The sequence below is a fragment of the Streptomyces catenulae genome (assembly GCF_000718015.1).
In the GTDB taxonomy this organism is placed as follows: Bacteria; Actinomycetota; Actinomycetes; order Streptomycetales; family Streptomycetaceae; genus Streptomyces; species Streptomyces catenulae.
In genome coordinates, this window is record NZ_JODY01000039.1 from 1 (window position 1) to 57,671 (window position 57,671).

Here is a 57,671-nt window from a genome sequence, read left to right on the forward strand (position 1 = left end):
GAGTCTCGTGGGCTCGGAGATGTGTATAAGAGACAGGGCGAGGGTGTGCCCGTCAGGGTTCGGGGGTGGGGCCCGGTTGGCAGGTGGGGCACCAGTAGGTGATCCGTGCGTCGGGTGTGGGGCCGGGCGGGGTGTGGCGTACGGGGGTGCCGCAGCGGAGGCAGGGGCGGTCGGCCCGGTCGTAGACCCAGAGGCGGCGGTCGGGGCGGGCGCCGGGGACGGTGCGGCGGGCGGGGCGGTCCTTGTTGGCGTCCAGGAGCTTACGGGCGAGGGCCGGGGCGCGGGCGGGGTCGGAGAGCCGCCCGATCGGCAGCCAGGGGGAGGCGCCGAGGAGGAAGCACAGCTCGCACCGGTAGACGTTGCCGAGCCCGGCGAGAAGGCGCTGGTCGAGCAGGGCTTCGCCGAGCGGGCGGTCCGGGGCGGTGAGCAGACGGCGCAGCGCCTCCGCCGGGTCCCAGTCCGGGCCCAGCGGGTCGGGGCCCAGGTGTCCCACGACGCGGTTCTCGTCGGCGGTCCGCACCAGCTCCAGCACGGGCAGCCGGAAGCCGACGGCGGTGCGGTGCGCCGTGCCGAGCACCGCCCGGATCTGGTGCGCGGGGCCGCCGCGCCACCGCTCCCCGGGCGCGTGGATCCGCCAGGCACCGTCCATCCGCAGATGCGAGTGGAGCGTCAGCCCGCCCTCGACGCGGAGGAGCAGATGCTTGCCGCGCGCCACCACCTCCCGGACCGTACGGCCCGACAGATCGGTCGTCGCCAGCCGCGGCACACGTAGCTCGCACCGGACCAGCACCTTCCCGGCCAGCGCCTCGTGCAACTGCCGGGCCAGCCGCCAGACCGTGTCACCTTCGGGCATGGGTCCATGATGCCCACGGTGGGGGCGTACGGGGCTGCCACCCTTTGCCGGGGTGTGCGGTGAGGCGTGGCGGCCCGGGTGAGGCCGGGCGCCGGGCCCGGTGCGTCCCGGCGGGACTCCCGAGCCGGGCGCCCGTTGTCCGGCCCGGCGTGGGGCGGCTGGGGCTCGCCCCGCCGGGCCGTTCCTCCCTCAGGCCCGCAGCCGTAGCCCCCGCGGTGTGGGATGGAACCCCGCCTCCTCCAGAAGGGCCGCGAACGGGGAGGTCAGGGCGGATATGCCGTTGATCCGCTCGGTGGTGACCGTGCCCAGGGCGCCCGCACGGGCGAGCCCGGCCAGCGCCTCGACCGCCTGCCGCGGCCGGTCGTCCGGCCGGGGGCCGTCCGCGTCCGTGCCGAGCGGCCACAGCAGCAGGGTCTTGCCGCCGCGCTCCATGTAGAGGGTCAGCTCGCCGTCGACCAGCACGACCAGGGAACCGGCCTTGCGGCCCGGTTTGTGGGTGGAGCCCGCGGGTGGCTCGGGCCACGGCAGGGCCGCGCCGTAGGCGTTGGCCGGGTCGGCCGCCGCGAGAACCACCGCCCGCTGCGGGCCGTCGCCCCGCTGGTCCGCAGCGGGGGCGAAGCCGTCGGCGGCGTCGCGCTCGCGGCGGTTGTGCACCGCGCGGAGCCGGTCGACCGCGCCGTCCATCGCGAACTGGGCCGCGCCCAGCCCCTCGACGACATAGCCACGGCGCGCCTGCCCGCTCTCCTCGAACGCCGCCAGCACGCGGTACGCCGCCGAGAAACCGCCCTCGACGCCCTCCGCCGCGACCGCGCCCCGGGTGACGATGCCGTGCCGGTCCAGGAGCGTACGGGCCAGGGCGTGTGCGCGGTGCGTCGGATCGGGCTCCGGGGCGGGCAGCAGCGACCACCGGCCGCCCGTGGTCGGCGGGCCGGAGCGTGACGCGGTCGGTCGGCCGGTGCGCATTGCCGAGGCGGCGCCGTACCGGCCGCGGGGCACCGAACGGCGGGCCCGGTGCGCGGTGGAACCGGCCGTGCGGCCGGAGCCGAGGAGGGCGCGCAGCGGCGCCAGGGTGTCGTTGGTGAGCCGGCCCGACCACGTCAGCTCCCAGAGGGCGTCGGCGAGTTGCGGGTCGGTGACCTCGGGGTGGGTGGTGGCGCGGACCCGGTCGGCGAGCTGACGAAAGAACAGGCCGTACCCGGGCGCGAGGGCGTCCAGGAGCGAGGCGTGCAGCGCCGACACCTCCAGGGGCAGCGGCGGCGCCAGCGACAGCGGGGCGGTGTCGGCGAGATGGAGGGTGAGCCAGCCGTCCTTGCCGGGCAGGGCGCCCGCGCCCGCCCACACCACCTCGCCGGTGGCGGTGAGTTCGTCCAGCAGCGCGGGGGAGTAGTCCGCGACACGGGACGGCAGGACGAGCTTCTCCAGCGCGGAGGCGGGTACCGGCGCGCCCTGCAACTGCTCGACGGCGCGCACCAGTCCGTCGAGACCGCGCAGCCCGGGGGCGGCGCTCCGCGGCGGGCGGGCGGCGCCCGGGGTGAGGGGGGTGCCGACCTGCTGCCACCGGGGCAGGAACGCGGCCAGCGCGGCGGGCGGCACCGGCTCCAGCTCCTCGCGCAGCGCCGCCAGCGAACGGCGCCGCAGCCGCCGCAGCACCTGCGCGTCGCACCACTCCTGGCCCATGCCGTGGGAGGGGGCGGCGCTCCGCGCTTCCGGGGAAGGGGAGTGGGTGACGGGCGGGCGGAACTCGCCCTGCACCAGGCGGCCGGAGGCCGACAGCCGCTGCAGGGTGCCGTCGGTGACGGCCGGTCCCAGGCCGAAGCGGGCCGCGGCCTGCTCGGAGGTGAACGGGCCGTGGGTGCGGGCGTACCGGGACAGCAGATCGCCCAGCGGATCGGCCACCGGCTCGGTGAACGCCTCCGGGACGCCCACCGGCAGCGCCGTGCCCAGGGCGTCGCGGAGCCGCCCGGCGTCCTCGATCGCGGCCCAGTGCGCGACGCCCGCCAGTCGCACCGGGATCGCCCGGCGGGCCGCGGCCAACTCCTCGGCCCACGCCGCTTCGGCGCCCCGCTCGGCCAGCTCCGCGTCGGTCAGCGGCCCCAGCACCCGCAGCAGATCGGCGACGCCCTCGGCGTCCTTGACCCGGCGGTCGTCGGTGCGCCACTGCAGCTCCCGCTCCAGCTCCGCCAGCACCTCCGGATCCAGCAGCTCCCGCAGCTCCGCCCGGCCCAGCAGCTCCGTCAGGAGCCGGGAGTCCAGCGACAGGGCGGCGGCCCGGCGCTCGGCGAGCGGGGAGTCGCCCTCGTAGAGGAACTGTGCGACGTAGCCGAAGAGGAGGGAGCGGGCGAACGGGGACGGCTCCGGGGTGGTGACCTCCACCAGGCGGACCCGGCGGGCCTCGATGTCGCCCATCAGCTCCGTCAGCCCGGGGACGTCGAACACGTCCTGGAGGCATTCGCGGACCGCCTCCAGGACGATCGGGAACGAGCCGAACTCGCTCGCCACCTGGAGGAGCTGCGCCGCGCGCTGGCGTTGCTGCCACAGCGGGGTGCGTCTGCCGGGGCTGCGCCGCGGCAGCAGCAGGGCGCGCGCCGCGCACTCCCGGAAGCGGGAGGCGAACAGCGCCGAGCCGCCCACCTGGTCGGTGACCAGCTGATCGACGTCACCGGCGTCGAAGACGACATCGGCGGCGCCGACCGGCGACTGCTCCGGGTCGAACTCCGCGCCCGCCGCGGGCCCGGCGCCGCCGCCCGGTCCGTCGAGGAGGTCGAGGTCCAGCAGATCCGCGTCGGGCAGCCGCAGCACGATGCCGTCGTCGGCGTGCATCACCTGGGCGTCGATGCCGTGGCGCTCGGCGAGGCGCGCGCCGAGGGCGAGCGCCCACGGGGCGTGCACCTGGGCGCCGAAGGGGGAGTGCACCACGACGCGCCAGTCGCCCAGCTCGTCGCGGAACCGCTCCACGACGACGGTGCGGTCGTCCGGCACATGGCCGCACGCCTGCCGCTGCTCGGTGAGGTAGCCGAGGACGTTGTCGCAGGCCCAGTCGTCGAGACCGGCGGCGGCGAGCCGGGCCCGCGCCTCCTCCGGCGCCAGCGCCCCGATCTCGCGGAGGAACGCGCCGAGGGCCCGGCCCAGCTCCAGGGGGCGGCCCAGCTGATCGCCCTTCCAGAACGGCAGACGGCCCGGCACCCCGGGGGCGGGCGTCACCAGGACGCGGTCGCGGGTGATGTCCTCGATGCGCCAGGAGGTCGTGCCGAGGGTGAAGACGTCGCCGACGCGGGACTCGTAGACCATCTCCTCGTCCAGCTCGCCGACCCGGCGACCGCCGCCCTTGCCGTCGCCACCGGCGAGGAAGACGCCGAACAGCCCGCGGTCGGGGATCGTGCCGCCGGAGGTGACGGCGAGCCGCTGGGCGCCGGGGCGGCCGGTCACCGTCTGCGCGACGCGGTCCCACACCAGGCGGGGCCGCAGCTCGGCGAAGGCGTCGGAGGGGTAGCGACCGGCCAGCATGTCCAGGACGGAGGTGAACGCCGACTCCGGGAGGGAGGCGAACGGCGCCGCGCGGCGCACCAGGGCCAGCAACTCCTCGACGTCCCAGGTGTCCAGCGCCGTCATCGCCACGAGCTGCTGCGCCAGGACGTCGAGCGGATTGGCGGGCACCCGCAGCGCCTCGATGGCGCCCGTCCGCATCCGCTCGGTGACCACCGCCGCCTGCACCAGATCGCCGCGGTACTTCGGGAAGACGATGCCCTTCGACACCGCGCCCACCTGGTGCCCGGCCCGGCCCACCCGCTGGAGCCCGGATGCCACCGACGGCGGCGACTCGACCTGGATCACCAGATCGACCGCGCCCATGTCGATGCCCAGCTCCAGGCTGGAGGTGGCGACGACGGCCGGCAGCCGCCCCGCCTTGAGGTCCTCCTCCACCAGGGCCCGCTGCTCCTTGGAGACCGAACCGTGGTGGGCGCGGGCCAGCACCGGCGGCGCGCCCCTGGCGGCGCCGGACTCGGCCATCAGCTCGGCCGGGGAGTGGTGTTCCGGCAGCGGCTCGCCCGTCGCCCGCTCGTGGGCGATCTCGTTGAGGCGGTTGCAGAGCCGCTCCGCCAGGCGGCGGGAGTTGGCGAAGACGATCGTCGAGCGGTGGGCCTGCACCAGATCGGCGATCCGCTCCTCGACCTGCGGCCAGATCGACGGCTTCTCCCCGGTCTCGCCCTCCCGTACGGGTGAGCCGCCCAGCTCGCCCATGTCCTCGACCGGGACGACCACCGTCAGGTCGAACCGCTTCCCGGACGGCGGCTGCACGATCTCCACCCGGCGCCGCGGCGAGAGATAGCGGGCCACCTCCTCCACCGGGCGGACCGTCGCCGACAGCCCGATGCGGCGGGCCGGGCGCGGCAGCAGCTCGTCGAGCCGCTCCAGGGAGAGCGCCAGGTGCGCGCCGCGTTTCGTCCCGGCGACGGCGTGCACCTCGTCGAGGATCACCGTCTCAACGCCCTCCAGCGCCTCCCGCGCCGACGACGTGAGCATGAGGAAGAGCGACTCGGGGGTGGTGATCAGGATGTCGGGCGGGCGGGTGGCGAGCGCGCGGCGCTCGGCGGCCGGGGTGTCGCCGGAGCGGATGCCGACGGTGACGTCCGGCTCCGGCAGCCCGAGCCGGACCGCCTCCTGCCGGATGCCGGTCAGCGGGCTGCGCAGATTGCGTTCGACGTCGACGGCGAGGGCCTTCAGCGGCGAGACGTACAGCACCCGGCAGCGCTTCTTCGGCTGCGCCGGGGGCGGGGCGCTCGCCAGCGCGTCCAGCGAGGCGAGGAAGGCGGCCAGCGTCTTGCCGGAGCCCGTCGGCGCCACGACCAGGACGTCCGAGCCCTCGCGCAGCGCGCTCCAGGCGCCCTCCTGCGCCGCCGTCGGCGCGTGGAAGGCGCCGGTGAACCAGCCGCGGGTCGCGGCGGAGAAGGAATCGAGCGCTGTCCCGTCCATGCCCCCCATCGTGCACCGGCCCACTGACAACGCCGCCGGGACACGGCATCCGCGCAGCTCACGGCGGGTGCGGCGGACCGACAGCGGCCGGGCGGAACGGCCGCGCGCCGCGCCGGGCACCCCGCCGCGGCCGCCGTCCGGCCCGCGCTCAGCCCAGCGGTCGCCCGTGCGCGTGCAGCGTCAGCAGGGCCCGCAGGGTGACGACCGGGCGGCTCTCCGCCGCGGTGCCCGGCGCCCGTACGTACGCGTCGGCGGGCCAGCCGCCGTCGTCGCGCTGGAGCGCCGCGAGATGGTCCAGCGACCGCGCCAGCTCCGCGTCCGTGAACCAGCCGCGGGCCAGTGAACCCGGCGCCGCCGCGTAGTCGTACGCGAAGTGGTGCTCCCCGGGGGCGTACCCCCGCGCGAGCGGGGCGTCCGCGGTCCGCGCCGGATCGAGGACGACCATGCCCCGGTCCCGCACCAGGGCGCCCAGGCGGTGTGCGGCGGCCGCGGCGCGGGGGCGGTCCGGGACGCCGTCCAGGAAGGCGAGGGCCGCCCGCACCTCGTAGGGGTGGGTGTCGGTCAGGGCGTCCACGGCGGCCCAGCAGTACTCCGTGGCCCGGAACAGCCAGGCGTGCCAGGCGTCGTTGCGGTGCAGCACGCCCACCACGGGCCCGGTGGCCAGCAGGGAGCTGGGCGGATCACCGGCGGTCGGCAACCACGGCGCCACCGGGTACCCGTGCGCCGGTGGCCGCAGCGCGGGCAGCGCCCCGTCCCGGGTCGAGATCCGCGTCAGATAGCGGCAGACGTGCTCGATGTGGCGGCTGTCGCAGCGCCCGATACGGTCCAGCACGCCCAGGGCGTGCGCGGTGTGCAGGGGTTGGCTGGCCGGACCGCGCAGCTCCGGCTCCAGCGCGTGGCCGTACCCGCCGTCGTCGTTGCGGTACGCGGCGAGCGCCCGCTCCACCGGGGTGTCACCGCCGCCCAGGAAGTGGTACGCGAAGAGCCGCTGTTCGAGCACCCGGGCGGTGAGCCACACGAAGCGCTCGGCACGGGCCAGCGGGGACGGCGGACTTGCGGTTTCGGCCATGCCCCGCACCGTAGGGCCGGACCGTACCCCGGCGCACCGCACCGGGGCCCACGCCCTCCCAGGGCGGGACACCGGGGGCGCCGGATTGACGGCGGGGCCCCGCCCGGGAGGGCATACGCTCGGGGAGCACGGTGCCGCTCCGGCCGCGGACCGGCGGACGGACGGGGCCGGGCCCTGAGGAGACGGGATTCATGAGGCTGACGGATTTCTGGCAGCGGATGGCGGACCACTTCGGACCGGCGTACGCCGACTCGTTCGCCCGCGACCATGTGATGTCCGGCCTCGGGGGCCGCACCGTCCACGAGGCGCTGGCGGCGGGCTGGAGCGCCAAGGAGGTGTGGCGGGTGGTCTGCGTCACCATGGATGTACCGGACGAGCGGCGCTGACCTGCGCCCCGGCGCGGGTGGACGGTCGCCGTACCCCGGGTGACGACGGGGGACTCCGTACGGGTGCGCGACACTGGGCCGGTGCCCGCGATTGAAGACACGCTCAGCGACGACGCCCGACGACCTCCCGAGCCGCCGGACGCGCGGCTGCCGCGCTGGCTGCCGCGCGCCATGGTGCTGGCGCTCGCGCTGGTGGCCTGTTTCCAGCTCGCCAGCTGGGGATTCCACCAGCTCATCGGCCTGCTGCTGAACATCCTGATCGCCTTCTTCCTCGCGCTGGCCGTCGAGCCCGCGGTGGACTGGATGGCCGCCCGCGGCGTCCGGCGCGGTCTCGCCACCGGCATGGTCTTCCTCGGGATCCTGGTCGCCGCGGCGGGGTTCTTCGCCCTCCTCGGATCGATGGTCGCCGGCCAGATCGCGACCATGGTCGAGGAGTTCCCGCAGTACCTGGACTCCGTGATCAGCTGGGCGAACAGCACCTTCCACACCCATCTGTCCCGGCTGGAGGTGCAGAACAACCTCCTCAACTCCGACTGGCTGCAGAAGTACGTCCAGGACAGCGCCAACAACGTCCTCGCCGTCTCCGCGACGGTGCTGGGCAGCCTGTTCAACCTGCTGACGGTGGCGCTGTTCTCGTTCTACTTCGCCGCCGACGGCCCCCGGCTGCGCCGCGCGCTCTGCTCCGTGCTGCCGCCGAGCCGCCAGGCGGAGGTGCTGCGCGCCTGGGAGATCGCGGTCGCCAAGACGGGCGGCTACCTCTACTCGCGCGGGCTGATGGCGCTGATCTCCGGGATCGCCCACTACATCCTGCTGGAGATCCTCGGGGTGCCCTACGCCCCGGCGCTGGGCGTCTGGGTCGGTCTGGTCTCGCAGTTCATCCCGACCATCGGCACCTATCTGGCAGGGGCCCTGCCGATTCTGATCGCCTTCACCGTCGACCCCTGGTACGCGCTGTGGGTCTTCGCGTTCGTCGTGATCTACCAGCAGTTCGAGAACTATCTGCTGCAACCCCGGATCACCGCGCGCACCGTCGACATCCACCCCGCCGTCGCCTTCGGCTCCGTCATCGCGGGAACGGCGCTGATGGGAGCCGTCGGCGCGCTGATCGCGATCCCCGCGACGGCGACCCTGCAGGCGTTCCTGAGCGCGTATGTGAAGCGGTACGAGGTGACCGACCCGAGGGTCCACGGCGGACGCCGCTCCCGCCGCGCCGCCGAGGCGCTGGCCCGGGTCCGGCGGGGGCTGCACCGCGACGCACCCGAGGGGGCGCGGGCGAGGACGGCTCCCGACGGGCCGGAGGCGCCCGGGGACGAGCCCTCCTAGGCGTGGGCGTCGGCGGTCACTCCTCCAGGACCGTCGCGATCCGGTCGAGGTCGGTCAGGAGCGCGGCGACGCGCCGGGCCGGGAGCGCGTCGATCATGCGCTGTTCGACGGCGTGCACGGCTGCCTGGACCGTGGCCAGCCTGGCCTGTCCCTCCTCGGTGAGCCGGGCGGGCCGGGCCCGCCCGTGATCGGCGGTGGTGGGGCGGGTGATCAGCCCGGCTTCCTGGAGTCCCCGGAGGACGACGTTGCCGGACTGCCGGGTGACGAAGGTCGCGCGGGCGAGGTCGGCGTTGGACATCCCCGGGTGCTGCGCCAGCAGTTCGAGCGTGGAGTACTGCGGCACGGTCAGCCCGTGCTCGCGCAGCACCTTGTCCATGGCGCCGCGCAGGGCCGCCTGGGCGCGTTTGAGCAGATAACCCACGTGGTGGGTGATGTCGTCCGCGGGGTGGGACGGCTCCGGTGGCACACTCTCGTTCATGTCAGCATTTTGACATGCCCGCGGGGCGGGCCCTAGCCTCCCCCATGTCAAAGTCCTGACATGAGAGTGAGTTGAGGAAAACCATGTCTGTTGCCGTCGACGGCCCCGGTTTCGTCGCCCTGCAGGTCCGTGACGTGGAGGCCGCAGCGGCCTTCTGCGAGCGTCACCTGGGATGGCGCCGCTCCCCGTCCTCGCCGCCCCACGCGGTCGTCTTCGACACCGCGCCGATCCCGTTCGCCGTCCGCGAGCTGTTCCCGGACGTCGACCTCGCCGACGCCGCACGGCCGGGCCTCGGCGTGGTGCTCTGGTTCCGGACCCCGGACGCCCAGCAGCTCCACGACCGGCTCGCCGCCGCCGGGGTCACGATCCTCACGCCGATGGCGGAGAGCCCCTTCGGGCCGATGTTCTCCTTCGAAGGGCCGGAGGGGTACCGGCTCACGGCCCATGGGGGGTGAGCCGGGGGCGTGCTGACGCGCCGGGCGGGCGACGCCTGCCGGGGGAGGGGCGAGCGGCGGTCATGGTCCGGGTGTGCCCGGCCGAGGTGGTCGCCGCGGGCGGCCTCGTGCCGGGCGGGCCCGCTCGATGCGGTTGCCGCCGGGGCGATCCGGTGGGGGCGGTGGGGCGGCGGTCTGTCCGCCCCGTCGTCAGCTCCGGCTCAACCGCCGGGCGACGGCCTCCAGCAGTGCGTCCAGCGCCGCCTCGCGTGTCCGCCCCCGGGGCCGGGCCAGCCCCACCCGGCTCGGTGAGACCCCGCGGACCGCGCGGAACACCACGTCCGGACGGGCGTGGAAACGGGCCGCCGACGCCGGGGCCAGTGCCACGCAACCGGCGGCCACCGCTCCGAGCCATTCGTCGGGCCGATGGGTGACGGCGCCGATCCGGACCGGGTGCCCGTCCCGCTCCTCCGTCGCCAGCCAGTGCTCCCGCCAGGCCCCGGTCCCGGCTCCGGCCGCGACGAACGGCTCGTCCCACAGCTCGCGGAACTCCACCGTCTCCCTGTCCGCCAGCGGATGCCCGGCCGGGAGCAGTACCCCACGCTCCTCGACGAACAGCTCCCGCACCCGCAGCCCGTCCTGCCCCGGAAACGGCAGCCGCACCACAGCCGCGTCCACCTCGCCCCGGGTCAGACCGGCGCTCGGGTCCGACCAGTCGAACTGCCGCAGCTCCACCCGCCACTCCGGCCACGCCCGGCGGAACTCGGCGATGACCTCGGGGACGGCGCCCACGGCGCCCGCGTCCAGGAAGCCCAGGCGCAGCACCCGCGCCGCCCGGCCGGTCGCCCGCACCGCCTCGTCCCAGCCGTCCAGCAGCGCGGGCGCCCGCGCGGCAAGCTCTTGACCGGCCTCGGTCAGCGCCATCCCGGACCGCGAACGCGCGAAGAGCCGCACCCCGAGATCGTCCTCCAGGCGCCGGATCTGCTTGGTCAGCGCGGGCTGCGAGACGAACAGCCGCTGTGCCGCGGCGGTCAGGCTGCCCTCCTCCGCGACTGCGGCGAAGTACCGGAGCAGGCGGGTGTCCACATCCATGCCACCAGGTTATGGAAGCAGGTATTGGACGGCGTCCGGAGCGCCCGCGGACCCTGAAGACATGACCGGAACCCAGCTCGCACTCCTCGTCGTCACCCTGTCCACCGCCGTCCTCAACATCGGTATCGCCGCCGCCGATCTCGCCGGGGCCCGCTTCGTGCTGGCCAACTCGGCGGAGGTGGGCGTGCCCCGGTCCTGGCTGCCCCGGCTGGCCGCCCTCAAGCTGGCCGGGGCGGCGGGCCTCCTCCTCGGCCTCTTCGATGCGGCACTGCGCCCCCTCGGCGCCGCCGCGGCCTGCGGTCTCGTCCTGCTCTACCTGGGCGCGCTCCTCTTCCACCTGCGCGCCCGCGTCTTCCACAACCTCGCGTTTCCCGGTTTCTACCTGGCCACCGCCGTCGCCTCGGCGGTCCTGATCGTGTCCGCCTGACGGCGGCGCCGCCCGCCGTCAGGCGGGAGCGCCCGGCCTCCGCTGCGGCGGATCGCAGGGGGTGGCACACGGCCGCCGGGTCGCGTGGAGTCCGCTTGACAGTAAAATCGAACATCCATTCTTATAAGGGTCCGACCTGTACGCCGGAGCGAAAGTTCCGGGGCTTCATCGCCGAGTTGTCCACAGGCCGGAGCCGGGTCCGGGCGCATTGTCAGTGGCAGGCGTTAGCGTCGTGGACGTGAAGCGATCGACTCAAGCAAATCGGGTGGAACCCATGGCAGGCACTGACCGCGAGAAGGCGCTCGACGCCGCGCTCGCACAGATTGAACGGCAATTCGGCAAGGGCGCCGTGATGCGCATGGGGGAGCGGCCGAACGAACCCATCGAGGTCATCCCCACCGGGTCGACCGCGCTCGACGTGGCGCTGGGTGTCGGCGGCATCCCCCGCGGCCGCGTGGTGGAGGTCTACGGACCGGAGTCCTCCGGTAAGACGACCCTGACCCTGCACGCGGTGGCCAACGCCCAGAAGGCCGGCGGCTCCGTGGCGTTCATCGACGCCGAGCACGCGCTCGACCCGGAGTACGCCAAGAAGCTCGGCGTGGACACGGACGCACTGATCCTGTCCCAGCCGGACAACGGTGAGCAGGCCCTGGAGATCACGGACATGCTGGTCCGCTCCGGCGCCCTCGACCTCATCGTCATCGACTCCGTCGCGGCCCTGGTGCCGAAGGCGGAGATCGAGGGGGAGATGGGCGACTCGCACGTCGGTCTCCAGGCCCGGCTGATGAGCCAGGCGCTGCGGAAGATCACCAGCGCGCTCAACCAGTCCAAGACCACCGCGATCTTCATCAACCAGCTCCGCGAGAAGATCGGCGTGATGTTCGGCTCGCCGGAGACCACGACCGGTGGCCGCGCCCTGAAGTTCTACGCCTCGGTGCGTATCGACATCCGCCGCATCGAGACCCTCAAGGACGGCACGGACGCGGTCGGCAACCGCACCCGCTGCAAGGTGGTCAAGAACAAGGTGGCCCCGCCCTTCAAGCAGGCCGAGTTCGACATCCTCTATGGCCAGGGCATCAGCCGCGAGGGCGGCCTGATCGACATGGGTGTGGAGCACGGCTTCATCCGCAAGTCGGGCGCCTGGTACACGTACGAGGGCGATCAGCTCGGCCAGGGCAAGGAGAACGCCCGCAACTTCCTCAAGGACAACCCGGACCTCGCCAACGAGGTCGAGAAGAAGATCAAGGAGAAGCTGGGCATCGGCGTCAAGCCGCAGGACCCGGCGGCGGAGCCCGGCCCGGACGCGGCCGGTCCGGCCGAGCCCGCGAAGTCGGTTCCGGCGCCCGCGGCCAAGGGCGCCAAGGGTGCCAAGGCCACCGCGGCCAAGAGCTAGTCCGTCATGACGCGGCGAACGGAATGGCCCGACGGCGATCATCACGCCACGGGCGGTGCCGAACACCGTAAGGGCCGTGGCGGCCGTGACGACAGCGGCGACCCCTCCCCGTCGAGGGCCGGGCAGGGGTCCCCGCGCACACCCGAGGAGCAGGCACGGGCGATATGCCTGCGCCTGCTCACCGGGTCACCGCGCACCCGCAGCCAACTCGCGGACGCCCTGCGCAAGCGGGACATCCCCGAGGAGGTGGCGGAGGAGGTGCTCTCCCGCTTCGTGGAGGTCGGGCTCATCGACGACACGGCGTTCGCCGACGCGTGGGTGGAGTCCCGGCACCACGGGCGGGGGCTGGCCCGGCGGGCGCTCGCCCGCGAGCTGCGGACCAAGGGCGTGGAGTCCGAGGTCATCGACCAGGCGATCGGCCGCCTCGACCCCGAGCAGGAGGAGGCCACCGCCCGGGAGCTGGTCGAGCGCAAGCTCCGCACCACCCGGGGCCTGGACCGCGACAAGCGGCTGCGGCGGCTCGCCGGAATGCTGGCCCGCAAGGGCTACTCCGAGGGCCTGGCTCTGCGGGTGGTCCGCCAGGCGCTGGAGGAGGAAGGGGAGGACTCCGAACCGCTGGAGCAGTGGGTGCAGGAGTAGCGGCGCCGGGCCACGGAGGGCACGGGCGCGGCCAGGGCAGGGCCCGGCCGCACCCGGAGGCGCAGCCGGGCCCCCGCCCTCAGCCGTCGGTCCGTGCCGTGCCGGGGATCACGGGGAGGCCCGCGGCGCGCCAGGACTGGAAACCGCCGATCAGGTCGGTGGCGCGGTGCAGCCCCAACCGGTGCAGCGAGACGGCGGCGAGGCTCGACGCGTACCCCTCGTTGCAGATGACGACGGTGTGGAGGTCGTGGCCGGTCGCCTCCGGGGCGCGGTGGTCGCCCGTCGGGTCGAGGCGCCACTCCAGCTCGTTGCGCTCCACGACCAGTGCGCCCGGGATGGTGCCGTCGCGGGCGCGCAGCGCCGCGTAGCGGATGTCGACGAGGAGGCCGCCCGCCCGCTGCACAGCCGCCGCCTGCGCGGGATCCAGCCGGTGCAGCCGGGCACGGGCCTCCTCCAGCAGGGTGTCGATGGCGCTCAACTGCCCACCTCCGTCTCTCCGTTGTGGCTGCGGCGGCTCCATGGCCGCCGCGAGGCCCCCGCGCCGCCGCCCGATCCGGCGCGTACCCAGGCACGGGACCCGGTACCGCACCCGGCGGACCTCCCGCGCATCACCGCACCCGTCCCCGGTACTCCGGCGGCGCTCATCCCCAGTCCTCCGGCCGTTCGACCTCTTCGAGGCGGAGGAGGGGGCCGGTGCGGCTGTAGCGCCGCATCAGGGGGAGCGGTGGGTGGTACGCGTGCACCGAGACGGCGTGGGCGGTGGGGGAGGCGTTCCGCACCTGGTGGACGTGGTGGGCGCCGAAGGCGCGGCCCCGGCCGTCGGTCAGGGTGCGGGTGCGGTCGACGCCGTCGGCCAGTTCCAGCACCGTCCAGCCCTCGGTGGGGAGCGGGACGGTGAGGGAGTCCTCCGTCAGCGCGCCGGTGGCCGCGGCGAAGGCGCCGCGGGAGCCGCCGTGGTCGTGCCAGCCGGTGCCGGTGCCGGGCGGCCAGCCGATCAGCCACGCCTCGCTGCCGCCGGGACCGTCGAGCCGCAGCCAGGTGCGGCCCTCGGGATCGAGCGGGAGGGAGGCGACGAGGGAGGCGTCCGCGGCGGTACGGCGGACGAAGTCGAGGAGTTCCGAGGCGCTCGGACCGCCCGTGGGCGGGGCGGTCCGAGGGCGGGCAGGGGAGGGGAGACCGGGCACGGGAGACCGTCCTGAGTGATCGCGAGGAGACGCGCCGACCACGGCCGGACGGCCGGGAGCGCGCGGGGAAGAACTGCGGATCAGCAGGACGGACGACAGGTGCAGCCCGCGTAGCGGACCAGGTCGAGATGGACCCTCCGCCAAAAACGCGCGCCGTGATCAGTCACGTTCGGAGTGAAACACGGACGTTCCCACAGGGTCAACCACGGATTCCGCACCCGGCGAACCGCCGTCCGCGCCGTCGCCGTCGGCCGGTTCCCCGCCCTCGGCCGACAGCTGGTGCGCCGTTCCGCCGGAGGCACCGCCGCGTACCGCGTCCGCGCAGGCGTACAGCTCGGCCGGGTGGACGCCGGACATCGCGGTGACCAGATGGCCGTCCGGACGCACCAGCAGCACGGTGTGCGCGGCCGCCCCCGGATACTCCTCGGCGACCAGCACCTCGGTGGCGACGGGCAGCCCCTCGGCGGCTGCCGTCAGCCGCGGCATCAGCCCGGCGCTCCGCCAGTGCCGCGGCTCCCACACGCCCGTACCGGGTGCGACGAGCACCAACAGTAGCCCGCGGCCCAGCCGTTCGCGCAGCGGCACCACCGCACCGTCGGCGGCCGTCACCGGCACATCGGCGACCGGCGCGCCGGGCAGCGTCCCCACCGGCGCCGCCGCGGTGTGCGCCGGTGCCGGGGCGAGCGGCGAACGGGTGTGGACCGGCGGCGCGCCCAGTGGCCCCCGCCCCAGATGACCGTCGGTCAAGAGCGCCGAACCACCGCGCGCGGCACCCGGCAGGGCCCGCCGCAGACGGCCCGCCCCGCCGTCCCGCAGCAGCGGAAGCGCCTGGTCGGCGGCGCGCAGCCGGGCGGCCACCGCACCACGGCGCTCGGCCTGGTAACTGTCCAACAGGGTCTCGGACGCCCCGTGGTGCCAGGCGAGTGCCAGCTTCCAGGCGAGGTTCTCGGCGTCCCGCAGCCCCTCGTCGAGGCCCTGCGTCCCGAGCGCGCCGAGCAGATGGGCCGCGTCCCCCGCGAGGAAGGCCCGCCCGTGCCGCCAGCGCCGCGCCAGCCGGTGGTGGACGGTGTGGACGCCGGTGTCGAGGAGTTCGTACGGCGGGACGGGGCGGGCCTGGCCGCGACCGCGGGGTGGCGGGGCGGCCTCGGCGTCGGTCGCCAGGGCCGGTTCGGCGGCCCAGCCCGCCAGCGAATCGCGGATCCGGGAGACCAGCGCGTCCGGGGTGACCAGATCGCGGCCGGGCGGCAGCAGCCAGTCCAGCCGCCACACCCCGTCCGGCAGCGGCCGGGCGCAGACCTCCGTGACGCCGTGCCGCCCGGGCGCGCGGTGCAGCAGCGCCTCGCCGGGCCAGGGCAGGTCCGCGCGGATCGCGGCGACCGCGTGCCGTTCGACGGAGGTACGGCCCGGGAAGCGGACCTCCAGCAGCTTGCGGACGGTGGAGCGCGGGCCGTCGCAGCCGATCAGATAGCTCCCGCGCCACCAGGTGCCGCCGGGGCCGCGGGTGTGGGCGCTGACGCCACCGGCGTCCTGCTCCAGCTCCACCAGACGGCTGCCGCCGACGATCCGGGCCAGCTCCTCGCCCTCCAGCGCGGTGCGGAGCGCGCCGGTCAGCGCGTGCTGGGGGAGGTGGACGGGGGAGGCGGGCGCGTCGTCGGCGCCGGGCGTCCAGGTGCCGCCGGGGCCGAACTCCACGCGCTCCATCAGGCGCCGCCTGCGCACCGTGCGCCAGCCGGTCCAGCGGGTCCCGGCCGAGGCGAGCGCCGGAGCGCAGCCCAGCCGCGCCACGTACGCCGCGGTGTCCTCGCGCAGCACCGCGGTACGGGCCGGGCGGACGGGCTCGGGGCCGGTGGTGTCGTCGAGGACGACGGAGGGGACGCCCAGGTGGGCGAGGGAGAGGGAGAGGGCGAGGCCGACCGGGCCCGCCCCCACGACGATCACCGGGTCCACGAGGTGGCTCCCCGGCCCCGGAGGGGCGAAGCGACGGTACGGGAACTGGCAGTTGAAGCCCGGTGCGTGATCACACAGCGTATGCAACCCACTGCGACCGCCCGCGTCAAGTGACCGGGGCGGCGCCGCCCCCGCCGCCGCCCCCGCGTCATCCGTCCGCCCCGCCGTCCGGCGGCCGGTCACGGTGTGGCGGCCGGGTCCTTCCCGGTGTCGGCCGCGGTGGCCGGATCACCCGCGGGAGCTGCGGTGGCCGGGGCGACCCCGGTCTTCGTACGGCGGCCGCGCCGCTCGATCCAGGTCGCCAGACCGGACAGCGCCAGGCACATCGCGACGTAGATGACGCCCGTCACGATGATGACCGGAACGTAGGTGTCGGAGCCGTTCACGATGATGTTGGTGCTCATCTGGCGGGCCGTGTAGAGGAGTTCCTCGAACGTGATGATGTAGCCGAGGGAGGTGTCCTTCAGCGTCACCACCAGCTGGCTGATGATCGTCGGCAGCATGGCCCGCACCGCCTGCGGGATCAGCACCGTCGTCATGACCTGCGTCTTGCGCATGCCCAGCGCGTACGCCGCCTCGGCCTGCCCGCGCGGCACCGCCACGATGCCCGCCCGGAGCACCTCGGCCTGCACCGAGCCGTTGTACGCGGTCAGCCCCACCACCAGCGCCCAGAACTGCGGGCCGTTGCCGGACAGGCCGAGCGCGTCGCGGTTGGCGAGGAGGATCACCCACAGTACGTAGATGGTGATCAACAGCGGGATGGCGCGGAAGAGTTCCACGAAACCGGTCGCCAGCCAGCGCACCGGCTTGTGGTCGGAGAGCCGGGCCACCGCCAGCAGCACACCCAGCGCCAGCGAGAGGACCGCGGCGACCGCGAAGACCTCCAGCGTGGTCAGCACACCGTCGCGCAGATTGTTCCGCACGTCGGCGTAGTTGAAGATGTTCCACATCTCGGGCTTGAACTGGCCCTTGGCGCCCAGCCGTTCGATGACGAAGGCGATCAGGGCCACCACCGCCACCGCGCCGACGATGCTGTACAGGCGGTTGCGCGCCTTCGTCTTCGGTCCCGGTGCGTCGTAGAGAACGCTGGCGCCGCTCATGCCGATACCTCGCTTCGATCCGCCCCGCCTGCGCGCGGCACCCACGTCGTACTGATCCGCCGTCCGGCCCCGCTCACCGGGCCACCCCCATCCGCCGCTCCAGCACCCGGAAGAGGCCGCTGATCGCGAAGGTGATGACGAGGTAGGCCAGGGCGATCCACAGGAAGATCCAGCCGATGGCGAAGCCCTGGTCGCTCAGCAGCTTCGAGACGTTGAAGAGTTCGGTGACGCTGAAGGCGCCCGCGATGGCGGAGTTCTTCGTCAGCGCGATGAAGATGGAGCTGAGCGGCGGCAGCACCGTGCGGGTGGCCTGCGGCAGCACGATCATGCGCAGCGTCTGGGAGAACGTCATGCCCAGCGAACGGGCCGCCTCCGCCTGCCCGATCGGCACCGTCGAGATGCCCGAGCGCACCGCCTCGCACACGAACGACGAGGTGTAGAAGCCCAGCGCCAGCGTCGCCAGCACGAAGGGGCTGGTGCCGGGGAAGAGGATCTGCGGCACGACGAAGAAGGCGACGAGGAAGAGCAGGGTGAGCGGGGTGTTCCGCAACACCGTGACCCAGGCCGTCCCGAACGCCCGCAGCGGCGGGATCGGGGAGACCCGGAAACCGGCTATGAGGAGGCCGAGCACCAGCGCCAGCAGCGCGCTGGCCGCGGTGATCGCCAGGGTTCCGAGGAAGCCGTCGCGGAACTCGGGAAGATGATCGAGGAGTACGTTCATGGGGTCTCCGCGGTTGCGGTCGGGTCGGCGGCGGGAAGGGGGCGGGGCCCGCGCGGCGGACGGCAGCGCGCCCCGCACACCCGGCGCGGCGGGCGTACGGGGCGCAGCCCTGGCAGTGCGGTGGAGGGCGCGTCCGCCCGCCCCGGTGGGCGGACGGACACGGTCTTCTCCGAAGCGGGGCGTGAGCGCGTCAGCCTCGCGGAAGCGGCAGCTCGGGCGCGGTGTCGCCGGTGAACGGCGAACCGGACTTGCCCAGCGTGCCCTCGTACGCCTTCTTGTAGTCGCCGTTCTTGATGTGCTTCTCCAGCGCGTCGGTGATCGCACCCTGGAGCGCCTTGTCACCCTTCTTCAGGCCGACGCCGTAGGGCTCCTTGGTGAACGGCTTGTCGACGACGCGCAGCTTGTCCTTGCGCTGGGCGGCGTAGCCCTTGAGGATCGCGTCGTCGGTGGTGACGGCGGCGACCTGACCGTCGAGCAGCGACTTGACGCAGTCCGAGTACTTCGACAGCTCGATGGTGTCGGCGCCGTACTTCGGCTTCTTGATCTCCTGCAGCGGCGTGGAGCCGACGATGGAGCAGACCTTCTTGCCGCGCAGCGACATCGGGCCGGTGATCGACTTGTCGTCCCGGGCCACCAGCAGGTCGGCGCCCGCGGTGTAGTACGGCCCGGCGAAGTCGACCTGCTTCTTGCGCTCCTCGTTGATCGAGTACGTACCGACGTAGAAGTCGACCTGGCCCTTGGAGATGGTGGTCTCACGGACGTTGGAGTCGATCGTCTTGAAGACGATCTCCTTGTCGGAGAAGCCGAGGTCGGCGGCGACCATCTTCGCGATCTCGATGTCGAAGCCGGTGTACTTGCCCGACGTGTCCTTGAAACCGAGGAACGGCTGGTCGGCCTTGACGCCGATGGTGATCTGGTGCGCCTTCTGGGCCTTCTGCAGCACGGGGGAGTCGACCTTGACGCCGGACGCGGGCCGGTAGGTGCCGCTGTAGACGTCGCCGCCGGCCGGCTTGTCGCCCGCCGTGCCCGACTCGCCGCCGCACGCGGTCGCCGTCGCCGCCAGCGCGAGCACCGCCGCGCACGCCGTGGCCGTCTTACGCATCCTCATGGTGAAAGTCCTTTGTCTGCAACAGGTGTTGACGGTCATCGTGGCCGGACCGCGGGGTCAGTGGTGGAGGATCTTCGAAAGGAAGTCCTTCGCGCGGTCGCTGCGCGGATTGTTGAAGAACTGGTTGGGCTCCGCTTCCTCGATGATCCGGCCGTCGGCCATGAACACCACGCGGTTGGCGGCGGAGCGGGCGAAGCCCATCTCGTGGGTGACGACGACCATCGTCATACCGTCCCGGGCGAGCTGCCAGGGCGCGCGCCTTCTTCTCGGCGGCCGCCTTGTCCGTGCGGCGGACCTTGGTCTGCCCCAGGACCACGTTCTCCAGCACCGTCTTGTGCGCGAAGAGGTTGAAGGACTGGAAGACCATGCCGACATCGGCACGGAGTCTGGCCAGTTCCCGCCCCTCCTGCGGCAGCGGCTTGCCGTCGATGCTGATGGCGCCGCTGTCGATCGTCTCCAGGCGGTTGATCGTGCGGCACAGCGTCGACTTGCCGGACCCGGAGGGCCCGATCACCACGACGACCTCACCACGGTGGATCGTCAGGTCGATGTCCTGGAGCACGTGCAACGCGCCGAAGTGCTTGTTGACGTTGTCCAGCACGACCAACTGGTCCCCGGCCGGTGCGGGGGCCTCGGTGCTCCCGGTCCCCGATACTTCGCTCATCGGCGTGTAGCTCCGTCCTCCTCGGTTGCCAGGACAGTAGGACGGCCTACGACCTGCGTCATTACATCTGAGGGGAACTTGAGGATCACAATCCGGCCGCGACGGCCGGAACCCGCCGCCCCGGTTCGGGGACGCCGGTGCGCGGGGCGCCCGCACGGTGCGCCGTCCGCCGCCCCGCGCCCCTCTCCCACGGCCCGGAGCCGCCCCGGTGTCCCCGGGCGTACCGGCTGCGTAACGGATGGCGTCCGGGGCATGGCCGCCCCTTGACGTGCGCACCGTTCATCGCCGTAGATGCGCCTGTGGTTCCCGCACACCGTCAGCGCACACCGTCACCGAGGAGGAGGCCGGGCCGATGAGACTGCTGCTCGTCGAGGACGACGACCACGTCGCCGCGGCCCTGTCCGCGGTGCTCGGACGGCACGGCTTCGCCGTCGTGCACGCCCGCAACGGCGAGGAGGCCCTCCAGGCGCTCCTGCCCGACCACGACGAACCGTTCGCGGTGGTCCTGCTCGACCTCGGCCTTCCCGACCAGGACGGTTTCGAGGTCTGCGGCCGCATCCGCCGGATCCGCGCCGTGCCCGTCATCATGGTCACCGCGCGCGCCGACGTCCGCTCCCGCATCCACGGCCTCAACCTCGGCGCCGACGACTACGTCGTGAAGCCCTACGACACCGGCGAACTCCTCGCCCGGATCCACGCCGTCAGCCGCCGCGGCGCGCCCGGCCCCGCCGAGCCCCGCGCCGAGGAGAGCGGGCCCGACGACGCGCTGCGGCTGGGCGCCGTCACCGTCGAACTGCCCACCCGCCAGGTCTCGGTGGACGGCACCGCCGTCCCGCTGACCCGTAAGGAGTTCGACCTCCTCGCGCTGCTCGCCCAGCGCCCCGGGGTGGTGTTCCGGCGGGAGCAGATCATCAGCGAGGTGTGGCGCACCAGCTGGGAGGGGACCGGCCGGACCCTGGAGGTGCACATCGCCTCGCTCCGCGCCAAGCTGCGGATGCCCGCGCTGATCGAGACGGTCCGCGGCGTCGGCTACCGCCTCGTCGCCCCCGCCGCCCCGGTGCGCCCGCCCGCCGCCCCGGCCGGCTGAGGCCCGCCGGTCCGTGCGTACCCGACTCCTCCCGCTCCTCATCGTCCTGCTCGCCGGGGTGCTGCTCGCCCTCGGCGTGCCGCTCGCGGTGATCACCGCCGGGGTCGAGCAGCAGAAGGTGGTCATCGACCGCATCGACGACGCGGCGCGGTTCGCCGCCCTCGCGCAGTTCGTCACCGACCGCTCCGCCGCCAAGGTCCCCGGCGAGGAGGACGAACGCCGCGCCACCCTCGCCGCCGAACTCGCCCGTTACCACGACCTCTACGGCATCCGGGCCGGGGTCTTCCACCGGGACCGCACCCCGATGGCCGTCGCCCCGGGCGGCTGGCCGGCGGCGCGGGACGGGAAGGGCGCCCAGGCGTTCAAGGAGGCGCTGGCCGGGTACCGCAGCCACGACCCCGACCAGATCTGGCCGTGGGACGACACCGGCCGCATCCCGGTCGCCTCGCCCGTCATCCGCGACGGCGACGTGGTCGCGGTCGTCGTCACCGACTCGCCCACCGGGCAGCTGCGCCACCGCATCCTGCGCGGCTGGCTGCTGATCGCCGCCGGGGAGTGCGCCGCGATGCTCGCCGCCGTCGCCGCCGCGTTCCGCCTCACCGGCTGGGTGCTGCGGCCGGTACGGGTCCTCGACGCGGCCAGCCACGACATCGCCACCGGCCGGATGAAGTCCCGGGTCGCCGCCACCGCCGGGCCGCCCGAACTGCGGCGGCTGGCCCGCTCGTTCAACGAGATGGCCGACCATGTCGAGGACGTCCTGGAACAGCAGCGCGCCTTCGTCGCGGACGCCTCCCACCAACTGCGCAACCCGCTCTCCGCCCTGTTGCTCCGCATCGAACTGCTCGCCCTGGAACTCCCCGAGGGCAACGCCGAGATCGCCTCCGTACGCACCGAGGGCAAGCGGCTCGCCCGCGTCCTGGACGACCTCCTCGGCCTCGCCCTCGCCGAGCACGCCGCGGCCGACCTCCAGCTCACCGACATCGCCGCGCTCGCCGCCGAGCGGGTCGGCTCCTGGCGCCCGCTCGCCGACGACAAGGGCGTCCACCTCACCTACGAGGGGCACGCCGCCGTCACCGGCTGGGCCGACCCCGTCGCCCTCTCCAGCGCCCTCGACGCGATCGTCGACAACGCCCTGAAGTTCACCCCGCCCGGCGGCCCCGTCACCGTCTCCGTCACCCCGCGCGGCCACGGCGTACGGATCACCGTCGCCGACAGCGGTCCCGGTCTCGCCGACGACGAGCTGGCCCGGATCGGCGACCGCTTCTGGCGCAGCGGCCGCCACCAGAACGTCTCCGGCTCGGGCCTGGGGCTCTCCATCAGTCGCGCCCTGCTCGCCGCGGGCGGCGCCACGCTCCGTTTCGCCCCGCATGTGCCGCACGGCCTCCAGGTGCGGGTGACGGTGCCGCGGGACGCCCCGCACGGCGGGTGAACGGGGCGCCACGGAGCGGTGCGGCCGCGCCGCCCGGGGTGCGTCGGGGCTGTGCTACTGTGAACGGCGTTGCAGTTGTGGTACCCATGAACGTCGTGTGCGCCCGGAGGCTGGTAGCCCCGGGCGTTCCGTGTTTTTACCGGAATCCTCCGGTGTCGGGCACTCATCTCGGCGACAGGGAGTCCGCGCAGTGCGGGCTCCGTGCCCCATGAAGGAGAAAATTATGGCTTCCGGCACCGTGAAGTGGTTCAACTCGGAAAAGGGCTTCGGCTTCATCGAGCAGGACGGCGGCGGCCCCGACGTCTTCGCCCACTACTCGAACATCCAGGCCCAGGGCTTCCGTGAGCTCCTCGAGGGTCAGAAGGTCTCCTTCGACGTGACCCAGGGCCCGAAGGGCCCGCAGGCGGAGAACATCATCCCCGCCTGACGCTCACGCGTCTCGCGGACGGGGCCCGCACCGGCCAGCCGGTGCGGGCCCCGTCCCGTCTCCGCGGGGCACCGGGCGCTCCCGGCCCCGCCCACCGCGCACCCGTACGCCTCGTGTCCCGAGTGCCGTCCCACGGGGGAGTGCGCGGTCGATACGACCACGCCTCACCAACCGAAGGGTCTTCAGTGACACGAGCGACCGCACCGCGACGCAGCGCCGCCCCCCGCACCACGTCCCCCCGGACGCCCGCCCCCGCGCCCGTGGCCTCCTTCGAGGAGCTGCCGCTGGCCCCGGAGCTCCTGACCGCGCTGGGTGCGCAGGGGGTCACCGAGCCGTTCCCCATCCAGGCGGCGACGCTGCCCGCGACGCTCGCCGGGCGTGACGTCCTCGGCCGGGGCCGCACCGGCTCGGGCAAGACCCTCGCCTTCGGCCTCGCGCTGCTCAGCCGCACCGCCGGCCGCCGCGCCGAGAGCAGGCGGCCGCTGGCGCTGGTGCTCGTTCCCACCCGCGAACTCGCCGGGCAGGTCGCCGACGCGCTCGCCCCGTACGCCAAGGCGGTCGGGCTGCGGACCACCACCGTCGTCGGCGGGACCTCGATCAACCGGCAGACCGACGCGCTGCGCCGCGGCGCCGAGGTGCTGGTCGCCACGCCCGGACGCCTCGCCGACCTCCTCGACCGCGGCTCCTGCGCCCTCGACCAGGTCGCCGTCACCGTCCTCGACGAGGCCGACCAGATGACCGACATGGGCTTCCTGCCGCAGGTCACCCGGCTCATGGAGAAGGTCGACCCGAACGGTCAGCGGATGCTGTTCTCCGCGACGCTCGACCGCAATGTCGACAAACTGGTCCGCCGCTTCCTCACCGACCCGGTCACCCACTCCGTGGATCCGTCGGCCGCCACCGTCACGACCATGGACCACCACGTCCTCTACGTCGCCGACACCGACAAGCGCGCCACCGCCACCGAGATCGCCGCCCGCGAGGGCCGCGTGATCATGTTCGTGGACACCAAGCGCGGCGCCGACCGGCTCACCAAGCATCTGCTCGCCCAGGGCGTCCGCGCCGCCGCGCTGCACGGCGGTAAGTCGCAGCCGCAGCGCAACCGCACCCTGGAGCAGTTCCGCACCGGCCACGCCACCGCGCTGATCGCCACCAACGTCGCGGCCCGCGGCATCCACATCGACGGTCTCGACCTCGTCGTCAACGTCGACCCGCCCACCGAGGCCAAGGACTACCTGCACCGCGGTGGCCGCACCGCGCGGGCCGGGGAGTCCGGCACCGTCGTCACGCTCGTCACCCCCGGCCAGCGCCGCGACATGACCCGGCTGATGCGCCAGGCCAAGATCGACCCGGGCACCGCCACGGTCCGCCCCGGCGACACCGAGCTGATACGGATCACCGGCGCCCGCACGCCCTCGGGCGAGCCGGTCCAGCTCGCCGCGCCCGCCCCGCAGCAGCCCGCCCGGCGGCGCCCCGCGGGCGGCGGCGGACGGCGCACCCCCGCGGGCGGCGGGGGCGGTGGCGCGACGGGCGCCCGCCGCCGTCCTCGCCGCAGCCGGTCGGGCCGCCGCCCCGGCAGCGCGCCCGCGGCCTGAGCCCGAGCAGGTACGGCCCGGCCCCCGGACTCCTCGGAGCCGGGGGCCGGGCCGTACCGCCGTCAGGGCTTCCGGGCCGTCAGGGCTTCTCGGACACGTAGTAGCGGCGGGCGCCCTGGTGCAGCGCCAGCGGGTCGGTGAAGACCGCGGTCCGCAGGTCCACCTTCTGCGCGGCGTGCACCTCCTCGCCGATCGCGTCCCGGCTGCGTATCACCGTCCGGGTCATCGCCTCGGTCAGCGCCGCGTCCTCCCGGTCGGTGGTGACCAGCAGATTGGCCACCGCGATCGTCTTCACACCCTGTCCGCGCTGCGCCCGCGGATAGGCGTCGGCCGGCATCACGGCCTCCCGGTAGTAGCGGGACTGCCCGCCCTGACGGTGCAACGCGGCCGCCAGATCGCCGAGTTGGACCAGCCGCACCGGGAACCGGTCCTCCAGGTGCTGCACCGCCGCGGTCGGCAGCCCGCCCGACCAGAAGAACGCGTCCAGCTTCCCGCGGCGCAGCAGCGTCGGCATGGTGTCGATACCGACCCGCACCGGGTGGATGTCGCGGCCGAAGTCCAGCCCCGCCGCCGCCATCAGCCGCCGGGTGATCAGCTGGACGCCCGAACCGTCGGCGCCCACCCCCACCCGCAGCCCGCGCAGATCCTTCGCCGAGCGCACCGGCGAGTCCTCGGCCACCACCAGCTGCATGTAGTCGTCGTAGAGGCGCGCGCAGGCCCGCAGGGAGCGCGCGCCCCGCTCGCCGCGCTCCCGGTACGCGGCGACCGCGTCCGCCGTCGCGATGGTGAACCCGGCGCGCCCGGAGGTGAGTTGCCGCAGATTGTCGATCGACCCCTCGCTGCGGGTCAGCCGGACGTCCAGCTGCGGCATGTCGTGGGCGAGGTCCTGCCGCAGCAGCTCGCCGTAGCGCGCGTACACGCCGGTGGGTACGCCCGTCGCCAGCGTCACGGTGCCCCGGGGGGACGGGGCGCCGCCCAGGGGCAGCAGCCACCACGCGAGCAGCGCGAGCGCCGCCGCGGCGCAGACCACGGCGGGCAGCGGACGGCGCAGCGCCCCGGCCAGACGGCGGGGGAGCGCGGAGAGCGACGGGATCGCCGGAGACATGACCGGAATCCTGCCAGGGCGGGCCCGGCAAAGGGAGAGGCGCGGCCCCGCCGGTCACGGGGCGCACGGCCCGCCGCGGCACGGCGCGCGGCGCCCCGCGCCCCAACGCCCGTACAGGCAAAGGGCAATCACAAGGCAATCACAGAGCAATCACGAGGCAACGGAAGTGCAACCGGCAGGGGTTCTCCCGGAGTCCCCGTAGGTGACCTTCCGCCGCTCCCGGGCGCACCACCGGCCCACGGGGCGCGGAACGGCATCCCCTCGCAGGGGGACGGGGGCGGTGTCCGGCGGGTCCGGACACCGTACGAAGCCAGGCGTAGGGACTACGCGAACCACTGATCTCCAGGAGGCCGAGTGCGCAAGCGCACCAGGGGAGCGATAGCCGCAGGCGTGGGAGTCGTCGTCGTGGGGGCGCTCGCCGTCACCGCGGGCGCCGTCACGTCCGGCGGCAGCGATCCCGGCAGCACCCCCCGGGCAGCCGCCAAGAAGACCGTGCTGAAGGAGGACTTCAACGGCGACGGCTACAACGACCTCGTCATCGGCGCCCCCGCGACGGGCGGCGAACCCGGATACCTCACCGTGGTCTACGGATCCGCGCACGGACCGGACCCGGCGACCCGCACCGTCCTCGACACCGCGTCGCTGGGCATCCCGTCCCTGGAGGGCAAGTTCCCCGACGCGCTGGTCGCGCGGGACCTCGACGGCGACGGGGTCACCGACCTCGCCGTCGTGGTGGCCGGGGGCACGGGGGACACCACCGTCGCCCTGTGGGGCACCAAGGGCAAGGGCCTGAGCGGCGACGGCGCCGTCGTGCTGGGCCACGCCGGCCAGATCGTGGGCGGCGACTTCAACGGCGACGGCCACCAGGACCTCTTCACCACCGCGTCCGGGGACGAGAAGCGGGCCAAGCTGCTCCAGGGCCCGTTCACCCGGGACGGCAAGCCCGCGCACGAGCAGACCGTGTCGGTCGCCGACGGCGACTCCGAGGTGCTGTCGCTGACCGCGGGCGACCTCAACGGCGACGGCGCCGACGACGTGTTCGTCGCCCGCTCCATGGAGGAGTCGTCCCGCCCCGGCGCCGTCCTCCTCGGCGGCCCCAAGGGGCTGACCAAGCAGACCGACAAGGGCCCCGAGGCGCTCCCCGCCACCATGGGCGATTTCAACGGCGACGGCCGCGCGGACCTCGCCTGGCGCGAGGCGCCGGGCGGCATCATCGAGGGCCCCTGGACCGACTCCGGCACCGTCAAGGTCCGCTACGGCACCGCCTCCGGCCTCGGCAGCCGCACCGACACCTTCACCCAGGCCACGCCCGGCGTGCCCGGGGCGAACGAGCAGGGTGACGTCTTCGGCGCGTCCCTCACCGCCGGTGACACCGACGGCGACGGCCGCGACGAACTGGCCGTCGGCGTGCCCGGCGAGTCCGTCGGCACCAAGAAGCAGGCCGGTTCCGTGGTGCTGCTCAAGGGCTCCGACAAGGGCCTGACCGGCACCGGCGCGGTCGCCTTCAGCCAGGACAGCCCCGGCGTGCCCGGTGTCGCCGAGGCGGGCGACATGTTCGGCGCCGGTGTGCGGCTGCTGGACACCGACGGCGACGGCCACGCCGACCTGGCGGCCTCCGGCCCCGGTGAGAACGACCGGCACGGCGCCGTCTGGTCCGTCCCGACCGGCGACCCGGCCCACGGCGGCGTGACCTCGTTCGCCCCCGCCGACGTCGGCGCCCCGGCGCACCCCGCGCTCTTCGGCGACGTCTTCGGCGGCTCGACGCCCTCGACCTTCTGGGGCCTCGACGAGAGCTGACGACCCCGTGCGCAGCGGCCCCCGCCCCCTTCGGGCGGGGGCCGCCGCGTACCGTGCGCGGGGCGCCCCGCGCGCCCGCACGGGGCCCGCCCCGTCGCCGTGGGAGAGCCGCCGCCCGCACCCCCTTACCCTTGTGGGGTGACCAGCAGCAGTGACCGGAGTAATGACGTGGGCGTTGAGCGAAGCTACGAGATCCGCACCTACGGGTGCCAGATGAACGTCCACGACTCCGAACGGCTCTCGGGCCTGCTGGAGGACGCCGGATACGTCCGCGCCCCCAAGGACGCCGACGGCGCCGACGTCGTCGTCTTCAACACCTGCGCGGTCCGCGAGAACGCCGACAACCGCCTCTACGGCAACCTCGGCCAGCTCGCCCCGAAGAAGGCGGCCCGCCCCGGCATGCAGATCGCCGTCGGCGGCTGCCTCGCCCAGAAGGACCGCGACACCATCGTCAAGAAGGCCCCCTGGGTCGACGTGGTCTTCGGCACGCACAACATCGGCAAGCTGCCGGTCCTCCTGGAGCGCGCCCGCGTCCAGGAGGCGGCGCAGGTCGAGATCGCCGAGTCGCTGGAGGCGTTCCCCTCGACGCTGCCGACCCGCCGCGAGAGCGCGTACGCAGCCTGGGTCTCCATCTCCGTCGGCTGCAACAACACCTGCACCTTCTGCATCGTCCCGGCGCTGCGCGGCAAGGAGAAGGACCGCCGCCCCGGCGACATCCTCGCCGAGATCGAGGCGCTGGTCTCCGAGGGCGTCTCCGAGATCACCCTGCTCGGCCAGAACGTCAACGCCTACGGTTCCGACATCGGCGACCGTGAGGCGTTCAGCAAGCTGCTGCGCGCCTGCGGCCGGATCGAGGGCCTGGAGCGGGTCCGCTTCACCTCCCCGCACCCGCGCGACTTCACCGACGACGTCATCGCCGCGATGGCCGAGACCCCGAACGTCATGCCGCAGCTGCACATGCCGCTCCAGTCCGGCTCCGACCGCGTCCTGAAGGCGATGCGCCGCTCGTACCGCCAGGAGCGCTTCCTCGGCATCATCGAGAAGGTCCGCGCCGCCATGCCGGACGCCGCGCTCTCCACCGACATCATCGTCGGCTTCCCCGGGGAGACCGAGGAGGACTTCGAGCAGACCCTCCACACGGTCCGCGAGTCCCGCTTCGCCCAGGCGTTCACCTTCCAGTACTCCAAGCGCCCCGGCACCCCCGCCGCCGAGATGGACGACCAGATCCCCAAGGAGGTCGTCCAGGAGCGGTACGAGCGTCTCGTCGCCCTCCAGGAGGAGATCTCCTGGGAGGAGAACAAGAAGCAGGTCGGCCGCACCCTGGAGGTCATGGTCGCCGAGGGCGAGGGCCGCAAGGACGACGCCACCCGCCGCCTCTCCGGCCGCGCCCCCGACAACCGTCTCGTCCACTTCACCCGCCCCGAGGAGCCGGTCCGCCCCGGCGACACGGTGACCGTCGACATCACCTACGCCGCCCCGCACCACCTCCTCGCCGAGGGCCCCGTCTCCGCGGTCCGCCGCACCGCCGCCGGGGACGCCTGGGAACGCCGCAACGCCGCCCCGGCCGCCAAGCCCGCCGGCGTCATGCTGGGCCTCCCCTCCATCGGCGCCCCGACCGCAGCCCCGGCCCCGACGGGCGGCTGCGGCTGCGACTGACGGGGCACGCCCGGGAGCACCCGCGCCGTCGCGCGCCGCTCCGGGACAGACTCCGAGCATTTCCGGGACGGGCTGCCGTGGGGCGGCCCGTCCCGCTGCGTCCGGGGCACGCGCTCCGGGGGCACACGAGGCGCTCCGGGGCAGGCCGCCCTGTGCGGGCTCTGGGGCGGGGGCGGCTTCGTTCCGCCGTGCGTGGGCTTCTGGGGCGGGGCGGGCGGTTTCCCTCCGCGGTGTGCGGGCTTCCGGGTCGGGGCGGGCGGTTTCCCTCCGTGGTGCGCGGGGTCCGGGTCGGAGCGGGCGACTTCCCTCCGCCGTGCGCAGGCCCCAGGCCGGGGCGGGTGGCTTCCCCTCCGCCGTGCGCGGCCCCCGGTCGGAGCGGGCGGCCTCCCTCCGCCCTGCGCGGGCTACGCTGCTCGGCATGCTCGTAGCCGCCGCCCTGTGCCCGTGCCCGCCCCTGCTCGTCCCCGAGGTCGCCGCCGGTGCCGCGGGTGAGCTGGACCCGCTCCGCGCCGCCTGCCGGGAGGCCGTCGACGCCCTCGCCGCGGCCCGCCCGGACCGGCTGGTCGTCGTCGGGCCCACGGACGGGGCCGGAGCGGGGCCGTACCCGCAGGGCGCCACCGGCTCGTTCCGGGGCTTCGGCGTGGACCAGGAGGTCGGCCTGGGCACCGCGCCGCACCCGCCGGGGCCCCCGCTGCCCCCCTCCCTGTCCGTCGGCGCCTGGCTGCTCGCCCACGCCACCCCCGTCGACGCCCCCGTGACGGGCCTGGGCGTGGACGGCGCCCTCGCCCCGGAGGACTGCCTGGAGGCGGGCCGCGAGCTGGCCGCCTCGGCTCCCCGGGTGGCGCTCCTGGTGATGGGCGACGGCAGCGCCTGCCGCACGGTCAAGGCCCCCGGCTACCACGACGAACGCGCCGCCGACTACGACGCCGCCCTCGCCCGCGCCCTGGCCACCGCCGACACCGACACCCTCGCCGCCCTCACCCCTGCCCTGGCCACCACCCTCCAGTCAACCGGCCGCGCCCCCTGGCAACTCCTCACCGGCGCCGCCCGCGCGAGCACCCCCCTCCGGGGAACCCTGCGCTATGACGAGGCCCCGTACGGGGTGGGGTACTTCGTGGCGTCCTGGGGGTAGGGGCGGGCGGTCACGCCGACGCGGTGTCGCCCTCCTCGGCACCGCGTCCGGACTCCCTGCCGCAGAGCGCCCGGTGGTAGCGGAGATACGCCGCGTCGATCCGGTGTTTCTCGTGACGGCGGAGCACTCCTGCGCGGGTGCCGTCCGCCGTCTCCCGTACGACGTCGTCGGCGTCCACGTAGAGAGCCAGCGTGTCGAACCTGACGTGGTCGTTCGGGCACAGGACGAGCAGATTGGACAGCACGTCGGGACCGTTGTGCGGCTGCCCCAGGCCCCTGATGTGCGCGGCCTGGCTGTAGGTGCCGGTGCGGGTCCGCAGCTGCAGATCGCAGAACTGGCACCTGTCGTGGTGCAGGTTCTTCACCGTGCGGACGAGCGCCGGATCACGGACGACGCGTGAGGTGACGTCCGTGCGCCGTGCGGCGGGCCCCGCGCTCCCGGTGCTCTCCTCGTCCGGCACGGTGCCGGACGCGGTCGTGTAGCCGGACAGCTCCAGGCGGGCCAGCAGGGCATCCTGGTCGACGTCGTCGAGAAAGGTCTCCCGCAGCACCGCGATGGCTTCGGACCGCACGACGTCGTCGCCGAGCAGGCGCTCGGCCTGCTCGCTCAGCCCGGCCTCGGCACCGAACCTGTCGAACGTCGCTGCACGGATGGCGGCGGTGTGCTCGGGCGGAACCCCGTTGACCTCCCACAGTCGACTCGTGCGCAGATGCCAGAACGGGTACTCGGGCGTGACGGACGATCCCGGAGCGCCGAACTCGGCCATCAGCCCTCCCACCTCCTCCCGGAACCGGGGCCACGGCGCACGAGGGGGCTCCCCGGCAGCCACCTTGGAGATCCCCCACAGCACCGCCAGCGGCTTGTGCCTGCTCGGTCGTCCGTTGTTCTGGTGGACCTTGAGGGTGCGGAGCCGTTCGATCAACAGGTCCGAGGTGAGCTCCTCGAGAACCCCGGGCGGCCCGGGAGCGGCCGGGCGGGAGCCACCGGACTGCCGCGGCTCGGGCACGGACGCCGTCGATTCGGGCTCGCTCCCGGATCCTGGGAGGCCCTCGCCCACGGTGGGCCGGGACGGCCGATGCCGTACCCGGTGGAGCGCGGTGTGTCCTTCCTCCACCCAGCGCTGCCAGGAGTGCGGGGCGTACGCCAGAGTGTCGCGGGTCGACATCCCAGGGGTGCCCCGCGACTCGATCCAGGTCCAGTCGAGTCGGTCGTCCTCCGCGGACAGGTCCAGGAGGGAGAGGTCGTAGCAGTAGTTCGGCCAGGGCCGACCGCCGTCCTCCGCCATCACCTTCTCGACGGTCTCGATGACCGCGACGCCACAGAACCGGACGTAGCCCTTGTGCGTTCCGTTGCGCGCCACCGAGGTGAAGACCAGCAGCGGTGCCGCTGCCGCTCTCCCCTCCTCGTCGTCGGAACGGTGGTCCTGCACCGCCTGGAGCAGGACCGCATTGCCCTGGGTGCGCCCCACGGGCTCCGTGTGCGTGGCCCGGTGATCACCGAAGTAGCGGATACGGCCGTTGTCCAGGTCGAACACGTCGTGCCAGGGCGTCTCGGCGGAACCGGCCTTCAGGGGGCTGGAGCGGATCAGGATCGCCGGACGGCGCAGTCTGCCGTCCGCCTTGACCTTGGCGATCGGGTTGATGCCTTTGCTCAGCTGTATCTGTGGAAGGACCGCGGAGGCCGTCGCGTGATGGATGTTCGGGTACCCCTGGACAACGGCCACCGACGGGTCCGTGACCCGCCCCGCCCGGAATACCTCGCCGACTCTCAACCGATTCCCCACCGAACCCCCTGGCGTCGTCAGAACGATCGTACGATCGTGCCAGGTCACCGCCGCCACCGTTCCTCCGGGGCACGGCACCGGAAGCGGGAAGACCGCCCGGCGTCGCCCCACCCGCCCCGGCACCCCGTTCGGTGTGAGGTTTGGGAGACTGGGTGCCGTGAACACCGCAGTCCCCGCTCCGCGGGTCATCGCCGTTGTCGGGCCCACCGCGGCCGGGAAGTCCGATCTGGGGGTCGCGCTCGCCGCGCACCTGGGCGGCGAGGTGATCAACGCCGACTCCATGCAGCTCTACCGCGGAATGGACATCGGTACCGCCAAGCTCACCGAGGAGGAGCGGCAGGGCGTGCCGCACCGGCTCCTCGACATCTGGGACGTCACCCGCGCCGCCAACGTCGCCGAGTACCAGCGCCTGGCGCGCGCCGAGATCGACCGGCTGCTCGCCGAGGGCCGCACGCCGGTCCTCGTCGGCGGCTCCGGGCTGTACGTACGCGGCGCCCTCGACGCCCTGGAGTTCCCCGGTACCGACCCGGAGGTCCGGGCGCGGCTGGAGGCGGAGCTGGCCGAGCACGGCAGCGGGGTGCTGCACGCCCGGCTCGCCGCCGCCGACCCGGAGGCCGCCCGCGCGATCCTGCCCGGCAACGGCCGCCGCATCGTGCGCGCCCTGGAGGTCATCGAGATCACCGGGCGCCCCTTCACCGCCAACCTCCCCGGTCATGAAGGGGTCTACGACACCCTCCAGATCGGCGTCGGCGTCGAGCGGCCGGAGCTGAACGACCGCATCGCCCGCCGTGTCGACCGCATGTGGGAGGACGGACTCGTCGACGAGGTGCGCGCCCTGGAGGCCATCGGTCTGCGCGAGGGCCGCACCGCCTCCCGCGCCCTCGGCTACCAGCAGGTCCTCGCCCACCTGGCGGGGGAGTGCACCGAAGCGGAGGCGCGGGAGGAGACCGTACGGGCCACGAAGCGGTTCGCCCGGCGGCAGGACTCGTGGTTCCGCCGCGACCCCCGGGTGCACTGGCTCAGCGGCGCCGACGGCGACCGCGCGGAACTGCCCCGGCACGCGCTTGCGCTCCTCGAACGACCGGTCACAGCCTGATCACGTCATGGCATCGGGACGCTCCGCCCGTCATCGGGGCCCCTGAGCCCGTGTCATCATCAACCGTCGATCGAGCGTGCAGTCTGTAGTGGGGAGGGCGCGTGGCAATGGAGGCCGGCCCTCGTAACGGAGCGCAGCACCCGGACCGGCACGGCACCGGCACGGCGCCGCGCGACGGTGACGCCCCGACCCCGCACCCCGCGCACCCGGGGGACGCCGACGACGCCCCGTACGCGGTCCCCGGCGAGCGTGCCGGGCACGCCGACGCCCTTCCGGAACCGGACGGCCCCGGTCTGCAGGCCCCGCACAGCCCCGCGCTGGACGGCTCCGACGGGCCCGACGCCGAGGAGCCGGCCGCCGAGGGCGGTGAGTCGTTCCGGGAGCTGCGCCCGCCGCGGCGGCTGCGGCTGTGGCAGCTGGCGCCGGTCGTGGTGCTCGCCGCCGTCGGCTCCCTGATGTTCGCCTTCCCCCTCGCCTTCGAGTTCGGCGGCGACGGCGGCGCGCCCATCGCCATGCTCGGCCTGCTGCTGTGCTGCTGCGCCGCGGGCTGGGGCATGATGGCCGCCCGCCGCGTTGGGTACACCTGGCCCGGCCTGCCCACCCGCGGCTCCGGCCGCCGCGCGAGCTGGCGCGTGGTGCTCGCCTACACCGCCGTGGTGGTCGTGCCCACGGCCCTCGCCATCTGGCGCGTCACCCGCCTGCGCTGACCCACGGGGCGGCCGCCCCACCGCGGCGCCGCGCGCCCCGTGCGCCGCCCCCGTGCCCGTTGCCCCGCGCGCCGGACTGCCCCCGTGGCCCGTACGATTCAGGGGTGAGCACCGCAGCGCGTATCGACTTCCTCAAGGGCCACGGCACCGAGAACGACTTCGTGATCGTTCCGGACCCGGAGGGCCGCCTCGACCTGACCGCCGCCGAGGTCGCCCGGGTCTGCGACCGGCGCGCCGGGATCGGCGCCGACGGTGTGCTGCGCGTCGTGCGCGCCGCCGCCCACCCCGAGGCGCGAGCGATGGCCGACGAGGCCGAGTGGTTCATGGACTACCGCAACGGCGACGGCTCGGTCGCCGAGATGTGCGGCAACGGCGTCCGCGTCTTCGCCCGCTACCTCCTCCACGCCGGGCTGGCCGAGGCCGGTGACCTCGCCGTCGCCACCCGCGCCGGGATCCGCCGGGTGCATGTCGCCAAGACCGGTGACGTCACCGTCGGCATGGGCCGCGCCGAGCTGCCCGAGGGCGCCGCCGAGATCACCGTGGGTGAGCGCACCTGGCCGTCCCGGAACGTCAACATGGGCAACCCGCACGCCGTCGCCTTCGTCGAGGACCTGGCGCACGCCGGGAATCTGCTCGACGCCCCGGGCGTCGCCCCCGCCGCGGTCTACCCGGAGGGCGTCAACGTCGAGTTCGTCGTCGACCGCGGACCGCGCCATGTCGCGATGCGGGTGCACGAGCGCGGCTCCGGCGAGACCCGCTCCTGCGGCACCGGCGCGTGCGCCGTCGCCGTCGCCACCGCCCGCCGGGACGGCGCCGACCCGGCGCTGACCGGCACCCCCGTCACGTACACCGTCGACGTCCTCGGCGGCACCCTGGAGATCACCGAACTGCCCGACGGCACGGTGGAGATGACCGGGCCCGCCGTCATCGTCGCCGAGGGGACCCTCGATCCCGCCTGGCTCGCCGGGGGAGCCGCCTGACCGTACGCCGCCGCACCGTCGCCCTCCCAAGACACGGCCGTCACCGGGAAGTTCGCTCGAACGGGTGATCCGTTTCGTAGGGGGGAGGGGGCGGGCGAACGGCGCGTGGTGGGCTCGGTAGCATCAACCACCGGCCCGGCCGCTCAACCGACGGCGCCTGACCGCCGGTCGACTCGCTGCCGGAGGTGCCCATGAGCGCAGAGGCCACGAACCCTGGAAACCCGGACACGGCCCGGAGCCGCCGTGGTCTGCCCCGCCCCGCACTGCGCGGACTGCGCCGGATCGGCCGGGCCGCACTGCTCGGCCCGGCGCCGCGCGGCGGTCTCCCCGATGCGCTGGAACACGTCGCCAAGGTGCACCGCGGCCACCATCCGCACGCCGATCTCGCGATCCTCGCCAAGGCGTACACGCTCGCGGAGTCCTCGCACCGCGGCCAGATGCGGAAAAGCGGCGAACCTTACATCACCCACCCGCTCGCGGTGACCCTGATTCTCGCCGAACTCGGCGCCGAGACCACCACGTTGACCGCCTCGCTGCTCCACGACACCGTCGAGGACACCGAGGTGACGCTCGACCAGGTACGGGCGGAGTTCGGCGCCGAGGTCCGCTATCTCGTGGACGGCGTCACCAAGCTGGAGAAGGTCGACTACGGGGCGGCCGCGGAGCCGGAGACGTTCCGCAAGATGCTCGTCGCCACCGGCCACGACGTCCGGGTGATGTCCATCAAGCTCGCCGACCGGCTGCACAACATGCGCACCCTCGGCGTGATGCGCCCGGAGAAACAGGTCCGGATCGCCAAGGTCACCCGCGACGTCCTCATCCCGCTCGCCGAACGCCTCGGCGTCCAGGCCCTCAAGAGCGAGCTGGAGGACCTGGTCTTCGCGATCCTGCACCCGGAGGAGTACGCCACCACCCGCCGCCTGCTGCGCGAGCACGCCGGTCGCCCCGATCCGCTCGCCGCGCTCGCCACCCGGATGCGTACGGTCCTGACCGACGCCGGGATCGACGCGGAGGTCCGGCTGCGCCCCCGCCACCTGGTCTCGGTGCACCGGGTGCGGCGGGCCCGCGGCGAGCTGACCGGCGCGGACCTGGGGCGGATCCTGGTGCTGGTGCCCGAGGACGCCGACTGCTACGCGGTCCTGGGGGAGCTGCACACCTGCTTCACGCCCGTCGTCTCGGAGTTCAAGGACTTCATCGCGGCGCCCAAGTTCAACCTCTACCAGTCGCTGCACACCGCGGTGGCGGGCGAGGCGGGCGAGATCGCGGAAACGTTGATCCGCACCCACCAGATGCACCACGTCGCCGAGGCGGGGGTGATCGCGCTGGGCAATCCGTACGCCCCGGCGGCCGGTGCGGAGACCGCGGAGGACGAGCGGGCCGACCCGACGCGCCCCGGCTGGCTCTCCCGCCTCCTGGAGTGGCAGAGCGCCACCCCCGACTCGGAGACCTTCTGGGCCTCGCTCCGCGACGACCTCGCCCAGGACCGCGAGATCACCGTCTTCTGCCCCGGGGACGTCCCCCCGGGCGGCCGGACGGCGGGCGCCCGGCCCGTCGGGCTGCCCGCCGGGTCGAGCTGTGTGGACGGTGCGTACGCCCTGCACGGCGAGGACGCGCACCGCTGTATCGGCGCCCGGGTCAACGGGCGGCTGGCGACCCTCTCCACGGTGCTGCACGACGGCGACAGCCTCCAACTGCTGCTGGGCCCCGACGCGGCCGCCGGTCCGTCCCCGGAGTGGCTGGACCACACCCGCACCCCGGCCGCCCGCCTCGCCATCAGCCGCTGGCTGGCGGCGCGCGACGGGCAGCCGGGCACGGGGGACGTACCGGGGGAGGGCGCGTCGACTACGGACGGCGCCCCCGCCGCCGTCGACGCGCCCTCCCCGGCCGCCCCGGAGGCGGACGACGGAGGGGCGCACGAGGCCGCGCCGGGCGCCCCGGAGGCCGACGACCCCGTCCCGGAGGCGCTCGCCGTGGACGGGCTGCCCGGGGCCGCCGTCCGGCTGGCCGGTTGCTGTACGCCCGTGCCGCCCGACCCGGTCACCGGCTTCGCCGTACGGGGCGGCAACGTCACCGTGCACCGCGCCCTGTGCCCCGTGGGAGCCCGGATGGCCGCCACCGGGCGGGAGCCCGTCGGGGTGCGCTGGCACGGCACCGGACCGGCCGGACACGGCTGCCGGGTCAGGCTCCGCGCCGAGTCGTTCAGCCGCCCCCACCTGCTCGCCGACCTCACCGAGGCCATCGCCGTCCAGGGCGCCGCCGTCATCTCCGCCGCCGTCGAGCCCCCCTACGAGCAGCGCGTCCGCCACACCTACACGCTCCGGCTGCCGGACGCCGCCGCGCTGCCCGCCCTGCTGCGCGCCATGCGCCAGGTGCCGGGCGTCTACGACGTCACCCGGGAGGGCAAGCCCCGCCGGGCCCCGGCGCCGCGCACCTGACCACCGCCGCGCAGGGGCGCGCCCGCCCGGGAACGCGCCCCACGCGCACACCGAACACACCCCCGCCGCACGCCTGCGTATACGGGCCCCGGCGTGCCGTCCGCCGCCCGTTCGGGTGCCAAGGGGGAGAGCCGCCACCGGGGGAGCGGGCGGCGCTGGTAGCCGTGGCCCATGCTGCTTACCCCCTACCTCCGGCGCCGTCCGCGCACGGCGCGCTCCGAGCCGCCGCCGCGCCCCCGGGACGGCGGACGCACCGTGCGCCGTGGCCGCCGCGCCACCGCCCTCGTCCTGGCCGCCGTCGCCGCCCTCGGCGCCGCCGCGCCCCCGGCGCCCGGCCCGGAGGGCATCGGCGACCGGCTCTTCCCGCAGCTCGGCAACCCCGGCTACGACGTCCTCGGGTACGACATCGCCCTCGACTACAGCGGCCACAACGACCGGCCGCTGCCCGCCGTCACCACCGTCACGGCCCGCGCCACCGCCACGCTCGACCACGTCAACCTCGACTTCGCCCGCGGCACCGTCTCCTCCGTCACCGTCGGCGGGCTCCCCGCGCGCTTCGCCCGGCGCGGCGAGGACCTCGTGGTCACCCCCGCCGTGCCGGTGCCCGCGGGGGCGCCGCTGCGGATCGTCGTCCACCACACCAGCGACCCCCGGGGCGGCGCCGACGGCGGCTGGATCCGCACCCCCGACGGCCTCGCCATGGCCAACCAGGCGGACGCCGCCCACCGGGTGTTCCCCTGCAACGACCACCCCTCCGACAAGGCGTACGTCACCTTCCACCTCACCGCGCCCCGCGGCGTCACCGCGGTCGCCGGTGGGGTGCCCGTCCCGGGCGGCGACGACGGGCCCCGCCCCACGCGTACCTTCCGCTCCGTCCACCCGGTGGCCACCGAGCTGGCACAGGTCTCCTTCGGGAAGTCCGCCGTCCTCACCCGGCGGGGCCCGCACGGCCTGCCGGTGCGCGACGTGGTGCCCGCCTCCGCCCGCGCCGCCATGGCGCCCTGGCTCGCCCGCACCCCGGCCCAGATCGCCTGGATGGAGCGCCGGGTGGGCCGCTTCCCCTTCCCGCTCTACGGGTTGCTCATCGCCGACACCCGCACCGGTTTCGAGCTGGAGACCCAGACCCTCTCCCTCTTCGAGAAGGGGCTCTTCACCGAGGACCACCGGCCCTCCTGGTACGTCGAGTCGGTGATGGTCCACGAACTGGCCCACCAGTGGTTCGGCGACAGCGTCAGCCCCCGCAGCTGGTCCGACCTCTGGCTCAACGAGGCCCACGCCACCTGGTACGAGGCGCTCTACGCCGAGGAGAAGGGCGGCCGCGGGCAGGCCGCCCTGGCGGACCGGATGCGCCAGGCGTACACCGAGTCGGACGGCTGGCGCGCCGACGGCGGACCGCCCGCCCGGCCGAAGCGCCCCGTCGCCGGACAGAAGATCAGCATCTTCCGCCCGATCGTCTACGACGGCAGCGCCCTGGTCCTGTACGCGCTCCGCCAGAAGATCGGCCCGGCCGCCTTCGACCGCCTGGAGCGCGCCTGGGTCGTCCGGCACCGCGACGGCAACGCCTCCACCGCCGACTTCACCGCCCTCGCCTCCGAGATCTCCGGCCACGACCTCTCCGGCTTCCTGCACGCCTGGCTGTACGACCGCAGGACCCCGCCGATGCCCGGCCACCCGCAGTGGAAGTCCCGCCACGTCACGTGAGCGACCGGGCCCGCCCCGCGCACGGCGCACGGGGCGGGCCCGCCGCCGCTCCGGGATCCGCCGTACCGCCCCGGTGTGCGCCCGTCCGTCGGGAATCGCCGGAAACACCGGGAAACTCGCGTGACGGCCCCCATCGCCCGTGGGACCATCGACGGGTCGACTCCGGCGGCCGGGAATCTCCGGCGCGGTCCGGACGTTGACACCACCGACAGTCCCAGCGCGGCCGACCGGCCTCCCGAGGACTCCCCGACGACACAAAGGATCAAATGACCTCCTCTTCTTCTCTTCCTGCGGACCGCCAGCGCCTCCCCGAGAGCCTCCGGGCCGACGCCCTGATGGAAGAGGACGTCGCCTGGAGCCACGCGGTCGACGAGGAACGGGACGGCGAGCAGTACGACAGGTCGGAGCGCGCCGCCCTGCGCCGCGTCGCCGGGCTGTCCACCGAGCTCGAAGACGTCACCGAGGTCGAGTACCGCCAGCTCCGTCTGGAGCGGGTGGTACTCATCGGCGTCTGGACCTCGGGCACCGCGAGCGACGCGGAGAACTCCCTCGCCGAGCTGGCCGCCCTCGCCGAGACGGCGGGCGCCCTCGTGCTCGACGGCGTCATCCAGCGCCGCGACAAGCCCGACCCGGCCACCTACATCGGCTCCGGCAAGGCGCTGGAGCTGCGGGACATCGTCCTGGAGTCCGGCGCCGACACCGTGGTCTGCGACGGTGAGCTCTCCCCGGGCCAGCTGATCCACCTCGAGGACGTCGTCAAGGTCAAGGTCGTCGACCGCACCGCGCTGATCCTCGACATCTTCGCCCAGCACGCCAAGTCCCGGGAGGGCAAGGCGCAGGTCTCGCTGGCGCAGATGCAGTACATGCTGCCCCGGCTGCGCGGTTGGGGTCAGTCGCTGTCCCGGCAGATGGGTGGCGGTGGCTCCGGTTCGGCGGGCGGCGGGATGGCCACCCGTGGTCCCGGTGAGACCAAGATCGAGACGGACCGGCGCCGGATCCGCGAGAAGATGGCGAAGATGCGCCGGGAGCTCGCGGAGATGAAGACCGGCCGCGACATCAAGCGCCAGGAACGCCGGCGGAACAAGATCCCCTCGGTCGCCATCGCCGGTTACACCAACGCCGGTAAGTCCTCGCTGCTCAACCGCCTCACCGGCGCCGGTGTCCTGGTGGAGAACGCCCTGTTCGCCACCCTGGACCCGACCGTCCGGCGCGCCGAGACCCCCGGCGGGCGGCTCTACACCCTCGCCGACACCGTCGGCTTCGTCCGGCATCTGCCGCACCACCTCGTCGAGGCGTTCCGCTCCACGATGGAGGAGGTCGGCGACTCCGACCTGATCCTGCACGTCGTCGACGGCTCGCACCCGGCGCCCGAGGAGCAGCTCGCCGCCGTCCGCGAGGTCTTCCGCGACGTCGGCGCGGGCGACGTCCCCGAGATCGTCGTCGTCAACAAGGCGGACGCCGCCGATCCGCTGGTCCTCCAGCGGCTGCTGCGCCAGGAGAAGCACGCCCTCGTGGTCTCCGCCCGCACCGGCCAGGGCATGGCCGAGCTGCTGGAGCTGCTCGACGAGGAGATCCCGCGCCCCGAGGTCGAGATCGAGGCGCTGGTCCCCTACACCCAGGGGGCGCTGATCTCCCGGGCGCACGCCGAGGGTGAGGTCATCTCCGAGGAGCACACCGCGGACGGCACGGTCCTCAAGGCCCGCGTCCACCAGGAACTCGCCGCCGAGCTCCAGCCGTTCGTCCCCGCCGCCTGACCGGCGCCGGTACGCACGCCGAAGGGCCGCTCCCCCGAGGGGAGCGGCCCTTCACGCGTATCGGGACGTCAGGGGCGGATCAGCCCTTGGCCGCCCAGCGCTTGCTCATCGCGTTGAACATGTTCCGGGCCTCCGGGCCCAGGTGCGGACCGGCCGCCCACTTGGCCGGACGCGGACCCATCGACATGTTGGAGATCAGCTCCGGCCGCCCGTCGGCGCCCTTCGCGAACCAGGGACCACCGGAGGAACCACCGGTCATGGTACAGCCGATGCGGTACATGGTGGGCTTGGCCGCGTCCATCGACAGACGGGTGGGCCGGTCGGTGCACTGCTCCTGGAGCGCACCGTCGAACGGCGCCTCCGCCGGGTAGCCCTGCGCCGTCAGGCTGGGGATCTTGCTCATCGCGGGCGCGTTGAAGTTGACGGTGTACGCGCCACCGGCCATCTCCTCCAGCGACTTGCCGCTGGAGCCCTCCTCCGGCTTCACATGCATCAGCGCGAAGTCGTACGGCGCCATCGGGACGCCCGGCACCGCGCCGCCGTCCTTGATCCACTCGCTGGAGGTGGCCATGTCGTCGGCCCACCACTTGCCCGCCGGGACGCGGTCCTCGAACGGAGCGGTCTTCATCTCGGCGGCGGACGCGCCGTTCCGGTTGAAGTTCGGCACGAACATCATGTTCCGGTACCAACCGCCGTTCTTACCGGCGTGCACACAGTGCGCGGCCGTCCACACCAGGTTGGACTTGCCGGGGTGCGCCGGGTCCTTCACGACGGTGGCCGAGCACCGCGACTCACCCTCGGGGGTGCTGAAGAGCAGCAGACCCACACCGGGCGCGGTGGAGGTGTACGGCGTCTGCACCTCCCGCGCGGGCACCGCGGCGGGCTCCGGGTCGGTCTTGCCCTGGTCCTCGGAGATGTCCTCGGGCTTGCTCGGGTCCTGCGGCGGCTTGACCTTCTCGATCTTGTCCGGGTTCCAGAAGTCCTTGATGATCGGGTTGATGAACTCGCCGGCCTGCCGGAGCCACTTGTCCCGGTCCCAGTTCTTCCACTCGCCGTTCTTCCACTTGTCCAGGTCGAAGCCGTGCTTCCGCAGCTTCTCCTGGACGTCCTGCGGAATCTTGATCTCGGTGCCGCCCGGGGCGTCCTGCGCCGCGGAGGCACTGGCCTTGGCGTCCGCGTCGCCGTCGGGCCCGCAGGCGGTCGCGGTCAGCGCCACGACGACGGTCAACGCGGCGGCCAGGGCCGGGGAACGGCGGGCGCGCGACGCGGTGCGGCGGGCGGGCGGACGTATGGAACGCATGGGTGAACTCCCCCTGAGACATCGAATTCGAGCTGCTGTGGCACGCCCCGCGCGGCTCTTGTCATGAACCCCAAGCCGCCGGACGCAAGCCCCCACTATGCCGGTGCCGAGGGGGACGGCGTTAGCCGGGCCCCCGGTTCCGGCTGGTAAGGATCTTTCCCACGACCGTGATCCCGCGCCGCGAGCGTCGTTGGTACGTACGGGGGAACGCCGGGCCGCCCGCCGGGCCCCGTGCGCCGTAGCTCAGCATCCGGAGGACACGACCGACGTGGCGTTGACCGAATCCGTACCGACGGCCCCGCCGGGCCACGAGGGGATCCTGCGACGGCAGGCCCAGCGGGAATCCGCGGCCCGCACCTATGCCCGTTCGCTGCCGATCGTTCCGGTGCGCGCCCGCGGGCTGACCGTCGAAGGGGCCGACGGCCGCCGCTATCTCGACTGCCTCTCGGGCGCCGGGACGCTCGCCCTGGGCCACAACCACCCCGTCGTCCTCGAAGCCGTCCGCGCCGTCCTCGACTCCGGCGCCCCGCTGCACGTCCTCGACCTCGCCACCCCGGTCAAGGACGCCTTCGTCACCGAGCTGTTCGCCTCGCTGCCCGCCGAGTTGGCCGAAAACGCGCGGATCCAGTTCTGCGGGCCCGCCGGGACGGACGCCGTCGAGGCCGCCCTCACCCTCGTCCGCACGGCCACCGGCCGGGACGGGCTGATGGCCTTCTCCGGCGCCTACCACGGCATGACGACCGGCGCCCTCGCCGCGTCCGGCGGCGCCCGGCACACCGCCGTGACCCGCCTGCCGTACCCGTACGACTACCGCTGCCCGTTCGGCACCGGCGGCGCCCACGGTGCGGAACTCGGCGCCCGCTGGACGGAATCCCTCCTCGACGACCCCAAGAGCGGGGTGCCCGACCCGGCGGGCCTGATCGTCGAGCCGGTCCAGGGCGAGGGCGGTGTGCTCCCCGCCCCGGACGCCTGGCTGCGGCGGATGCGGGAGATCACCGCGGCGCGCGGCATCCCGCTGATCGTCGACGAGGTCCAGACCGGCGTCGGCCGCACCGGCGCCTTCTGGGCCATCGAGCACAGCGGCATCGTCCCCGACGTCCTCGTCCTGTCGAAGGCGATCGGCGGCAGCCTGCCGCTCGCCGTGATCGTCTACCGCGCGGAACTGGACATCTGGCGGCCCGGTACGCACGCCGGGACCTTCCGCGGCAACCAACTCGCGATGGCCGCCGGACGCGCCACCCTCGCCCACGTCCGCGAGACCGGACTCGACCGGCACGCCGCAGCCCTCGGCGCCCGGATGCTCACCCGGCTCCGGGCACTCGCCGCCGCCCACCCCTGCATCGGCGACGTCCGCGGCCGCGGTCTGATGCTCGGCGTCGAACTGGTCGACCCGGCCGCCGAAGCGGGCCCGGCGGGCGAACTGCCCGCGGACCCCGACCTCGCCGCGGCCGTCCAGCGCGCCTGCCTGGACCGCGGCCTCATCGTCGAACTGGGCGGCCGCCACCAGTCCGTCGTCCGGCTGCTGCCGCCGCTGACCCTCACCGACGAACAGGCCGAGGCGATCCTCGACCGCCTCGCCGACGCCCTGGAGCACGTCCGCACGCTGCCGCCCGGCCCGCGCGGCGGCACCCCGCACACCCCCTAGCCGCAGGGGTCCGCCCCACCCCGGGCGGACCGGCACGCCCTCCCCACCACACAGTGAGGCACCTCCCCATGAACGAACGCCCCGCGACCGACGGGACGCAGACCCCCGAACGCCCCGCCCCCCACCACCCGGACACCTTCGGCCCGGGCGTACCGCGCCAGCAACAGCGGCCCGGCGCCGACCCCGCGCTGCCCCCGGACACCGCACCGCACCTTTGCCCCACGGAGCCCGACCCCCTCGACCACCCCGACCCCGCCTGCGCCGCCGACGCCGCCGCCGTCGAGAGCCTGCTGCGCTGCTGGATCCGCGAGAGCGGCGGCCACCGCCCGGCCGGTGGCCGCCTGCGCATCCCGCTGCACGCCAGCGCCACCGCCCTGCACGTCCCCGTCCGCTACTGGTCGCCCACCGGTCTGCACCGCCTCGGCGCCCCCGCCCTGGAGGGCACCCCGGCCGACGCCGCCCCGCTCGACGCCGTCACCCTCGCCGCACTGCTGCGCCGCGAGGCCGCCCACGGCGCGCCCCGCGGCACCGACACCGCCTGGGGCGACGGCGCCGACCTCGTCGGCCGGGTCGCCTCCTCCGTCCGTACCACCGCCGTCTTCCTCGCCGACCGCCGCGCCCGCCCCGCCGACGCCGGACACTCCCGCTTCCTCGACGGCGAACAGTCCCTCCTCCTCGGCCACCCGCTGCACCCCACCCCCAAGAGCCGCGAGGGCCTCACCGACGCCGAACACCACGCCTACGCGCCCGAGTTGCGCGGCGGCTTCACCCTGCACTGGATGGCCGTCCACCCCTCGGTCCTCGCCGCCGACTCCGCCTGGACCGAACGCGGCCGGACCGTCCCCGCCGACCGGCTCGCCCACGCCCTCGCCGCCGGTGCCCCGACCCCGCCCGACGGCACCGTCCCGCTGCCGCTCCACCCCTGGCAGGCCCGCGATCTCGCCACCCGCCCCGAGGTCGCCGCCCTCCTCGACGCCGGTGCCCTCACCGACCTGGGGCCGGGCGGCGAGACCTGGTACCCGACCTCCTCGGTCCGCACCGTGTGCCGCCCCGGCTCGGACGCGATGCTCAAGCTCTCCCTCGGGCTGCGGATCACCAACTCCCGCCGGGAGAACCTCCGTAAGGAACTGCTCCGCGGCGTCGAGATGCACCGGCTGCTGCGCACCGGCCTCGCCGCCGACTGGCAGGCCGTCCACCCCGGCTTCGACATCATCCGCGACCCGGCCTACCTCGCCGTCGACGGACCGGACGGCGCCCCCGTCCAGGGCCTGGACGCCGTCGTCCGCCACCATCCCTTCCGCCCCGGCGACGACGCGGTCTGCCTGGCCGGGCTCACCTCGCCCCGGCCCTGGCCCGGCCGCCCCGCGATGCGCTCCCGTCTCGCCGTCCTCGTCACCGCCCTCGGCGCACGGACCGGCCGGACCCCCGCCGCCGTCGCCACCGAATGGTTCCTGCGCTACCTCGAAGCCGTCGTCCGGCCCGTCCTGTGGCTCGACGGCACCGCAGGCGTCGCCCTGGAGGCCCACCAGCAGAACACCCTGGTCCTCCTCGACGCCGACGGCTGGCCCGCGGGCGGCCGCTACCGCGACAACCAGGGCTACTACTTCCGCACCTCGCGGTGGGACCAGCTCACCGCCCGGCTGCCCGGGCTCGGCGAGGCCAGCGACACCTTCGTCCCCGACGACGTCACCGACGAACGCTTCGCCTACTACCTCGCCATCAACAACGTCCTCGGCCTCATCGGGGCCTTCGGCGCCGAACACCTGGTCCGCGAGGAGGTCCTGCTCGCCGCCTTCCGCCACTTCCTCGCCGACGCCGCCACCGCGCCCGCCGCCCACCGCTCCCGCCTGCCGGAGCTGCTGCTGACCACCCGCACCCTGCGCTGCAAGGCCAATCTGGCCACCCGGCTGCACGGTCTCGACGAACTCGTCGGCCCCGTCGACACCCAATCCGTCTACCTCGCCATGCCCAACCCCCTGGTCCCCTAGGGCCGTTCCTCCGACCCCCGCACACCCCGGGGCGCGGCGCACCCGCCACCCGCCCCGGCCCGCCCGCCCCGGGGCCGCGTCGATCCGCGGCCCCGGGGCCACGAGAGGAGAGCGCCGCCGTGCCCCCCACCGAATCCGGCTCCGGCACCACCCCCGTCCGGCAGCTGCCGCGCGCCCCGGAGCCGCCCGCCGGACCCGCCGGGCCGCTCCTCGACGGGCTCGCCGACTGGCCGCCCGCCCGGACCGCCGAGGGGCCGTTCGCCCTCGTCCCCGTGGACCCCGTCGCCGACCTCGCCCGCATCGCGGCGTGGATGAACGATCCGGCGGTCGCGGCCTATTGGGAACTGACCGGCCCCGCCGAGGTCACCGCGGCACATCTGCGCCCCCAACTCACCGGCGACGGCCGCAGCGTCCCCTGCCTCGGCGTCCTGGCGGGCGTCCCGATGAGCTACTGGGAGGTCTACCGCGCCGACCTCGATCCGCTCGCCCGCCACTACCCGGCCCGCCCGCACGACACCGGACTCCACCTCCTCCTCGGCGCGGACCACCGGGGACGCGGCCTCGGCACGGCCCTGCTGCGCGCCGTCACCGACCTCGTCCTCGCCCACCGCCCGCGCTGCACCCGTGTCGTCGCCGAACCCGACGTCCGCAACACCCCCTCCGTCTCCGCCTTCCTCGCCGCCGGATTCCGGTACGACGGCGAACTCGCCCTGCCCGACAAACGCGCGGCGCTGATGATCCGCGACCGCCACCCCCTCGACCCGCTCTGACCCGGGGCCGTCCACCGACGGCCCCGCACCGCTTCCCGCACCCCTCCCACGCCACCACCCCTCCGAAGGAAACGCGCCGCCCCTGACCGACCCCCAACCACCCGGTGACCGCCGGCTTGTCCCCGCCGTGCCGGTGCGGTCCCACAACGAGGAGTCCCGCCGTGACCGCTGAACACCGGCCCGCCGCATCCCGTGCCGCCGCCGACATCCGGCCCGCCCCGCACCTCTGGCGGCGCGCCGCCCGCCGCCTGCTCGCCAAGACCCTGGCGGAGTTCGCCTACGAGGAGATCATCCGCCCGGAAGCCGTACCGGATGCGGAGCCCGAACCCGGGCGCAGGCCGGAACAGGCGGCCGATGCGGGCGCCACCGGGCCTGCGCCGGACCCCGAGGCGACCGATCCCGCCGAGCCCGCCCCCGATCCCACCGCCGCCTTCCCCGACGGCCGCCCCGTCCGCTACCGGCTGCCCGTCGCCGACGACCTCGTCTACCGCTTCACCGCCCGCCGCGGCGCCTACGGACACTGGCGCGTCGACCCCGACTCGCTCACCCCGGACGCCGACCCGCTGCACTTCCTCGCCCGCGCCCACGACACCGTCCTGGGACTCTCCGGCGACACCACCGGGCACCTGCTGCGGGAGCTGACCGCCACCCTCACCGCCGACGCCCGGCTGGACGCCACCGCGCTCGGCGTCGAAGCCCTCGCGGACCTGGACTACGCCTCCCTGGAAGGGCACCAGAGCGGCCACCCCTGGCTCGTCGCCAACAAGGGACGGCTGGGCTTCTCCGCCCGGGACGCCGCGGAGTGGGCCCCCGAATCCCGCACCCCGCACCGTCTGCCCTGGCTCGCCGCCCACCGCGACCTCGCCCACTACCGCGGCATCCCCGCACTGGCCACCCCCGACCGTCTCTACGACGAGGAACTGCCCCCCGCCGTCCGCGACCGCTTCGCCGACGCCGTCGCCGCCGAGGGCCGCGACCCCGCCGACTACCTCTATCTCCCCGTCCACCCCTGGCAGTGGGACGAGACCGTCGCGCCGCTCTTCGCGCCGCAACTCGCCGACAGAGCCATCATCGCGCTGCCCACTGACAACGACCTCCGCCTGCCGCAGCAGTCGATCCGCACCTTCCTCAACATCAGCCGCCCGCACGCCCGCACCGTCAAACTCCCGCTGTCGGTCCTCAACACCCTCGTCTGGCGCGGACTGCCCACCGAACGCACCGCCGCCGCCCCCGCCGTCACCGGCTGGGTCCACGCCCTGCGCGACCACGACCCGTATCTGCGCGACGAGACGCGGGTGATCCTGCTCGGCGAAACCGCCTCCGTCACCGTCCACCACCCGCTCTACGACCGGCTGCCCGGCGTCCCGTACCAGTACAAGGAGCTGCTGGGCTGTATCTGGCGCGAACCGCTCACCGGCCACCTCGACCCCGGGGAGCGCGCCCGCACCCTCGCCTCGCTGCTCCAGACCGACCCGCACGGCCGCGCCCTGACCGCCGAGCTGGTCCGCCGCTCCGGTCTGCCACCCCGCGTCTGGCTGCGCCACCTCTTCGCCGCGCTGCTGCCGCCGCTGCTGCACTTCCTCTACCGCTACGGCACGGTCTTCTCCCCGCACGGCGAGAACGCCATCGTCGTCTTCGACGACCGGGACGTGCCCGTACGGCTGGCGGTCAAGGACTTCGTCGACGACGTCAACATCAGCGCCACCCCGCTGCCCGAGCACGCGGCGATGCCGGACGAGGTCCGCGAGGTGCTGCTGACCGAGCCCCCGGCGTTCCTCACCCAGTTCATCCACTCCGGGCTGTTCATCGGCGTCTTCCGCTACCTGGCGCCGCTCTGCGAGGAGCAACTGGACGTTCCCGAAAGGGAATTCTGGTCCCTCGTCCGGGCGGAGATCCTGCGCCACCACGAACGTTTCCCCGCCCTCAAGGAACGGCACGCCCTCTTCGATCTGCTCACCCCGCGGATCGCGCGGCTGTGCCTGAACCGCAACCGGCTGCACACCGACGGCTACCGCGACCGCGCCGAACGCCCGCACGCCACGGTGCACGGCACCGTCCCCAACCCGTTGCACGCGCCGTGACGGGGCGGGCTGTCAGTGGTCCCGCGTAGGCTTGCCACGCTATGACGAAGCCCTCCCTCAACGATCTGCTGCACGCCGCCGTCGCCGCCGTCGGCGGCACCGAGCGGCCCGGCCAGGTGGCGATGGCCGAGGCCGTCGCCGAGGCCGTGCACGACCAGTCGCATCTGCTGGTGCAGGCCGGCACCGGCACCGGAAAGTCCCTCGGCTATCTGGTGCCGGCGCTGGCCCACGGCGACCGCGTGGTCGTCGCCACGGCCACCCTCGCCCTCCAGCGCCAGCTCGTCGAGCGTGACCTGCCGCGCACCGTCGACGCCCTCCATCCGCAGCTGCGCCGCCGCCCCGACTTCGCCATGCTCAAGGGCCGCTCCAACTACCTCTGCCTGCACCGCCTCCACGAGGGCGTGCCGCAGGAAGAGGAGGAGGGGCTCTTCGACCCGTTCGAGGCGGCGACGCCCACCAGCAAGCTCGGCAAGGACCTGCTGCGGCTGCGCGACTGGGCGGACGAGACGGAGACCGGCGACCGCGACGACCTGACGCCCGGCGTCTCGGACCGCGCCTGGGGCCAGGTCTCGGTCGCCTCCCGGGAGTGCCTGGGCGCCTCGAAGTGCGCGTACGGCGCGGAGTGCTTCGCCGAGGCGGCCCGGGAGCGTGCCAAGACCGCCGATGTGGTGATCACCAACCACGCCCTGCTGGCGATCGACGCGATCGAGGGCGCGCCGGTCCTGCCCGAGCACGATGTGCTGATCATCGACGAGGCCCATGAGCTGGTCTCCCGGGTCACCGGCGTCGCCACCGGCGAGCTGACCCCCGGGCAGGTCAACCGCGCGGTCCGCCGCGCCGCCAAGCTCGTCAACGAAAAGGCCGCCGACCAGCTGCAGACGGCGGCCGAGACGTTCGAGCGGCTGATGGAGCTGGCGCTCCCCGGCCGCCTGGAGGAGATCCCCGAGGACCTCGGCTACTGCCTGATGGCGCTGCGCGACGCCGCCCGTACGGTGGTCTCCGCGCTCGGCTCGACGCGCGACAAGAACGTCCAGGACGAGGACGCGGTCCGCAAGCAGGCCCTCGCCGCGGTGGAGAACGTCCACGCGGTCGCCGAGCGCATCGCCAACGGCTCCGAGTACGACGTCGTCTGGTACGAGCGCCACGACCGCTTCGGCGCGTCGCTGCGGGTGGCGCCGCTGTCGGTCTCCGGACTGCTGCGCGAGAAGCTCTTCGCGGACCGCTCGGTGGTGCTGACGTCCGCCACCCTGAAGCTGGGCGGCGACTTCAACGGCGTCGGCGCGTCCCTGGGGCTCTCCCCGGAGGGCGCGCGGGAGGACGACGCCCCGGTCTGGAAGGGCCTGGACGTCGGCTCGCCCTTCGACTACGGCAAGCAGGGCATCCTCTACGTCGCCAAGCACCTCGCACAGCCCGGCCGGGAGGGCAGCCGGGACGACATGCTCGACGAGCTGGCGGAGCTGATCGAGGCGGCCGGGGGGCGGACGCTGGGCCTGTTCTCGTCGATGCGTGGGGCGCAGGCGGCGGCCGAGGCGATGCGCGGCCGTCTCGACCTGCCGGTGCTGCTCCAGGGTGAGGAGACCCTGGGCGAGCTGATCCGTACGTTCGCGGCGGACGCCCGGACCTGCCTGTTCGGCACGTTGTCGCTGTGGCAGGGCGTGGATGTGCCGGGGCCGAACTGCCAGCTGGTGGTGATGGACCGGGTGCCGTTCCCGCGCCCGGACGATCCGCTGATGAGCGCCCGCCAGAAGGCGGTGGAGGAGTCCGGCGGCAACGGCTTCATGGCGGTGGCGGCGACGCATGCCGCGCTGCTGATGGCCCAGGGCGCCGGACGCCTCGTCCGCGCGACGGGGGACCGCGGCGTCGTCGCCGTCCTCGACCCCCGGCTGGAGCGGGCCCGGTACGGCTCGTTCCTGCGGAAGTCGATGCCGGACTTCTGGTACACCACCGACCGCAATCAGGTCCGCCGGTCGCTCGCGGCCATCGATGCGGCGGCCCGGGAGGCGGAGAGCGGCGCGTGACGCCCGTCCGGCGGCGGGTGTCGCCGGGCAGTGCAGAGCCCCGGAACCGGCGCAGTGGTTCCGGGGCTCGCTCGTGGGGCGAGGTCAGACCCGCCGCAGGACCGCCACGACCTTGCCGAGGATGGTGGCCTCGTCGCCGGGGATCGGCTGGTAGGCGGCGTTGTGCGGCAGCAGCCACACATGGCCGTCCTCGCGCTTGAAGCGCTTGACGGTGGCCTCGCCGTCCAGCATCGCGGCGACGATGTCGCCGTTCTCCGCGACGGGCTGACGGCGGACGGTGACCCAGTCGCCGTCGCAGATCGCGGCTTCGATCATGGAGTCGCCGACGACCTTGAGGACGAACAGCTCACCGTCACCGACCAGCTGGCGGGGGAGCGGGAAGACGTCCTCGACGGACTCCTCGGCGAGGATCGGGCCACCGGCGGCGATCCGCCCGACGAGCGGGACGTAGGACGCCGCGGGCTTTCCCGCCGTCTCCGTGGCCGCGCTGCTGGCCTGGTCGGAGCCGCGGACCTCGTACGCGCGGGGGCGGTGCGGGTCGCGCCGCAGGAAGCCCTTGCGCTCCAGCGCCATGAGCTGATGGGCGACGGAGGAGGTGCTGGAGAGCCCGACGGCCTGGCCGATCTCCCGCATCGACGGCGGGTACCCGCGGCGCTGCACGGAGTCCCGGATGACCTCGATCACCCGGCGCTGGCGGTCGGTCAGCCCCGAGCTGTCGGCCCGGATACCCGGTGGCCGCCCCGGCAGCGCACGGGTGGGCTTCTGCTCCGCAGCATCCGGCGCGGCGTCGTCCATCGGTGTGCTCCGTGCCACTTGAGGGTGTTCGAACCGGCTCTGGGAGTGGCTCTGTGCGGTGATGGTCGCGCTGTCTGCGGTGGTGGTCACGTCGGCCCCTCTCGGAATGTGCTCCCTAGTTAGCCAACGGTAGTTGCTTTCGAAAGGTTGCGCCAAACACACGTTCGAGTGAAAATCAGCGAATCTACTGACTCGCTCGCGTGTCTGGTGTATAGGGCAGGAACCCGAACGGCGATTCGGTCCCACGGGCGACGCGCCGTCACGCCCGCGCACTCCGTCGCACTCGGAAAGTCCGGCAAAGTCCCGGCGAGGCACCGTCGGGGCGTCGACGGGGGAGTCGATATTCCCCGGCGCCACCCGCGACGCGGAATCCGCGGGCCGCTTCGCTCCGTATTATCCCCTTCGGCCCCCGCGCGCCCGTAGCGGGGCGGAACGGAGCGGTGCGGGGCCGTCCGGATCGCGCCCTTCCTTCGCGCCAGGGCCTGCGATTCCCGTCATTCCGGCCCCTGGGGGCCGTCCGGCGGCGGGCTTCCCGTACGCTCGTGGGCGACCCCGACAGCCCGCCGCCACCGCGACACGCGGTAGGCGGCTATGTGCGCCCCGACACCACATCTAGTGCTTGTATGGCGCCGACCACCTACAAGTTGTGGTGTCTGGTCCGGCGGGCCCTCGCGCATCACCTATGCTGGTGACTGCTCCGAGGGCCTGGAAGGGCCCTCGTGGGGCCGATCAGTCGTACGCGGGCTTCCGGCGACGTACGTCCGCGCAGTTCCGAGGTGAGGAGGGTGGAGCCATGCACTGCCCCTTCTGCAGGCACTCGGACAGCAGGGTCGTCGACAGCCGCACCACCGACGACGGCACATCGATCCGCCGCCGTCGTCAGTGCCCCGACTGCTCCCGCCGTTTCACCACCATCGAGACGGCGTCCCTGACGGTGATCAAGCGGAGCGGGGTCACCGAACCCTTCAGCCGTACCAAGGTCATCGCGGGCGTGCGCAAGGCGTGCCAGGGGCGGCCGGTCACCGAGGACGCCCTCGCCAAGCTCGGCCAGCGGGTCGAGGAGGCGGTGCGCGCCACCGGCAGCGCCGAGCTGTCCACCCACGACGTCGGGCTCGCCATACTGGGACCGCTGCGGGAACTCGACCTTGTCGCGTACCTGCGTTTCGCGTCCGTGTACCGGGCCTTCGACTCGCTGGAAGACTTCGAGGCGGCCATCGCCGAGCTGCGGGAGCAGCGCGAGCAGGGCCCGCCCGAGCGGGAGTGCGGGACGGACGGCGGCGACGCCGCGTCCGTTCCCGAGCCCGCCACCGCCGCCGACTGAGCGCGGCGCGATCACATCTGACCGGGGCGCGTGCAGGCGCTCCGGCCGCAGAACGACAGACACTGTGCCACGGGAAGAAGTGTGCACATATGGGCGTTTTCGCCCGTATAGGGAGGCGGAATGACAGAGACGACGAGCGGCCCGGCACGCGGCTCCCGCGCCAAGGGCAGCAAGGCGAGCAAGGGGCTGCGTATCGAGCGCATCCACACCACCCCCGGCGTGCACCCGTACGACGAGGTGGAGTGGGCGCGTCGTGACGTCGTCATGACCAATTGGCGCGACGGCTCGGTCAACTTCGAGCAGCGTGGCGTCGAGTTCCCCGAGTCGTGGTCGGTGAACGCGGTCAACATCGTCACCAGCAAGTACTTCCGTGGCGCGGTCGGCTCGCCGTCCCGCGAGTCGAGCCTGCGGCAGCTGATCGACCGCGTGGTCAAGACGTACCGCAAGTCCGGTGAGGACAACGGCTACTTCGCCTCCCCGGCGGACGCCGAGATCTTCGAGCACGAGCTGGCGTACGCCCTGCTCCACCAGGTCTTCAGCTTCAACTCGCCGGTCTGGTTCAACGTCGGCACCCAGCAGCCGCAGCAGGTCAGCGCCTGCTTCATCCTCTCCGTCGACGACTCCATGGAGTCGATCCTCGACTGGTACAAGGAAGAGGGGATGATCTTCAAGGGCGGTTCCGGCGCCGGTCTGAACCTCTCCCGCATCCGCTCCTCCAAGGAGCTGCTCTCCTCCGGCGGCAACGCCTCCGGCCCGGTCTCCTTCATGCGCGGCGCCGACGCGTCCGCCGGAACCATCAAGTCGGGCGGCGCCACCCGCCGCGCCGCCAAGATGGTCGTGCTCGACGTCGACCACCCCGACGTCGAGGCCTTCATCGAGACCAAGGTGAAGGAGGAGGAGAAGGTCCGCGCGCTGCGCGACGCCGGCTTCGACATGGACCTGGGCGGCGACGACATCACGTCCGTCCAGTACCAGAACGCCAACAACTCCGTCCGCGTCAACGACGAGTTCATGAAGGCCGTCGAGAACGGTGCGAAGTTCGGTCTGCGCGGCCGGATGAACGGTGAGGTCATCGAGGAGGTCGACGCCAAGGGCCTGTTCCGCAAGATGGCCGAGGCCGCCTGGGCCTGCGCCGACCCCGGCATCCAGTACGACGACACCATCAACCACTGGCACACCTCGCCGGAGTCGGGCCGGATCACCGCCTCGAACCCGTGCAGCGAGTACATGCACCTGGACAACTCCTCGTGCAACCTCGCCTCGCTCAACCTGATGAAGTTCCTGCGCGACGACGACCAGGGCAACCAGTCGTTCGACGCCGAGCGCTTCGCCAAGGTCGTCGAGCTGGTCATCACGGCGATGGACATCTCCATCTGCTTCGCCGACTTCCCGACCGAGAAGATCGGCGAGACCACCCGCGCCTTCCGCCAGCTGGGCATCGGCTACGCCAACCTCGGCGCCCTGCTGATGGCCACCGGCCACGCCTACGACTCCGACGGCGGTCGCGCGCTCGCCGGTGCCATCACCTCGCTGATGACCGGCACCTCCTACAAGCGCTCCGCCGAGCTGGCCGCGGTCGTCGGCCCGTACGAGGGCTACGCCCGCAACGCCGACGCCCACAAGCGCGTCATGCAGCAGCACGCCGACGCCAACGGTGCCGCCAAGCGCATGGACGACCTGGACACCCCGGTCTGGGCCGCGGCGACCGAGGCGTGGCAGGACGTGGTGCGTCTCGGAGGGAAGAACGGTTTCCGCAACGCGCAGGCGTCGGTCCTCGCGCCGACCGGCACCATCGGCCTGATGATGGACTGCGACACCACGGGCGTCGAGCCGGACCTGGCGCTGGTCAAGTTCAAGAAGCTGGTCGGCGGCGGCTCCATGCAGATCGTGAACAACACGGTCCCCAAGGCGCTCAAGCGGCTCGGCTACCAGCCCGAGCAGATCGAGGCGATCGTCGCCCACATCTCCGAGCACGGGAACGTCATCGACGCCCCCGGTCTCAAGCCGGAGCACTATGAGGTCTTCGACTGCGCCATGGGCGCCCGCTCGATCTCGGCCATGGGCCACGTCCGCATGATGGCCGCGGCGCAGCCCTTCCTGTCGGGTGCGATCTCCAAGACCGTGAACCTGCCCGAGACGGCCACCGTCGAGGAGGTCGAGGAGGTCTACTACGAGGGCTGGAAGCTCGGCCTGAAGGCGCTCGCGATCTACCGCGACAACTGCAAGGTCGGCCAGCCGCTCTCCGCCAAGAAGAAGGAGGAGGAGAAGAAGGCCGAGCCGGTCGCCGAGAAGAAGGTCGTCGAGTACCGCCCGGTCCGCAAGCGCCTCCCCAAGGGCCGTCCCGGCATCACCACCTCCTTCACGGTGGGTGGCGCCGAGGGGTACATGACCGCCAACTCCTACCCGGACGACGGTCTCGGTGAGGTCTTCCTGAAGATGTCCAAGCAGGGCTCGACCCTCGCGGGCATGATGGACGCCTTCTCCATCGCGGTGTCGGTGGGCCTCCAGTACGGCGTGCCGCTGGAGACCTACGTCTCGAAGTTCACCAACATGCGCTTCGAGCCGGCCGGTATGACGGACGACCCGGACGTGCGGATGGCGCAGTCGATCGTCGACTACATCTTCCGCCGCCTGGCGCTGGACTTCCTGCCCTTCGAGACCCGCTCCGCGCTCGGCATCCACTCCGTCGAGGAGCGCCAGCGTCACCTGGACACCGGTTCGTACGAGCCGTCCGAGGACGTGGACGTCGAGGGTCTGGCGCAGTCCGCGCCGCGGCAGACCGAGGCGCCCGCCCCCGCGGCTCCGGCCGCGGAGATCGAGGTCCCGGCCCCGAAGAAGCAGGCGCACACCAACGCCGAACTGGTCGAGATGCAACTCGGCATCAACGCCGACGCCCCGCTCTGCTTCTCCTGCGGGACGAAGATGCAGCGCGCGGGCAGCTGCTACCTCTGCGAGGGCTGCGGCTCGACCAGCGGCTGCAGCTGAGACCGGCGGAAGGCGTCGGACGCCGCAGTGAGCGTCCGGCGCCCAAGCCGCTGAGCCGCGGATGAGAGAGGGAGTCGACCAGGGGTCGGCTCCCTCTCCGGCGTCTCCGCCCCGAGGGAGTCGGCCGGAACCGGGCGCCCTCTTCCGCGCGCTCTCTTCGGTCAGCCGCCCATCAGGGCGGTGAAGGTGTTCGGGTCGGCGTCGAAACCGCGCAGGCCCTTCTGCAGGCGCCATTCGCCGTCGGCGTCCCGGGTGAACGCGGCGACGACGGCGGACTTCGACGGGGCGACCGAGGCGAAGTCGTCCCGGACGAGGTCGGTGTAGCCCTCGCGGATCTGGACCTCGGTGTTCGGCACCTCGCCGAAGGTCTTGGGGCCGCCGCTCTGCTGGATGACGACGCCGACCACGACCCGGGTGTAGCGCTCCGCCAGACGCTCCAGCTCCAGCGTCATGACCTCGTCGGAGCCGAAGCCCTGGCCGGTGCGGCTGTCGCGGTTGAGGGTGATGGTGCCGTCGGGGGAGCGGCTGTCGAAGTGGACGAGGTAGACGGGCTTGTCCGTGGGGGTGTCCGCCTCATAGGTGGCGGCGATGAGGTCGAGGTCGTTGTCCGGCTCGCCGGCGGGGCTGGGGTCCCACTTGAGCGTGACCTCGACCTTCTCGATGCCTTTGTTGAGCGTGCTCACCGGGCTTGTCCTTCCGTCGCAATCCGTCTCACCGCACGCGCGGAACGGCTCCGCGCGCGGCCGACTGCCCTTCCCGGCCCGGGTCGTGAGGCGTACGGCCGGTGGCGGGCAGCCGCGGAGCGCCGGGCGGATGCCCGTGGTCGTGCGGGCAGCGCGCCGTAACACCCCGTTGGATGTCCATGGTGCCATGGCGGTGTGTCATCGCGGCCGGTCGAACTGTGCCTGTGGAAAACCGCGTTGGTCGGGAATCTGGCCGGATCCGGAGCCCCGTAAGGGTGTGGCGAGGGGAGGCGGCGCGGGACGGCCCCGGTGCGCGCCCGTCTCACTGCTGCGGCTCGCCCCACAGGCGGCACAGGTGGTGGTCCAGGACGTCCAGCGCGGCGGCGGGCGAGATGTGGTCGATCAGTACATGGGTGGTGAGGCCGTCGACCAGGGCGAGGAGGGTGCGGGCCTCCAGGGAGGCGTCGGCCTCCGGCGCCGCCTGGGCGAGGAGGGCGGTGAACGCCTCCTGGAGCGCGGTGTAGTTGGCGCGCAGGATCTCCGCGAGCGGGCGGCTCACGGTGGCCTGGGCGAGGAAGGCGAGCCAGACGCGGGCCTCGGCCCGGTGTTCCTGCCGCAGCAGGGAGAGTTCCGTCGCGGCGTGCCCCACGGTGGTGCGGGCGGACTGTGCGGGGGACTCGGAGATGCGGGCGGAGACCCGGGTGGTGACGCGTTCGCCGATGTAGGTGAGGGCGAAGGTGAGCATCTCGTCCTTGGTGCGGAAGCAGCGTTGGACCGCCCCCATGGAGACGTCCGCGCGGGCCGCGACGTCCCGGAGGGTGACCCCCTCCAGGCCGCGTTCTTCGGCGAGTCGGCAGACCGCGTCGGCGATCTGCCGACGTCGGCCCTCGTGGTCCACCAGCTTCGGCATGACACTCCGTTTATTCGATGCGAACGTATCGCCGGTCAGGGTACGGTGTTTCTACGATGCAACTGCATCAGTACGACTGGTGGGGGCGGGAATGCGACAGCACCGCCCCGGGAGCGCCCGCCCCTGCGGGCGGGACGACGGGAGGAGTGGGGCATGCGGAACGCACTGTGGCGGAAGTCGGCGGGCGCGCAGGCGGCGGCCGTACGGGACGGGCAGGTGACGGCGGTCGAGCTGCTGGAGGCGCATCTGGCGCGGATCGCCGAGGTCAATCCGGCGGTCAACGCGGTGACCCAGCTGATCGCCGACCGGGCGCGCGCCGACGCGGAAGCCGTCGACCGCCACCGGGCCGCAGGTGCGGAACCGGGACCGCTGGCCGGGGTGCCGTTCACGGTCAAGGAGACCACCGCCGTCGAGGGCGTCCCGACGACCTTCGGCGCGCGTGCCTTCCGGCACGCCACGGCGCGCGCCGATGCGCCCCCGGTCGCCCGGCTGCGTGCCGCCGGTGCCGTCCCGGTGGGGCACACCAACATGCCCACCCTCGTCCTCGCCGGGATGCACACCCGCAGCGAGCTGTTCGGCGACACCGTCAACCCCTGGAGCCGCGCGGTCACCCCCGGCGGCTCCAGCGGCGGCGACGGGGCGGCCGTGGCGAGCGGCATGGTGCCCCTCGGCCTCGGCAACGACGCCGGGGGATCGGTCCGT

At 73.7% G+C, this 57,671-nt stretch carries 44 protein-coding genes and 1 pseudogene (1 of these 45 running past the window's edge); 27 read left to right on the top strand and 18 right to left on the bottom strand.

Annotated elements, in window-relative coordinates; genetic code table 11:
- Window positions 1–52: 52 nt before the first annotated feature.
- From IF23_RS0126905 to IF23_RS0126915, 3 genes are all read right to left on the bottom strand, one after another.
- Window positions 53–853, bottom strand: a complete 801-nt coding sequence (locus IF23_RS0126905; RefSeq protein ID WP_030288110.1) for an Fpg/Nei family DNA glycosylase — start codon at window positions 851–853, stop codon at window positions 53–55.
- A gap of 189 nt (window positions 854–1,042) precedes the next feature.
- Window positions 1,043–5,824 (bottom strand): ATP-dependent helicase, encoded by a 4,782-nt coding sequence (locus tag IF23_RS0126910; protein ID WP_030288112.1) that lies wholly within the window; start codon window positions 5,822–5,824, stop codon window positions 1,043–1,045.
- A gap of 148 nt (window positions 5,825–5,972) precedes the next feature.
- Window positions 5,973–6,893, bottom strand: coding sequence for a hypothetical protein (locus IF23_RS0126915; protein ID WP_030288114.1), 921 nt, complete (start codon window positions 6,891–6,893; stop codon window positions 5,973–5,975).
- A gap of 191 nt (window positions 6,894–7,084) precedes the next feature.
- Between IF23_RS0126915 and IF23_RS0126920 the strand changes: the two genes are divergently transcribed.
- A complete protein-coding gene (locus IF23_RS0126920; RefSeq protein WP_030288116.1) occupies window positions 7,085–7,279 on the top strand; it encodes a DUF3046 domain-containing protein in 195 nt (64 codons plus the stop codon).
- Window positions 7,280–7,450: 171 nt separating this feature from the next.
- Window positions 7,451–8,602: an AI-2E family transporter gene (locus IF23_RS0126925; RefSeq protein ID WP_425423888.1), complete on the top strand. Its 1,152-nt coding sequence runs from the start codon at window positions 7,451–7,453 to the stop codon at window positions 8,600–8,602.
- A 16-nt stretch (window positions 8,603–8,618) separates the two neighbouring features.
- On the opposite strand, the gene IF23_RS0126930 is transcribed toward IF23_RS0126925, so the two are convergent.
- A complete protein-coding gene (locus IF23_RS0126930) occupies window positions 8,619–9,080 on the bottom strand; it encodes a MarR family winged helix-turn-helix transcriptional regulator (RefSeq protein WP_030288120.1) in 462 nt (153 codons plus the stop codon).
- Between the two features lie 83 nt (window positions 9,081–9,163).
- Between IF23_RS0126930 and IF23_RS0126935 the strand changes: the two genes are divergently transcribed.
- Entirely contained in the window at window positions 9,164–9,535 is a 372-nt protein-coding gene (locus IF23_RS0126935; protein ID WP_030288122.1) for a VOC family protein, read from the top strand.
- A 189-nt stretch (window positions 9,536–9,724) separates the two neighbouring features.
- Here the strand turns inward: IF23_RS0126935 and IF23_RS0126940 are convergent, their stop codons facing one another.
- The gene (locus tag IF23_RS0126940; protein ID WP_030288124.1) at window positions 9,725–10,606 is read right to left on the bottom strand and encodes a LysR family transcriptional regulator; all 882 of its coding nucleotides are present in this window, start codon (window positions 10,604–10,606) and stop codon (window positions 9,725–9,727) included.
- 61 nt (window positions 10,607–10,667) lie between these two features.
- Between IF23_RS0126940 and IF23_RS0126945 the strand changes: the two genes are divergently transcribed.
- From IF23_RS0126945 to recX, 3 genes are all read left to right on the top strand, one after another.
- Entirely contained in the window at window positions 10,668–11,033 is a 366-nt protein-coding gene (locus tag IF23_RS0126945) for a DoxX family protein (RefSeq protein ID WP_030288126.1), read from the top strand.
- Between the two features lie 274 nt (window positions 11,034–11,307).
- Entirely contained in the window at window positions 11,308–12,426 is a 1,119-nt protein-coding gene (gene recA, locus IF23_RS0126950) for a recombinase RecA (protein ID WP_030288133.1), read from the top strand.
- Window positions 12,427–12,432: 6 nt separating this feature from the next.
- Window positions 12,433–13,065, top strand: a complete 633-nt coding sequence (recX, locus tag IF23_RS0126955) for a recombination regulator RecX (RefSeq protein WP_030288135.1) — start codon at window positions 12,433–12,435, stop codon at window positions 13,063–13,065.
- 79 nt (window positions 13,066–13,144) lie between these two features.
- Here recX and IF23_RS0126960 read toward each other — a convergent pair whose 3' ends face one another.
- From IF23_RS0126960 to IF23_RS31640, 7 genes and pseudogenes are all read right to left on the bottom strand, one after another.
- Window positions 13,145–13,543, bottom strand: coding sequence for a rhodanese-like domain-containing protein (locus IF23_RS0126960; protein ID WP_030288137.1), 399 nt, complete (start codon window positions 13,541–13,543; stop codon window positions 13,145–13,147).
- Window positions 13,544–13,706: 163 nt separating this feature from the next.
- Window positions 13,707–14,249 carry a cupin domain-containing protein gene (locus IF23_RS0126965; RefSeq protein WP_030288139.1) on the bottom strand — a complete coding sequence of 181 codons (543 nt, stop codon included), beginning with the start codon at window positions 14,247–14,249 and terminating at the stop codon, window positions 13,707–13,709.
- A gap of 159 nt (window positions 14,250–14,408) precedes the next feature.
- Window positions 14,409–16,196, bottom strand: a complete 1,788-nt coding sequence (locus tag IF23_RS0126970) for an FAD-dependent monooxygenase (RefSeq protein WP_030288141.1) — start codon at window positions 16,194–16,196, stop codon at window positions 14,409–14,411.
- Between the two features lie 179 nt (window positions 16,197–16,375).
- Entirely contained in the window at window positions 16,376–17,296 is a 921-nt protein-coding gene (locus IF23_RS0126975; protein WP_030288143.1) for an amino acid ABC transporter permease, read from the bottom strand.
- A gap of 73 nt (window positions 17,297–17,369) precedes the next feature.
- Window positions 17,370–18,017 (bottom strand): amino acid ABC transporter permease, encoded by a 648-nt coding sequence (locus tag IF23_RS0126980; protein WP_030288145.1) that lies wholly within the window; start codon window positions 18,015–18,017, stop codon window positions 17,370–17,372.
- A 190-nt stretch (window positions 18,018–18,207) separates the two neighbouring features.
- On the bottom strand, window positions 18,208–19,125 hold the full coding sequence (locus tag IF23_RS0126985; protein ID WP_030288147.1) for a glutamate ABC transporter substrate-binding protein: 918 nt from the start codon (window positions 19,123–19,125) through the stop codon (window positions 18,208–18,210).
- Between the two features lie 57 nt (window positions 19,126–19,182).
- Window positions 19,183–19,789 (bottom strand): annotated as a pseudogene (locus tag IF23_RS31640) (amino acid ABC transporter ATP-binding protein).
- A gap of 352 nt (window positions 19,790–20,141) precedes the next feature.
- Here IF23_RS31640 and IF23_RS0126995 point away from each other — a divergent pair.
- The 4 genes from IF23_RS0126995 to IF23_RS0127010 all read left to right on the top strand — a co-directional run bounded on the left by IF23_RS0126995 (window position 20,142) and on the right by IF23_RS0127010 (window position 24,327).
- Window positions 20,142–20,876 carry a response regulator transcription factor gene (locus IF23_RS0126995; protein ID WP_030288149.1) on the top strand — a complete coding sequence of 245 codons (735 nt, stop codon included), beginning with the start codon at window positions 20,142–20,144 and terminating at the stop codon, window positions 20,874–20,876.
- 13 nt (window positions 20,877–20,889) lie between these two features.
- Window positions 20,890–22,305: a sensor histidine kinase gene (locus tag IF23_RS0127000; protein ID WP_030288151.1), complete on the top strand. Its 1,416-nt coding sequence runs from the start codon at window positions 20,890–20,892 to the stop codon at window positions 22,303–22,305.
- A 223-nt stretch (window positions 22,306–22,528) separates the two neighbouring features.
- Window positions 22,529–22,732, top strand: a complete 204-nt coding sequence (locus tag IF23_RS0127005) for a cold-shock protein (RefSeq protein WP_030288153.1) — start codon at window positions 22,529–22,531, stop codon at window positions 22,730–22,732.
- A 113-nt stretch (window positions 22,733–22,845) separates the two neighbouring features.
- Window positions 22,846–24,327 (top strand): DEAD/DEAH box helicase, encoded by a 1,482-nt coding sequence (locus IF23_RS0127010; RefSeq protein ID WP_107127029.1) that lies wholly within the window; start codon window positions 22,846–22,848, stop codon window positions 24,325–24,327.
- A 79-nt stretch (window positions 24,328–24,406) separates the two neighbouring features.
- Here IF23_RS0127010 and IF23_RS0127015 read toward each other — a convergent pair whose 3' ends face one another.
- On the bottom strand, window positions 24,407–25,432 hold the full coding sequence (locus IF23_RS0127015; protein ID WP_051739919.1) for a TAXI family TRAP transporter solute-binding subunit: 1,026 nt from the start codon (window positions 25,430–25,432) through the stop codon (window positions 24,407–24,409).
- 354 nt (window positions 25,433–25,786) lie between these two features.
- Between IF23_RS0127015 and IF23_RS35475 the strand changes: the two genes are divergently transcribed.
- From IF23_RS35475 to IF23_RS0127030, 3 genes are all read left to right on the top strand, one after another.
- A complete protein-coding gene (locus IF23_RS35475) occupies window positions 25,787–27,229 on the top strand; it encodes an FG-GAP-like repeat-containing protein (protein ID WP_078654295.1) in 1,443 nt (480 codons plus the stop codon).
- A gap of 138 nt (window positions 27,230–27,367) precedes the next feature.
- Entirely contained in the window at window positions 27,368–28,885 is a 1,518-nt protein-coding gene (miaB, locus tag IF23_RS0127025) for a tRNA (N6-isopentenyl adenosine(37)-C2)-methylthiotransferase MiaB (RefSeq protein ID WP_211266205.1), read from the top strand.
- Window positions 28,886–29,303: 418 nt separating this feature from the next.
- Entirely contained in the window at window positions 29,304–30,017 is a 714-nt protein-coding gene (locus IF23_RS0127030) for a class III extradiol dioxygenase subunit B-like domain-containing protein (protein WP_030288162.1), read from the top strand.
- 10 nt (window positions 30,018–30,027) lie between these two features.
- Here the strand turns inward: IF23_RS0127030 and IF23_RS34205 are convergent, their stop codons facing one another.
- Window positions 30,028–31,740 carry a phosphorothioated DNA-binding restriction endonuclease family protein gene (locus IF23_RS34205; RefSeq protein ID WP_051739921.1) on the bottom strand — a complete coding sequence of 571 codons (1,713 nt, stop codon included), beginning with the start codon at window positions 31,738–31,740 and terminating at the stop codon, window positions 30,028–30,030.
- 217 nt (window positions 31,741–31,957) lie between these two features.
- On the opposite strand from IF23_RS34205, the gene miaA reads away from it, so the two are divergent.
- The 6 genes from miaA to hflX all read left to right on the top strand — a co-directional run bounded on the left by miaA (window position 31,958) and on the right by hflX (window position 40,473).
- Window positions 31,958–32,896: a tRNA (adenosine(37)-N6)-dimethylallyltransferase MiaA gene (gene miaA, locus IF23_RS0127040; protein ID WP_030288166.1), complete on the top strand. Its 939-nt coding sequence runs from the start codon at window positions 31,958–31,960 to the stop codon at window positions 32,894–32,896.
- A 107-nt stretch (window positions 32,897–33,003) separates the two neighbouring features.
- Entirely contained in the window at window positions 33,004–33,603 is a 600-nt protein-coding gene (locus IF23_RS0127045; RefSeq protein ID WP_030288167.1) for a hypothetical protein, read from the top strand.
- Between the two features lie 104 nt (window positions 33,604–33,707).
- On the top strand, window positions 33,708–34,583 hold the full coding sequence (gene dapF, locus IF23_RS0127050) for a diaminopimelate epimerase (RefSeq protein WP_030288169.1): 876 nt from the start codon (window positions 33,708–33,710) through the stop codon (window positions 34,581–34,583).
- A gap of 191 nt (window positions 34,584–34,774) precedes the next feature.
- Window positions 34,775–37,018, top strand: a complete 2,244-nt coding sequence (locus IF23_RS0127055) for a RelA/SpoT family protein (protein WP_030288170.1) — start codon at window positions 34,775–34,777, stop codon at window positions 37,016–37,018.
- 171 nt (window positions 37,019–37,189) lie between these two features.
- Window positions 37,190–38,719 carry a M1 family metallopeptidase gene (locus IF23_RS0127060; RefSeq protein WP_078654296.1) on the top strand — a complete coding sequence of 510 codons (1,530 nt, stop codon included), beginning with the start codon at window positions 37,190–37,192 and terminating at the stop codon, window positions 38,717–38,719.
- Window positions 38,720–38,985: 266 nt separating this feature from the next.
- Complete coding sequence (gene hflX, locus IF23_RS0127065) at window positions 38,986–40,473, top strand: GTPase HflX (protein WP_030288173.1); 1,488 nt, start codon at window positions 38,986–38,988, stop codon at window positions 40,471–40,473.
- 79 nt (window positions 40,474–40,552) lie between these two features.
- Here hflX and IF23_RS0127070 read toward each other — a convergent pair whose 3' ends face one another.
- A complete protein-coding gene (locus IF23_RS0127070) occupies window positions 40,553–41,773 on the bottom strand; it encodes a trypsin-like serine peptidase (protein ID WP_211266206.1) in 1,221 nt (406 codons plus the stop codon).
- A gap of 268 nt (window positions 41,774–42,041) precedes the next feature.
- Between IF23_RS0127070 and IF23_RS0127075 the strand changes: the two genes are divergently transcribed.
- The 5 genes from IF23_RS0127075 (at window position 42,042) to IF23_RS0127095 (ending at window position 50,275) form a co-directional block, all read left to right on the top strand.
- A complete protein-coding gene (locus IF23_RS0127075) occupies window positions 42,042–43,418 on the top strand; it encodes a diaminobutyrate--2-oxoglutarate transaminase family protein (RefSeq protein WP_030288176.1) in 1,377 nt (458 codons plus the stop codon).
- 68 nt (window positions 43,419–43,486) lie between these two features.
- Window positions 43,487–45,406 (top strand): IucA/IucC family protein, encoded by a 1,920-nt coding sequence (locus tag IF23_RS34680; protein WP_030288178.1) that lies wholly within the window; start codon window positions 43,487–43,489, stop codon window positions 45,404–45,406.
- Between the two features lie 119 nt (window positions 45,407–45,525).
- The gene (locus IF23_RS34685; protein ID WP_037679808.1) at window positions 45,526–46,176 is read left to right on the top strand and encodes a GNAT family N-acetyltransferase; all 651 of its coding nucleotides are present in this window, start codon (window positions 45,526–45,528) and stop codon (window positions 46,174–46,176) included.
- A 206-nt stretch (window positions 46,177–46,382) separates the two neighbouring features.
- Complete coding sequence (locus IF23_RS0127090) at window positions 46,383–48,257, top strand: IucA/IucC family protein (protein WP_030288180.1); 1,875 nt, start codon at window positions 46,383–46,385, stop codon at window positions 48,255–48,257.
- Window positions 48,258–48,298: 41 nt separating this feature from the next.
- A complete protein-coding gene (locus tag IF23_RS0127095) occupies window positions 48,299–50,275 on the top strand; it encodes an ATP-dependent DNA helicase (RefSeq protein ID WP_030288182.1) in 1,977 nt (658 codons plus the stop codon).
- An 84-nt stretch (window positions 50,276–50,359) separates the two neighbouring features.
- Here IF23_RS0127095 and lexA read toward each other — a convergent pair whose 3' ends face one another.
- The gene (gene lexA, locus IF23_RS0127100) at window positions 50,360–51,160 is read right to left on the bottom strand and encodes a transcriptional repressor LexA (RefSeq protein WP_030288183.1); all 801 of its coding nucleotides are present in this window, start codon (window positions 51,158–51,160) and stop codon (window positions 50,360–50,362) included.
- A 703-nt stretch (window positions 51,161–51,863) separates the two neighbouring features.
- Here lexA and nrdR point away from each other — a divergent pair.
- Window positions 51,864–52,391 (top strand): transcriptional regulator NrdR, encoded by a 528-nt coding sequence (gene nrdR / locus IF23_RS0127105; protein ID WP_030288185.1) that lies wholly within the window; start codon window positions 51,864–51,866, stop codon window positions 52,389–52,391.
- Between the two features lie 120 nt (window positions 52,392–52,511).
- Entirely contained in the window at window positions 52,512–55,376 is a 2,865-nt protein-coding gene (locus IF23_RS0127110; protein WP_030288186.1) for a vitamin B12-dependent ribonucleotide reductase, read from the top strand.
- Between the two features lie 161 nt (window positions 55,377–55,537).
- Here IF23_RS0127110 and IF23_RS0127115 read toward each other — a convergent pair whose 3' ends face one another.
- Together IF23_RS0127115 and IF23_RS0127120 are read right to left on the bottom strand one after the other, a co-directional pair.
- Window positions 55,538–56,059, bottom strand: coding sequence for a TerD family protein (locus tag IF23_RS0127115; protein ID WP_030288188.1), 522 nt, complete (start codon window positions 56,057–56,059; stop codon window positions 55,538–55,540).
- Window positions 56,060–56,381: 322 nt separating this feature from the next.
- On the bottom strand, window positions 56,382–56,969 hold the full coding sequence (locus IF23_RS0127120) for a TetR/AcrR family transcriptional regulator (RefSeq protein ID WP_030288189.1): 588 nt from the start codon (window positions 56,967–56,969) through the stop codon (window positions 56,382–56,384).
- Window positions 56,970–57,122: 153 nt separating this feature from the next.
- Here IF23_RS0127120 and IF23_RS0127125 point away from each other — a divergent pair, with 153 nt between their 5' ends.
- Window positions 57,123–57,671, top strand: the 5' portion of a protein-coding gene (locus tag IF23_RS0127125) for an amidase (RefSeq protein ID WP_030288191.1). Its footprint extends 864 nt past the window's final position; the window shows 549 of its 1,413 coding nt (coding positions 1–549); its start codon is at window positions 57,123–57,125; the stop codon falls past the right edge of the window.

What these genes read in the sequence shown, in the direction of transcription:
- IF23_RS0126910 (WP_030288112.1), bottom strand. Translation starts at nt 5,824, where the DNA reads ATGGACGGGACAGCGCTCGATTCCTTCTCCGCCGCGACCCGCGGCTGG.
- IF23_RS0126985 (WP_030288147.1), bottom strand. Translation starts at nt 19,125, where the DNA reads ATGAGGATGCGTAAGACGGCCACGGCGTGCGCGGCGGTGCTCGCGCTG.
- recA (WP_030288133.1), top strand. Translation starts at nt 11,308, where the DNA reads ATGGCAGGCACTGACCGCGAGAAGGCGCTCGACGCCGCGCTCGCACAG.
- recX (WP_030288135.1), top strand. Translation starts at nt 12,433, where the DNA reads ATGACGCGGCGAACGGAATGGCCCGACGGCGATCATCACGCCACGGGC.
- IF23_RS0127060 (WP_078654296.1), top strand. Translation starts at nt 37,190, where the DNA reads ATGCTGCTTACCCCCTACCTCCGGCGCCGTCCGCGCACGGCGCGCTCC.
- IF23_RS0127095 (WP_030288182.1), top strand. Translation starts at nt 48,299, where the DNA reads ATGACGAAGCCCTCCCTCAACGATCTGCTGCACGCCGCCGTCGCCGCC.
- IF23_RS0126925 (WP_425423888.1), top strand. Translation starts at nt 7,451, where the DNA reads ATGGTGCTGGCGCTCGCGCTGGTGGCCTGTTTCCAGCTCGCCAGCTGG.
- IF23_RS0126915 (WP_030288114.1), bottom strand. Translation starts at nt 6,893, where the DNA reads ATGGCCGAAACCGCAAGTCCGCCGTCCCCGCTGGCCCGTGCCGAGCGC.
- IF23_RS0126935 (WP_030288122.1), top strand. Translation starts at nt 9,164, where the DNA reads ATGTCTGTTGCCGTCGACGGCCCCGGTTTCGTCGCCCTGCAGGTCCGT.
- IF23_RS0126980 (WP_030288145.1), bottom strand. Translation starts at nt 18,017, where the DNA reads ATGAACGTACTCCTCGATCATCTTCCCGAGTTCCGCGACGGCTTCCTC.
- IF23_RS0127055 (WP_030288170.1), top strand. Translation starts at nt 34,775, where the DNA reads ATGAGCGCAGAGGCCACGAACCCTGGAAACCCGGACACGGCCCGGAGC.
- hflX (WP_030288173.1), top strand. Translation starts at nt 38,986, where the DNA reads ATGACCTCCTCTTCTTCTCTTCCTGCGGACCGCCAGCGCCTCCCCGAG.
- IF23_RS0127030 (WP_030288162.1), top strand. Translation starts at nt 29,304, where the DNA reads ATGCTCGTAGCCGCCGCCCTGTGCCCGTGCCCGCCCCTGCTCGTCCCC.
- IF23_RS0127005 (WP_030288153.1), top strand. Translation starts at nt 22,529, where the DNA reads ATGGCTTCCGGCACCGTGAAGTGGTTCAACTCGGAAAAGGGCTTCGGC.
- IF23_RS0126940 (WP_030288124.1), bottom strand. Translation starts at nt 10,606, where the DNA reads ATGGATGTGGACACCCGCCTGCTCCGGTACTTCGCCGCAGTCGCGGAG.
- IF23_RS0126945 (WP_030288126.1), top strand. Translation starts at nt 10,668, where the DNA reads ATGACCGGAACCCAGCTCGCACTCCTCGTCGTCACCCTGTCCACCGCC.
- IF23_RS0126920 (WP_030288116.1), top strand. Translation starts at nt 7,085, where the DNA reads ATGAGGCTGACGGATTTCTGGCAGCGGATGGCGGACCACTTCGGACCG.
- IF23_RS0126905 (WP_030288110.1), bottom strand. Translation starts at nt 853, where the DNA reads ATGCCCGAAGGTGACACGGTCTGGCGGCTGGCCCGGCAGTTGCACGAG.
- nrdR (WP_030288185.1), top strand. Translation starts at nt 51,864, where the DNA reads ATGCACTGCCCCTTCTGCAGGCACTCGGACAGCAGGGTCGTCGACAGC.
- IF23_RS0127015 (WP_051739919.1), bottom strand. Translation starts at nt 25,432, where the DNA reads ATGTCTCCGGCGATCCCGTCGCTCTCCGCGCTCCCCCGCCGTCTGGCC.
- IF23_RS34680 (WP_030288178.1), top strand. Translation starts at nt 43,487, where the DNA reads ATGAACGAACGCCCCGCGACCGACGGGACGCAGACCCCCGAACGCCCC.
- IF23_RS0126930 (WP_030288120.1), bottom strand. Translation starts at nt 9,080, where the DNA reads ATGAACGAGAGTGTGCCACCGGAGCCGTCCCACCCCGCGGACGACATC.
- IF23_RS0126975 (WP_030288143.1), bottom strand. Translation starts at nt 17,296, where the DNA reads ATGAGCGGCGCCAGCGTTCTCTACGACGCACCGGGACCGAAGACGAAG.
- IF23_RS0127045 (WP_030288167.1), top strand. Translation starts at nt 33,004, where the DNA reads ATGGAGGCCGGCCCTCGTAACGGAGCGCAGCACCCGGACCGGCACGGC.
- IF23_RS0127070 (WP_211266206.1), bottom strand. Translation starts at nt 41,773, where the DNA reads ATGCGTTCCATACGTCCGCCCGCCCGCCGCACCGCGTCGCGCGCCCGC.
- IF23_RS0127120 (WP_030288189.1), bottom strand. Translation starts at nt 56,969, where the DNA reads ATGCCGAAGCTGGTGGACCACGAGGGCCGACGTCGGCAGATCGCCGAC.
- IF23_RS0126995 (WP_030288149.1), top strand. Translation starts at nt 20,142, where the DNA reads ATGAGACTGCTGCTCGTCGAGGACGACGACCACGTCGCCGCGGCCCTG.
- IF23_RS0127110 (WP_030288186.1), top strand. Translation starts at nt 52,512, where the DNA reads ATGACAGAGACGACGAGCGGCCCGGCACGCGGCTCCCGCGCCAAGGGC.